Origin of the sequence: Saccharopolyspora sp. NPDC047091 (genome assembly GCF_040643635.1) — a bacterium.
Lineage (GTDB): Bacteria > Actinomycetota > Actinomycetes > Mycobacteriales > Pseudonocardiaceae > Saccharopolyspora_C.
In genome coordinates this window covers 1-57,671 of the sequence record NZ_JBEYUS010000021.1, presented here as the reverse complement: position 1 = coordinate 57,671, position 57,671 = coordinate 1, and the positions used below count along the sequence as shown (strand labels likewise).

At 73.2% G+C, this 57,671-nt stretch carries 45 protein-coding genes and 1 riboswitch (1 of these 46 running past the window's edge); of the genes, 20 read left to right on the top strand and 25 right to left on the bottom strand.

Annotated elements, in window-relative coordinates; all coding sequences use genetic code 11:
- From ABZ805_RS12210 to ABZ805_RS12200, 3 genes are all read right to left on the bottom strand, one after another.
- A protein-coding gene (locus ABZ805_RS12210) for a glucosyl-3-phosphoglycerate synthase (protein WP_358438295.1) crosses the window boundary here: on the bottom strand, nucleotides 1-279 show its 5' portion. Its footprint begins 693 nt before the window's first position; only the first 279 of its 972 coding nucleotides appear in the window; it begins with the start codon at nucleotides 277-279; its stop codon lies off the left edge, out of view.
- A gap of 161 nt (nucleotides 280-440) precedes the next feature.
- Nucleotides 441-1,565, bottom strand: a complete 1,125-nt coding sequence (locus tag ABZ805_RS12205; RefSeq protein ID WP_358438234.1) for an alpha/beta hydrolase — start codon at nucleotides 1,563-1,565, stop codon at nucleotides 441-443.
- A 124-nt stretch (nucleotides 1,566-1,689) separates the two neighbouring features.
- Entirely contained in the window at nucleotides 1,690-2,778 is a 1,089-nt protein-coding gene (locus ABZ805_RS12200; protein ID WP_358438231.1) for a hypothetical protein, read from the bottom strand.
- 249 nt (nucleotides 2,779-3,027) lie between these two features.
- On the opposite strand from ABZ805_RS12200, the gene ABZ805_RS12195 reads away from it, so the two are divergent.
- On the top strand, nucleotides 3,028-3,939 hold the full coding sequence (locus tag ABZ805_RS12195; protein ID WP_358438228.1) for a hypothetical protein: 912 nt from the start codon (nucleotides 3,028-3,030) through the stop codon (nucleotides 3,937-3,939).
- 291 nt (nucleotides 3,940-4,230) lie between these two features.
- Here the strand turns inward: ABZ805_RS12195 and ABZ805_RS12190 are convergent, their stop codons facing one another.
- Nucleotides 4,231-5,229 (bottom strand): chitinase, encoded by a 999-nt coding sequence (locus ABZ805_RS12190; protein ID WP_358438225.1) that lies wholly within the window; start codon nucleotides 5,227-5,229, stop codon nucleotides 4,231-4,233.
- Nucleotides 5,230-5,246: 17 nt separating this feature from the next.
- Nucleotides 5,247-6,266, bottom strand: coding sequence for a chitinase (locus ABZ805_RS12185; RefSeq protein WP_358438223.1), 1,020 nt, complete (start codon nucleotides 6,264-6,266; stop codon nucleotides 5,247-5,249).
- Nucleotides 6,267-6,561: 295 nt separating this feature from the next.
- Here ABZ805_RS12185 and ABZ805_RS12180 point away from each other — a divergent pair, with 295 nt between their 5' ends.
- The 3 genes from ABZ805_RS12180 to ABZ805_RS12170 all read left to right on the top strand — a co-directional run bounded on the left by ABZ805_RS12180 (nucleotide 6,562) and on the right by ABZ805_RS12170 (nucleotide 9,015).
- Complete coding sequence (locus ABZ805_RS12180; RefSeq protein ID WP_358438220.1) at nucleotides 6,562-7,449, top strand: universal stress protein; 888 nt, start codon at nucleotides 6,562-6,564, stop codon at nucleotides 7,447-7,449.
- A gap of 98 nt (nucleotides 7,450-7,547) precedes the next feature.
- Nucleotides 7,548-8,216, top strand: a complete 669-nt coding sequence (locus ABZ805_RS12175) for a (2Fe-2S) ferredoxin domain-containing protein (RefSeq protein ID WP_358438217.1) — start codon at nucleotides 7,548-7,550, stop codon at nucleotides 8,214-8,216.
- Nucleotides 8,217-8,400: 184 nt separating this feature from the next.
- Nucleotides 8,401-9,015 carry a TetR/AcrR family transcriptional regulator gene (locus ABZ805_RS12170; RefSeq protein ID WP_358438214.1) on the top strand — a complete coding sequence of 205 codons (615 nt, stop codon included), beginning with the start codon at nucleotides 8,401-8,403 and terminating at the stop codon, nucleotides 9,013-9,015.
- 75 nt (nucleotides 9,016-9,090) lie between these two features.
- Here ABZ805_RS12170 and ABZ805_RS12165 read toward each other — a convergent pair whose 3' ends face one another.
- Entirely contained in the window at nucleotides 9,091-10,701 is a 1,611-nt protein-coding gene (locus tag ABZ805_RS12165) for an FAD-dependent oxidoreductase (protein WP_358438211.1), read from the bottom strand.
- Between the two features lie 111 nt (nucleotides 10,702-10,812).
- A complete protein-coding gene (locus ABZ805_RS12160; protein ID WP_358438208.1) occupies nucleotides 10,813-11,724 on the bottom strand; it encodes a diiron oxygenase in 912 nt (303 codons plus the stop codon).
- 242 nt (nucleotides 11,725-11,966) lie between these two features.
- Between ABZ805_RS12160 and ABZ805_RS12155 the strand changes: the two genes are divergently transcribed.
- The 3 genes from ABZ805_RS12155 to ABZ805_RS12145 all read left to right on the top strand — a co-directional run bounded on the left by ABZ805_RS12155 (nucleotide 11,967) and on the right by ABZ805_RS12145 (nucleotide 15,320).
- Nucleotides 11,967-12,884 (top strand): alpha/beta hydrolase, encoded by a 918-nt coding sequence (locus ABZ805_RS12155; RefSeq protein WP_358438205.1) that lies wholly within the window; start codon nucleotides 11,967-11,969, stop codon nucleotides 12,882-12,884.
- Between the two features lie 32 nt (nucleotides 12,885-12,916).
- Complete coding sequence (locus ABZ805_RS12150) at nucleotides 12,917-14,020, top strand: SDR family NAD(P)-dependent oxidoreductase (RefSeq protein ID WP_358438202.1); 1,104 nt, start codon at nucleotides 12,917-12,919, stop codon at nucleotides 14,018-14,020.
- 94 nt (nucleotides 14,021-14,114) lie between these two features.
- Nucleotides 14,115-15,320, top strand: a complete 1,206-nt coding sequence (locus ABZ805_RS12145; protein WP_358438199.1) for a cytochrome P450 — start codon at nucleotides 14,115-14,117, stop codon at nucleotides 15,318-15,320.
- A 160-nt stretch (nucleotides 15,321-15,480) separates the two neighbouring features.
- Here the strand turns inward: ABZ805_RS12145 and ABZ805_RS12140 are convergent, their stop codons facing one another.
- Entirely contained in the window at nucleotides 15,481-15,684 is a 204-nt protein-coding gene (locus ABZ805_RS12140) for an ESX secretion-associated protein EspG (RefSeq protein ID WP_358438197.1), read from the bottom strand.
- Here ABZ805_RS12140 and ABZ805_RS12135 point away from each other — a divergent pair.
- Together ABZ805_RS12135 and ABZ805_RS12130 are read left to right on the top strand one after the other, a co-directional pair.
- Nucleotides 15,614-16,021, top strand: coding sequence for a hypothetical protein (locus ABZ805_RS12135; protein ID WP_358438298.1), 408 nt, complete (start codon nucleotides 15,614-15,616; stop codon nucleotides 16,019-16,021). The genes ABZ805_RS12140 and ABZ805_RS12135 overlap by 71 nt on opposite strands.
- 137 nt (nucleotides 16,022-16,158) lie before the next feature.
- Nucleotides 16,159-16,728: a GNAT family N-acetyltransferase gene (locus ABZ805_RS12130; protein WP_358438194.1), complete on the top strand. Its 570-nt coding sequence runs from the start codon at nucleotides 16,159-16,161 to the stop codon at nucleotides 16,726-16,728.
- Here ABZ805_RS12130 and ABZ805_RS12125 read toward each other — a convergent pair whose 3' ends face one another.
- The gene (locus ABZ805_RS12125) at nucleotides 16,729-17,712 is read right to left on the bottom strand and encodes a cation diffusion facilitator family transporter (protein WP_358438191.1); all 984 of its coding nucleotides are present in this window, start codon (nucleotides 17,710-17,712) and stop codon (nucleotides 16,729-16,731) included. It lies immediately after the preceding gene.
- Nucleotides 17,713-17,792: 80 nt separating this feature from the next.
- Between ABZ805_RS12125 and ABZ805_RS12120 the strand changes: the two genes are divergently transcribed.
- Together ABZ805_RS12120 and ABZ805_RS12115 are read left to right on the top strand one after the other, a co-directional pair.
- The gene (locus tag ABZ805_RS12120; RefSeq protein WP_358438188.1) at nucleotides 17,793-18,725 is read left to right on the top strand and encodes a magnesium transporter CorA family protein; all 933 of its coding nucleotides are present in this window, start codon (nucleotides 17,793-17,795) and stop codon (nucleotides 18,723-18,725) included.
- Between the two features lie 84 nt (nucleotides 18,726-18,809).
- Nucleotides 18,810-19,706, top strand: a complete 897-nt coding sequence (locus ABZ805_RS12115) for an alpha/beta hydrolase (RefSeq protein WP_358438185.1) — start codon at nucleotides 18,810-18,812, stop codon at nucleotides 19,704-19,706.
- 124 nt (nucleotides 19,707-19,830) lie between these two features.
- Here the strand turns inward: ABZ805_RS12115 and ABZ805_RS12110 are convergent, their stop codons facing one another.
- Entirely contained in the window at nucleotides 19,831-20,997 is a 1,167-nt protein-coding gene (locus tag ABZ805_RS12110) for an FAD-dependent monooxygenase (protein ID WP_358438182.1), read from the bottom strand.
- 478 nt (nucleotides 20,998-21,475) lie between these two features.
- Nucleotides 21,476-22,264, bottom strand: a complete 789-nt coding sequence (locus ABZ805_RS12105) for a GNAT family N-acetyltransferase (RefSeq protein WP_358438179.1) — start codon at nucleotides 22,262-22,264, stop codon at nucleotides 21,476-21,478.
- A gap of 574 nt (nucleotides 22,265-22,838) precedes the next feature.
- Here ABZ805_RS12105 and ABZ805_RS12100 point away from each other — a divergent pair.
- The 4 genes from ABZ805_RS12100 (at nucleotide 22,839) to ABZ805_RS12085 (ending at nucleotide 27,025) form a co-directional block, all read left to right on the top strand.
- Complete coding sequence (locus ABZ805_RS12100) at nucleotides 22,839-24,146, top strand: NAD(P)/FAD-dependent oxidoreductase (RefSeq protein WP_358438176.1); 1,308 nt, start codon at nucleotides 22,839-22,841, stop codon at nucleotides 24,144-24,146.
- Nucleotides 24,147-24,183: 37 nt separating this feature from the next.
- Nucleotides 24,184-24,690 (top strand): flavin reductase family protein, encoded by a 507-nt coding sequence (locus tag ABZ805_RS12095; RefSeq protein WP_358438173.1) that lies wholly within the window; start codon nucleotides 24,184-24,186, stop codon nucleotides 24,688-24,690.
- 143 nt (nucleotides 24,691-24,833) lie between these two features.
- The gene (locus ABZ805_RS12090; protein ID WP_358438170.1) at nucleotides 24,834-26,219 is read left to right on the top strand and encodes an LLM class flavin-dependent oxidoreductase; all 1,386 of its coding nucleotides are present in this window, start codon (nucleotides 24,834-24,836) and stop codon (nucleotides 26,217-26,219) included.
- Nucleotides 26,220-26,239: 20 nt separating this feature from the next.
- Entirely contained in the window at nucleotides 26,240-27,025 is a 786-nt protein-coding gene (locus tag ABZ805_RS12085; RefSeq protein WP_358438167.1) for a 2-keto-4-pentenoate hydratase, read from the top strand.
- A 56-nt stretch (nucleotides 27,026-27,081) separates the two neighbouring features.
- On the opposite strand, the gene ABZ805_RS12080 is transcribed toward ABZ805_RS12085, so the two are convergent.
- A complete protein-coding gene (locus ABZ805_RS12080; protein ID WP_358438164.1) occupies nucleotides 27,082-28,410 on the bottom strand; it encodes an MFS transporter in 1,329 nt (442 codons plus the stop codon).
- Between the two features lie 526 nt (nucleotides 28,411-28,936).
- Between ABZ805_RS12080 and ABZ805_RS12075 the strand changes: the two genes are divergently transcribed.
- From ABZ805_RS12075 to ABZ805_RS12065, 3 genes are all read left to right on the top strand, one after another.
- A complete protein-coding gene (locus ABZ805_RS12075; RefSeq protein ID WP_358438161.1) occupies nucleotides 28,937-29,737 on the top strand; it encodes an IclR family transcriptional regulator in 801 nt (266 codons plus the stop codon).
- Between the two features lie 109 nt (nucleotides 29,738-29,846).
- Nucleotides 29,847-31,709, top strand: coding sequence for an Hsp70 family protein (locus ABZ805_RS12070; RefSeq protein ID WP_358438158.1), 1,863 nt, complete (start codon nucleotides 29,847-29,849; stop codon nucleotides 31,707-31,709).
- An 8-nt stretch (nucleotides 31,710-31,717) separates the two neighbouring features.
- Nucleotides 31,718-32,281 (top strand): GNAT family N-acetyltransferase, encoded by a 564-nt coding sequence (locus ABZ805_RS12065; protein WP_358438156.1) that lies wholly within the window; start codon nucleotides 31,718-31,720, stop codon nucleotides 32,279-32,281.
- A gap of 91 nt (nucleotides 32,282-32,372) precedes the next feature.
- On the opposite strand, the gene ABZ805_RS12060 is transcribed toward ABZ805_RS12065, so the two are convergent.
- Nucleotides 32,373-32,951: a helix-turn-helix domain-containing protein gene (locus tag ABZ805_RS12060; RefSeq protein ID WP_358438153.1), complete on the bottom strand. Its 579-nt coding sequence runs from the start codon at nucleotides 32,949-32,951 to the stop codon at nucleotides 32,373-32,375.
- Between the two features lie 421 nt (nucleotides 32,952-33,372).
- On the opposite strand from ABZ805_RS12060, the gene ABZ805_RS12055 reads away from it, so the two are divergent.
- Nucleotides 33,373-34,233 carry an LLM class flavin-dependent oxidoreductase gene (locus ABZ805_RS12055; RefSeq protein WP_358438150.1) on the top strand — a complete coding sequence of 287 codons (861 nt, stop codon included), beginning with the start codon at nucleotides 33,373-33,375 and terminating at the stop codon, nucleotides 34,231-34,233.
- On the opposite strand, the gene ABZ805_RS12050 is transcribed toward ABZ805_RS12055, so the two are convergent.
- From ABZ805_RS12050 to ABZ805_RS12025, 6 genes are all read right to left on the bottom strand, one after another.
- Nucleotides 34,223-34,996: an ABC transporter ATP-binding protein gene (locus ABZ805_RS12050; RefSeq protein ID WP_358438148.1), complete on the bottom strand. Its 774-nt coding sequence runs from the start codon at nucleotides 34,994-34,996 to the stop codon at nucleotides 34,223-34,225. The genes ABZ805_RS12055 and ABZ805_RS12050 overlap by 11 nt on opposite strands.
- Entirely contained in the window at nucleotides 34,993-36,015 is a 1,023-nt protein-coding gene (locus tag ABZ805_RS12045; protein ID WP_358438145.1) for an iron chelate uptake ABC transporter family permease subunit, read from the bottom strand. The genes ABZ805_RS12050 and ABZ805_RS12045 overlap by 4 nt, the downstream gene beginning before the upstream one ends.
- Complete coding sequence (locus ABZ805_RS12040; protein WP_358438142.1) at nucleotides 36,012-37,028, bottom strand: ABC transporter substrate-binding protein; 1,017 nt, start codon at nucleotides 37,026-37,028, stop codon at nucleotides 36,012-36,014. Before ABZ805_RS12040 ends, ABZ805_RS12045 begins: the two co-directional genes overlap by 4 nt.
- Before the next feature lie 85 nt (nucleotides 37,029-37,113).
- Nucleotides 37,114-37,247, bottom strand: a riboswitch (cobalamin riboswitch).
- 290 nt (nucleotides 37,248-37,537) lie between these two features.
- On the bottom strand, nucleotides 37,538-38,074 hold the full coding sequence (locus tag ABZ805_RS12035; protein ID WP_358438139.1) for a TetR family transcriptional regulator: 537 nt from the start codon (nucleotides 38,072-38,074) through the stop codon (nucleotides 37,538-37,540).
- Nucleotides 38,049-38,423 (bottom strand): multidrug efflux SMR transporter, encoded by a 375-nt coding sequence (locus tag ABZ805_RS12030; protein ID WP_358438137.1) that lies wholly within the window; start codon nucleotides 38,421-38,423, stop codon nucleotides 38,049-38,051. Before ABZ805_RS12030 ends, ABZ805_RS12035 begins: the two co-directional genes overlap by 26 nt.
- Nucleotides 38,420-38,740, bottom strand: coding sequence for an SMR family transporter (locus ABZ805_RS12025; protein WP_358438134.1), 321 nt, complete (start codon nucleotides 38,738-38,740; stop codon nucleotides 38,420-38,422). Before ABZ805_RS12025 ends, ABZ805_RS12030 begins: the two co-directional genes overlap by 4 nt.
- A 176-nt stretch (nucleotides 38,741-38,916) precedes the next feature.
- Between ABZ805_RS12025 and ABZ805_RS12020 the strand changes: the two genes are divergently transcribed.
- On the top strand, nucleotides 38,917-41,094 hold the full coding sequence (locus ABZ805_RS12020; RefSeq protein ID WP_358438131.1) for an SNF2-related protein: 2,178 nt from the start codon (nucleotides 38,917-38,919) through the stop codon (nucleotides 41,092-41,094).
- Here ABZ805_RS12020 and ABZ805_RS12015 read toward each other — a convergent pair.
- From ABZ805_RS12015 to ABZ805_RS11990, 6 genes are all read right to left on the bottom strand, one after another.
- Nucleotides 41,084-42,289 (bottom strand): cytochrome P450, encoded by a 1,206-nt coding sequence (locus ABZ805_RS12015; RefSeq protein WP_358438292.1) that lies wholly within the window; start codon nucleotides 42,287-42,289, stop codon nucleotides 41,084-41,086. The genes ABZ805_RS12020 and ABZ805_RS12015 overlap by 11 nt on opposite strands.
- A 108-nt stretch (nucleotides 42,290-42,397) precedes the next feature.
- Nucleotides 42,398-43,219: a methyltransferase domain-containing protein gene (locus ABZ805_RS12010; protein WP_358438129.1), complete on the bottom strand. Its 822-nt coding sequence runs from the start codon at nucleotides 43,217-43,219 to the stop codon at nucleotides 42,398-42,400.
- A gap of 557 nt (nucleotides 43,220-43,776) precedes the next feature.
- Nucleotides 43,777-44,790: an NADP-dependent oxidoreductase gene (locus ABZ805_RS12005; protein ID WP_358438126.1), complete on the bottom strand. Its 1,014-nt coding sequence runs from the start codon at nucleotides 44,788-44,790 to the stop codon at nucleotides 43,777-43,779.
- Nucleotides 44,791-44,805: 15 nt separating this feature from the next.
- Nucleotides 44,806-47,364, bottom strand: coding sequence for a PfaD family polyunsaturated fatty acid/polyketide biosynthesis protein (locus ABZ805_RS12000; protein ID WP_358438123.1), 2,559 nt, complete (start codon nucleotides 47,362-47,364; stop codon nucleotides 44,806-44,808).
- A gap of 1 nt (nucleotide 47,365) precedes the next feature.
- Nucleotides 47,366-53,548, bottom strand: a complete 6,183-nt coding sequence (locus ABZ805_RS11995; protein ID WP_358438120.1) for an SDR family NAD(P)-dependent oxidoreductase — start codon at nucleotides 53,546-53,548, stop codon at nucleotides 47,366-47,368.
- Nucleotides 53,545-57,612 carry a beta-ketoacyl synthase N-terminal-like domain-containing protein gene (locus ABZ805_RS11990; protein WP_358438289.1) on the bottom strand — a complete coding sequence of 1,356 codons (4,068 nt, stop codon included), beginning with the start codon at nucleotides 57,610-57,612 and terminating at the stop codon, nucleotides 53,545-53,547. Before ABZ805_RS11990 ends, ABZ805_RS11995 begins: the two co-directional genes overlap by 4 nt.
- Nucleotides 57,613-57,671 lie beyond the last annotated feature (59 nt).

Sequence of the window (57,671 nt, the reverse complement as noted above, 5' to 3'; positions counted from 1 at the left end):
GTCCTCCCGATGCACCACTCGAGCGCCGGCGCGTTCGGCCGCGGCTGCCGTCTCGTCCGTCGAGCCCGAGTCGACCACGACCAGTTCATCGACCAGGGGCGGCCCGTTTCGAGCGGGATCGGTCAGCGGCAGCAGCGTCGACACGACGCGCCCCACAGTGCCCTGCTCGTCCAGTGCGGGGAGGACCACGCTCACCCGCCGCTCGCCTTTCAGCTCCGCGAGCTCCGGCACCGTCCACTCGGGCCGTTGGAAGGTGCGCCGTCGGAACCAGTCGTGCACTGCCGGGTCCACGATCAGCGTCCTCCCGTTCGCGTCCGCGGTGATCGATCCTGCCGAATGCGGTGCTCCGCGCACTGCTCACCGGCGTCGATCATCTCAGGGACGGAATCCTAGTCGCGCGATCACCGTCCGGCGGGCTCGCGCACGAGCCCGCCCGGTGGTCAGCCCTGGTGCCAGAACAGGGCTTCCGGGTTCTGCTCGGTCGGGCCGTCGAGGACGGGCTGCGGCAGGCCGCGCAGGTGCCGGTCGAGGAACGCCGCGACGTAGCGGTTGCCGAGTTCGGTGCCGCGGGCGCCGGACAGCGGTTCTCCCGGCCGTTCGATGCCGAGCTGGTCGGCCAGCACCGACAGGTCGATGGCGGTGCTGTGCCCGGAGCCGTTCAACGTGATCCACCGCTTCCAGCCGTGCAACCGCTCCCAGGTTCGGTCCCACGAGTCGTCGACGCCGCCCGGCGCGTGCGCACCCGCTCCGAACAGCAGGAACGGGCGGTCGAGCGGTTCGGCGGGGGCGAAGAACGTGCCGTCCAGGTCGGCGCCCGCGTCGATCCGCGGATCGTCGTGCATCGTCTCGGCGGCACTGGCGCCACCGATGGAGTGCCCGACCATGCCGATCGAGTCCGGGTCGACGAGCGGGCCGAACCGCGGGTCCCGCAGGAACTCGTCGAGGAAGAACCGCACGTCGAGCGACCTGCCGCGCACCACACCCGCGAAGTCCGCGGTCTCGCACGCATCGCACTCGGTGACGTGGCCGTCGGGGAACTCGATGCCCGCCGCCTCGTGGTCGTGCCCGATGGCCGCGACCACGTAGCCGCGGGAGGCGAGGTCCTCGGCCATGCCGCTCATCGTCGCGCGGGGGAACGAGAATCCCGGCGAGAGCACCACCAGCGGATGCCCGTCCGGGGTGCGCTGCGGCGGGGCGTCGACCTTCGCGTGGGTGGCGACGGTGCTGAGCACCTCGGGGTCGTCGACGGGCGGGGCGCCGTGCTCGGCCTGGAGCTCCAGGAACAGCCGCGATTCCACCGGGCTCAGGTAGCGGGCCGGCTGCCCCACCGCCTCGGCCGCCGGGTACCAGACGGTGATCATCAGTTCCCGCGCGCCGGTCGGTACCCACGGGTCGGGGCGGGATTCGTCCCGCAGGTGCAGCGAGCCGGTGCCGACCGGGTTCGGACCGGTCGGCGCGGGCAGTTCCGGCCGCGGCACAGCCGGTGCCGCGGCCGATGCCGGTACCGGTGCGAGCAGCAGTGCCGCGGCCGTGGCGGCTCCGGCGAGTCGAGTGGTTCTGCGCATCTTCTCCCCAGCGGGTAGCAGGATTCCGCCGCAGCGGATCTCCCCTGCACCTTGTCGCACCGATCTCCCCGGCACCTCGGGAATTCCCCTGAGAACCGTGCCCGGGGAACCCGGCGGTGACCGTTCACCCGGCGGGATGCGGGCGCCACCCCATCCCGTTCGGGTCGTGCCAGGAGGTTCCGGTGGCGGCGACCCGGGGCGGGGTGGTGAGCCAGCACGTGGCGTCCGGGTCCCAACCGGCCAGCACCGAGGCGCGGTCCCCGTCTACGGGGATCGCGATCCCGGCGGTGGTCAGGTAGCCGGTCACGGTGAGGTGCACGGCGTCGTGGTGGCGCGCGACCTCGGACCAGTCCGGCAGCACCCAGCGCCCGTCCCGGCCGGTGGTGCGATACCAGTCGTGGCGGTGGCTCGCCGACACCTCCAGCGGATGGTCGCGGCACAGCCTGGCCCACGCCTCGGGGCCGTCGATCTCGTAGACCTCGGCGTCCGGCGGAACCTCGGCCGGGTGCGCGGTCGCGTCCTCCCAGCCCATCCCGTCCTCGACGAACCACAGGCCCGCGGGCCCGTGCTCGCCGATGTTCCGCGTCGTCCACGGCAGTTCGCACGGCGGGCCGGACCACCAGATCGCGCTGAACGGGGCGTCGATCGAGCGCGGCCACTCGCGGCGCGCGCGTTCCTCCGTGGACACCTTCTCGATGCGCCAGCGGGCCAGGGCACGTTCCGGATCGACCGGTCCCGGGGCGGCGGTGCCGGGGCGGAAGGTCACCAGCCACTGGGACTCGCGGTCGAGCGGACTCGTCCACCAGTTCGCCGCCGCGCAGCCCGCGAGCGCCACGGCCACCGGTTCCAGCGCCGCGCGGATCGGCGGCGCGGCGGCGAGCACGTCCCTCCCGTCCGGTTCCTGCCAGTAGCGGGCGGCGGCGACCGCTTCCGCCAGCACCCGCACCAGGTCCGCCGCACCGGGCTCGGGCGGCGGGAGCGCGGCGAGCAGGTCGGCGATCTCGGCGTTCGACGGGTGCGGCGGAGGGTCCACGTCGGACCCGGGGCCGAACACCACAGATGTGCCCGGGGCCGCATCCACGTGGTGCGCCGCGAAGAACACCGCGCGGCGCGCCGCCTCCCACCGCTCGTCGTCCCCGGAGGACAGCGCCAGTTCCAGGCAGCACCGGCGGCCGCGCGGCCCGGACAGCAGGGATTCCGCGGTGGGGAACACGGTCGCCACCGTACCCATCCGCTGGGATCGATCGGGCCGGGACGCGCGAACGGACACCTCCGCTCGCCCGAAAGAGCCCGCGCCGCAACGGCGATCGTGCTCGTCCGCGGCGAACGGATCAACGCTCTCCGCCCGGAATCCGGCGGAGGTGGTCAGTTCCAGCCATCGGCGCCGTTCCGGGTCCGGTCGCGGGAAAGATCCCGATCTCGCCGGGCGAACCGCCCGCGCATTCCCCGAAAGGTGCAAGACGTGCGCAGAAGGACATTCCTGGCAACGACCCTGGCCTCGGCGCTGGCCGTTCCCGCGCTGGCCCGGACCGGCCTGGCCGCGCCCGCGGTGCGCGCCCCGGAACCGCCACCGGAAACGTGGCAGGAGCACTGGTTCGAGCATTCCGAAGAGCTGCGGCTCGCCGACCACAACGACACGGTCGCGCTGTACTTCGACCGGGACGTGGACCAGGCCGCGAGCGAATGGCTCCTGCCGTACCTGACGTCGATGTGGCAGTACGCGCAGCGGACCTACGGCAACTCCGGGAACCGGATGAACGAGGACCGCCTGTACTCGATCCACCACGAGGGCAAGCACTTCGGCGGGCACCCGTCCACCGTGTACGACGAGTCGCACGACCACCGCAACGTCAGCGACGTCGGCGGCACCGACTGGACGACCCCGCAGTACGAGATCGTCACGCACGAGACCGGCCACATCGTCGAGCTCATCGCCGCCGGCAAGCACGGTTCGCCCGCGTTCGGCCTGTGGGGCGACAGCAAGTGGATGGAGTTCTACATCTACGACGTGTACGTCGGGCTCGGCATGGAGGCCGAGGCGCAGGACTTCTTCGACCGGATGTCGGCCGACGACCACGTGGACGACTTCCCGCGCGAGGGCACGCACTGGTTCCGCGACTGGTTCCACCCGCTGTGGCGGGACCACGGCGGCGCGCAGGTGATGGTGCGCTACTTCGCGCTGCTGGGCGAGCACTTCCCGGCGTCGGGCGACTCGTTCTCCCGCGAGCTGAACTGGGGCGAGTTCGTGCACTTCATGAGCGGCGCCGCGGAGACGAACCTGAAGGAGCTCGCCACCGGAGCCTTCGGCTGGCCGGACGACCGCGAGCAGCAGTTCACCAAGGCCCGCCAGGAATTCCCCGGAATCACCTACTGACAGTCCACACAGGACCAGAACTGCAAAGGGCGGGGGAGCACCTGATTCAGGTGCTCCCCGCCCAGCAGAGCCATCACCGCCCAGAACCGCGGCCCTGGTCTTTCGCCTGTCAGCGGCGAAGCCGATGAGCTGACGACCACGCACGCCACCGGCACCGCCGCGGGTTCTCAGCTGGTCCCTCGCGAGGACAGCGATTTCTCATGTGGCGGAGCCACCTGCGAAATCGATCCCGCAGCGAGGGACCAGCTGAGGTTCCGCCACCTCACCCGACGAGCAACGGGAGCGGGGACATCAACCCCCGAAACCCTGAAGCAGCTTCGTGAATTCGTAGGGCTGTTGTTCGATGCTGCTGCACGTCGGCGACACCGCGCCACCCGGGCAGCCGCCGTTGTCCCGCCCGGCCGACCAGAACGACAGCAGGCCGATCTGGTTCTCGTTGGCCCAGTCCACCAGCTGCTGCGCGTGTTCCTGGGTGAACTCGTTGCCGTTGAAGTTGCGGCCGATCATCGGCGTCACGCCGAGCTTGGCCTTGAGCCCGGCTTCGTCGACGTCCGGCCAGACCTGCTTCATCTGCCCGAGGGTCGCTTCGGCGGCGGCGATGACGGCCTCGCCCCACGGCTTCTGCGAGCCGAACTCCATCGCCATCGGGTTGACCAGCACGTCGACGCCGTGGTCGGCGGCGCTCTGCAGCACCTGCAGCGAGTACGGGTCGAGCCCGGTCTCGTCGCTCTGGACCCGCAGCGTGTAGCTGACCTGCGTGCCGCGTTCGGCCTGCAGCTTCGCGAGCGCCTCGTTCACCATGTCGTGCTGGATGGTGGCTTCGACGTCGATGTCCAGGTGGTTCGAGCCGGTGGTGTCCAGAATGGACTTGTAGGCGTCGAGCAGCTCGTCGGAGGTGCCGCAGACGCTCTCCAGGTACGGGCCCATCGCGCCGCCGGTGGCGACGATGACGTCCCCGCCCTGCGCGCGCAGCTCGTCGATCTGGCCGATGATCCGCTGGTCGTCCAGCGCCGCTTCGCCGCCCCACATCGGGGTGCAGCCCGCGGCGCTGCCGAGCACGAAGGCCAGGGTGAAGTTCTGCTGCCCGGTGGCCTCGGCGACCTCGGGCAACGTCGGCGATTCCTGCATCACGTCGATGTAGGGCGCGGTCTTGATGGCGGGCGCGTCCGGCGCGGCGAAGGCGGCGGGCACCGCGGGCGCGTCCGGCGCGGCGGCCGCGGCGCCGACCGCGGTCAGCGGGAGCATGGTTCCGGCGGCGACGGCCGCCAGCAGCTTCGGGAGCTTCTTCATCAGGTTTCTCCTGACCATCACTGGTATTCGGCGAGGATCTTGGTGAACTCGTAGGGCTGCTGCTCGATGCTGCTGCACTTGCCGTCGGCCCAGCCGCCCTCTTCGGTGCACACGCGGTCCCGGTTCAGCGCCCAGTACGAGAAGCGGCCGATCTGGTGCTCGTTCGCGTAGTCCAGCAGCGCGCGGAACGTGTCCGGGGTGAACAGCTCGCTCGGCTGGTCGGTGTGGCCGTTCATCAGGATGACGCCGGTGTGCGCGTAGGCGGCGGCGTCGTCGAGCTCGGGGTGCAGTTCGCGCAGCTGCCCGTGGAAGGCCTCGGCGACGGAGATCGCGCTGTCGGCCATCGTGTCGCCGGGGCCGCCGTAGTCGAAGTCCATGATCTTGAACAGGTCGATCTCGGCGCCGATGTCCTTCGCGCGCTGGATCTCGGCCTTGCCCGCCTCGTTGAGGCCCACCGTGGTCATCGGCAGGGTGAGCGTGACGTGCAGCTCGGGGTTGCGCTCCTTCAGCGTCTTGATCGCCTCGAAGCGCTTGGTCTCGCCCGCGACGTCGCCGAGGTCGTCGCCTTCGACGTCGAGGTCGATGTGGGTGAGCTCGTACTTGTCGATCACCTGCTGGTAGGCGTCGGCCAGCGCGGCCGAGTCGGCGCAGGCCGCCCCGAGCTCGATGCCGTTGTAGCCGCCGAAGGACACCGACAGGTCACCGCCGGCCGCGCGCACCGCGTCGGCCTTCGCCTTGACCGCGGTGTCGGTGGCGACCTCCTGGTCGGCCTTGCCGTCCCAGGTGGGGGTGCAGCTGCCCGCGTCGGGGGCGAGCACGAACGCGAAGATGTAGTCGCGCTGGCCGCTGGATTCGATCGCCTCGGCGATGTCCTGCGGGTCGTTGTCCAGCGGCATGTAGTAGGGCGCGGCGCGCAGGTCGCCCGCGGCTTCCGGAGCGGGTGCCGGTGCGGTGCCCGCTGCTGCCGCGGCGCCGGTGAACGGCAGCACCAGCAGTCCTGCTGCCAGCGCCGCCATGCGGATCGTTCTGGTCGTCAACGGGTACTCCCCTCTACCGGTTCCGGCCGGGTGGCCGGACGGTGGTGCGGACGAGAGATCCGGAGCGCGCCGCGCTCGGCCCCGGGTCCGGCGCGGACGCATTCGTGATCCACTGTCGAACGCGCCGCACCGTATGTGGACTAGACCACACGGTCAACGGGTCCAGACCACTTTGGCGTAGATGCGAAACGCTCCCGTCGCCGAGCGGCGACCACCCGGCCGATGCGTCAGCATGGAGGCCCGCCGGGCGCGGATTCCGCACCGCCCGGCGGACTCCCGCGGTGAGGGGGACGAGATGACCGAACTCGGAACCGGACCACTGGTGGTGGGAGTGGACGGGTCGGGCACCGCCCGCGGCGCCGTCCGCTGGGCCGCCGGTGAAGCCGCTCGCCGCCGCCGGGCGCTGCGCATCGTCTACGCCGACGTGTTCGCCATGCCCGTGCTGCCCGATCTCCCCGGCGTGCGCCGCTCGACCGCGCCCAGCACCGAAGTGCGCGCCGAGGTGCGCAAGTGGCTCGCCGACGCCGCCGAGATCGCCGAGCGGGAGAGCCCCGGTCTGGAGGTGCGCACCGAATCGGTGCCCGGCTCCCCCGCCTCGGTGCTGATCGAGGAATCGGCCTCGGCCGGGCTCGTGGTGGTCGGCGACCGCGGGCTCGGCGGGTTCTCCGGATTGCTCGCCGGGTCCGTCGCGGTCGCGGTGGCCGCGCACGGGCACTGCGCGACCGCGGTGGTGCGCGGCCGCGGCGAGCCCACCGGCGGGCCGGTCGTGGTCGGCCTGGACGGGTCCCGGCAGGCGGCCGTGCTGCTGGAGCACGGGTTCGCCGCCGCTGCCGCGCACGACGTGCCGCTGCACGTGGTGCACACCTGGAACCTCGTCGGGGTGGACTCGAAGTGGATGCGGGTGGGGCTCGCCACCGACGAGATCGAGGAGGGCTCGCACCGGCTGCTCGCCGAGCTGATCAGCGGCCGCCGGGAGCGCCATCCGGACGTGGAGGTGCAGCGCTTCGTCGTCAAGGGCTCGCCCGCGGCGACGCTGCTGGAGCACGCGGCCGGGGCGACGCTCGTCGTGGTCGGCACTCGCGGGCGGGGCGGATTCACCGGGCTGCTGCTGGGGTCCACCAGCCAGGCCTTGATCCACCACGCGCCCTGCCCGGTGCTGATCGCCCGGACGCCGAAGCGGTGAGCTGCGTCCCGGACCGCTCGGAATCCACCGCCGGGTGACGCATGATCGGGCGCGGCCGTCCGCACCGGCGGCCACCCCCGAGCCCCGGAGGTCGCCGGATGCCCGAACGTGACGACGTGCCGCAGCGGGCGCTGGTGCTCGTCGTGCGGCCCACCCCGTCCGGCGTGGACGAGCGGTCGCTGGCGGCCGTGGTGCGCGCCGTCGCCGCGGAGACCGGCGGACCGGTGCTCGCCGCGCACCTCGACCAGGGCGAGCCCTCCGTGCACGACGTCCTGGACCGGCTCGACGCGGACGGCACCGGCACCGCCGTGCTCGTGCCGCTGGCGCTGCCCGACGACCGGTACCTGGCTTCCTGGCTGGGCAAGGCCGTCGCGAACTGGCGGGAGACCCGCGCGGGCGCGCTGGAGGTGCGGATGGCGCGCGGCCCGGCCGCGGGCGCCGGGCTCGCCGCGGCGATCGCCCGGCTCGCGGACGACACCGCGCCGATCACCGCCTCCCCCGCCGGATTCCGCAGCCCCTCCTGGTCGGTGCTCGACGTCCCGGACCGGCACCTGTTCGTCTGCCGCGGCCCGCGCTGCACCGCGCACGGCGCGGGGCCGGTGCACCGCGCGCTCGCCGACCTCGTCCGCGGGACCACCACCAAGGTGACGCCCGCGGGCTGCTTCGGCCCGTGCAACCTCGGCCCCCTCGTCATCGACCACCCCGGCGGCGCATGGCACCAGAACCTCGGCCCCGACGGTGCGGCGGAGCTCCTCGACCGCCCCTGATTCCCGCACGCCGTGGCCGCGGGGGCCGGGGCGCGCGCCAGGGCCGATGATCGGCCGGCCGGAGGTGCTCGGGGACTGACGTGGGCAAACATGTGATGATGTGGGGACGATGCCGCGAACCAGTGAACTTCCGACCCCACCGCGCTCCACGGCCGGCGGGCGCGGCGAGCGCCCGCGCCGCCGGATGAGCCCCGAGGAACGCCGGGACCACCTGCTCGCCACCGCCCTGGAGCTCTACGGCGAGCGGGCCATGGACGACGTGTCCGTGGACGACATCGTGGCCGCGGCCGGGGTGTCCCGCGCCCTGTTCTACCGCTACTTCTCGAACCTGCGGGAAGTGCACGTCGCGGCGTTGACCACCGTCGTCGACGAGCTGATCGAGCGGATCACGCTGCCACCGGACGGCGACCTGATCACGCAGCTGCGCTCCGCGCTGGCCGAGTTCGTGTCCTCGGTGGAGGCGTTCGCCAGCAGCTACACCGCGCTGCTGCGCAGCGGTTCCACCATCGCCACCAGCGAGACCGAGACGCTGGTGGACAAGGTGCGCAACCACGTGGTGGACCTGGTGTGCCAGCGGATCGGCATCGTGGACCCGTCGGCGCTGCTGCTGCTGACGCTGCGCGGCTGGGTGGCGCTGGTGGAGACGACGTGCGTGACGTGGCTGGCCACGCACAACCCGCCGCGCGAGGTGTTCGAGCACTGGCTGACCGACCAGCTTATCACCATGGTCAGCACCACCGCGGGCCACAGCGAGCAGGCCGCCGAGGAGATCGCGCCGCTGCTGCGCGAGCTGAGCTGACCGCCGGTCCGCGGCGCGCGCCCATCCCGGGCGACGGCCGAGCCGCCGACCCGGCCCCCACCGAAGCGGCGCGGGCTACCTGCCGAAGCGGCGGGCGGCGCCGAGCAGTTCCGGCACGGTCGCGAACTTGACCCGCGGGCGCCCGGCGCGTTCGCCGCGCTCCCGCTCCGCCTTGTCGATGTCGAGCATCCCGCGGCGGCCGATGGAGCGCGGCGCGCGGGTGCGCACCAGCCGGTCGAACCCGGTGCGCGCCGGTTCGCGGAGGCGCCCGGCGGCCGCGTCGTCGAGCAGGGAGCCGACGGTGTCGCGCGCGCAGCCGCGGTTGGTGCCGATCCCGCCGGACGGCCCGCGCTTCGCCCAGCCCACCACGTAGGTGCCGGGCAGCGGGTTCCCCCCGGTGTCGAGCACCCGGCCGCCCGCGTTCGGCACGGTCGCGGTGACCTCGTCGAACGGCAGCCCGATGATAGGGGTGGCGCGGTAGCCGATGGCGCGGACGAGCAGTCCGGCGGCGATCTCACCACCGTCGCGGACCCGCACCGCGCGCACCCGGTCGTCGCCGCGCACCTCGGCGGGGGCGGCGCCGAAGCGGAACACGAGTCGCTTGCCCGCCGCGGGGGCCGCGGTCCGGTCGACGTCCTCGACGGGGAGTTCGGCGAGCAGTTCCGCCTTGCCACCGGGTTCGGGCTCGGCGAACGCCGTGCGCACTTCCGGCCCGTCCTCGACCACGGCCCGCACTCCCGGCAGGTGGCGCATGGCGTGGAATTCGGGCGCGGTGAACGCGGCGTGCTCCGGTCCGCGCCGCGCCAGCAGCACCACTTCCCGCACCCGGCTGCCGCGCAACCGGGCCAGCGCGTGGTCGGCGATGTCGGTGGCGGCCAGCTCGTCCGGCTCGCTGAGCAGGATGCGCGCCACGTCCAGCGCCACGTTCCCGTTGCCGACGACGACGGCCCGCTCCCCGGACAGGTCCACGTCCAGGTCGGCGAAGTCCGGGTGCGCGTTGTACCAGGACACGAACGACGTCGCGGAGACGCTGCCGGGCAGGTCCTCGCCGTCGATGCCGAGTTCGCGGTCCGTGGCCGCGCCGACCGCGTAGATCACCGCGTGGTGGTGCGCGGCCAGGTCCTCGTGCGTGACGTCCCGGCCGACCTCGACGTTCATGTGCATCCGCAGCCTGGGGTGCTTGTACAGCCAGGAGAAACCGTCGGCGATCTTCTTCGTCGACTGGTGGTCCGGTGCCACCCCGGAGCGCAGCAGTCCGCCGGGCAGCGGCAGCCGGTCGAGCATGGTGATCTCGGCGCCGGTGTCGCGCAGCAGCGCCTGCGCGGTGTAGCAGGCGGCCGGTCCGGTGCCGACGATGGCGACGCGCAGCGTGCCCGGGTACTCCGGCAGCGAGCGCGGGAAGGTCGGCGCGGTCCACTCGTTGGACACGTCCGCGGTCTCGTAGTACTCGCGGTTCATCCGGGCGTATTCGGTGTCGGCGCCGCGCAGCCGGTCCACCGGGAAGATCGCGTCCACCGGGCACGCGTCGGCGCAGGCGCCGCAGTCGATGCAGGCCTGCGGGTCGACGTAGAGCATGTCGGTGCGGCCGAAGTCCGGTTCGTCCGGCGTGGGGTGGATGCAGTTGACCGGGCACACCGACACGCAGGAGGCGTCGGTGCAGCAGGTCTGGGTGATCGCGTAGGCCATGGTGGTTCCTCGTCCGCCCGACGACCGCCAGCGGCAGGTCGTTCCGTCGCTGCCCGGTGCTCCCCCGCGCGGGCCGCCGCGGGCACCGGTCCGCGGCGGCCGACTCCGGGCTCAGATCATGTTGACGCGGCGGTAGATCGCCATCGCCGGGCGGTTCAGCAGGCCCGCTTCGGACAGGAAGTCCATCAGGTGCACGCAGCTGTTGCGCAGCATGGACTTGCGGTGCTCGTTGCGCCGCACCGCGGCGACCGCGCGGTCGGGGTCCAGGCCGACGGAGGCGTAGACCTCCTTCTGCACCAGGTTGGACGCGACGATCTCGGCGACCACGGCGATGAGCAGCGCGCTGGCGTTGCGGCGCACCGGGCCCGCTCCGCGCATGCTCTCCTTGATCTCCTGGCGGGCGAACTTCATGTGCCGCGCCTCCTCCACCACGTGGATCTTGCTGGTGGTGCGCACGATGCCGAGCACGTTCTCGCCGCGCATCCAGTCGCGCTGCATGACGTCGAGGATCTCCTCGGCCACCAGGATGCCGCCGTAGGCGGATTCGGCGCCGGCGAGCGTCTTGAACAGCCGGCCGAGCTGGGCGATGAGCCGCGGCGGCAGGTAGGCGGGGACCTCCATCTTCGCGCAGGCGCGGGCGAACATGATGGAGTGCCTGCACTCGTCGGCGATCTCGGTGAGGGCGAACTGGAACTCGGCGTTGGCGGGGTTCTTGACGTACTGGTCGCGCAGCACCATCTGCTGCAGGATCATCTCGAACCAGATGCCGATGCTCATCACCGAGCAGACCTCGTGCCGGGTGAGCGTGACCCGCTGCTGCTCGGTGAGCTCGTCCCACAACGGCGTGCCGTAGAGGGTGCTCCACTCCGGGTTCAGGCCGTACTCGTCCGGGGGCAGCGGCGATTCCCAGTCGACCTCGGTGGCGGGGTCGTAGGACAGGGTGGCCGCCGAGTCCAGCAACCGCTGCGACACGTCCTCGTCGGCGGCGGTGCGCTGCGCGGATTCCGCTGGTGCGCTGGTCATCGTTGACACCTCCACTGGGCCCTCCCACGGGCCGGGCCGGCTGCGGGCTGGTGGGGTGGCCGGGTCGGGCCGCCACCCCTGTGAGACACGTTGTCATATTAGACAGAGTGTCAATAAGATGTCGAGCCGAGCACCCGATAGCGCCCTGAACTGCGCAAACCTGATCCTCGGCAACCCGGACCACAATCAAGTCAGTCAACTGCCTTACAGTGGCGGGCGAGGCCGACGAAGGGAACGCTCCGATGTCCGTCCTGTCCCGCCCCGCGCTCGCGGTCCTCGCCGCGAAGGCCATGCAGCTCGCCACCGCCCGGGTCCGCGCACCGCGCGACCGCTTCCCCGAATTCCCCGCCCGCACCTCGGAGATCACCGTCCCGACCGCCGCGGGTCCGGCCCGCGCCGTGCTGTACCGGCCCGAGGAGACCGGGGAACCGGCGCCGCTGCACGTCAACCTGCACGGCGGCGGCTTCGTCATGGGGCTGACCGACATGGACGACCCGCTGTGCAGGCTGCTCGCCGCGAGCGCGCGGGTGGCGGTGCTCAACGTGGACTACGCGCTGGCGCCGCAGCACCCGTTCCCCACCCCGCCGCACCAGGCCTTCGAGGTGGTGCGCTGGGCCGCCGAACACGGCGAGCGGCACGGCTGGGACGGCTCCCGGCTGTCGGTCGGCGGGCAGAGCGCCGGTGGCTCGCTCACCGCCGCGGTCGCCCGCCAGGCCTTCGAGCAGGGCGGGCCGCCGATCGCGCTGCAGGTGCTGCACTACCCGGCGCTGGACCTGGTCACCCCGTTCCGGGACAAGGGTTCGCCGCTTCCCAAGCCGATGCTGCGCCCCTGGATGGCGGAGGTCTTCAACGCCTCCTACGTCCGGGACCGGCGGTGGGCCGGGGACCGGCTGCACTCCCCCGCCGCGCCCGGCGACACCACCGACCTCACCGGCATCGCGCCCGCGCTGGTCATCACCGCCGAGCACGACGTGCTGCGCGGCGAGGGCGACCGCTACGCGGAACGGCTGCGCGCCGCGGACGCACTCGTGCACCACCACCTGGTCACCGGCGCCGATCACGGCTACGACGTCCGGGACCAGGACCGGGCCCGCGCGAGCTACGAGCTGATCGCGCGCCACGTGCGGGAGGCGCTGCACCCGCAGCAGGACGCGCGCTGACACCGGAAACCGCCCCGAACCAGGAGAACGCGATGACCCCGCTGTCCCCCGAGTCCACAGTGGCCGAATGGCTCGACCACCCCGCGGGCGGCCCGATCCTGCGCCGGATGCTCGCCGAGAACGGGCAGAGCGCCGGGACGCTGCGCGCCGTGCGGCGGTTCCGGATGAGCAGGCTCGTCGCGCTCAGCGGCGGGCGGCTCAGCGCCGAGGAGGTGGAACGGCTCGCCGCCGAGGCGAACGCGACCGCGCCCGGCGACGCGGTCGACGTTCCCGGCTCGGCCGACGTCCCCGGCTCGGCCGACGTTCCCGGGGCGGCCACCACCGCGCCACCGCCGCGACCGGAAGGGCGGGAGCGCTGCACGCCCGGCCGGTTCACCGGCAGCACCGTCGTCATCACCGGCGCGGGCTCCGGCATCGGCCGCGCCACCGCCTCCCGCGTCGCCCGCGAAGGCGGCCGGGTCGTGGCCGCGGACCTCGACCGGGACCGCCTCGACGCGCTGGCCGCCGAGCTCGACGCGCAGGCCTGGCACCCAGGGCACCCAGGTCCAGGGCACGAGATCGTGCCGGTGCGTGCCGACATCACCGACGCCGACGGGATCGCGGCGATCGTGCAGGCCGCCGACGGCAGGGTCGACGCGCTCGCCAACATCGCCGGGATCACCGACGGGATGGTGCCGCTGCACGAGGTGGACGACGAGCTGTGGCACCGGGTCTTCGAGGTCAACCTGCACGGCATGTTCCGGCTGACCCGGGCGGTGCTGCCGCTGATGCGGGCCGCCGGCCGGGGTTCGATCGTCAACGTGTCCTCGGAGGCGGCGCTGCGCGGTTCGACGGCGGGCGCCGCCTACACCGCGTCGAAGCACGCGGTGGTCGGGCTGACCCGCAGCGCCGCGTTCATGTACGGCCCGGACGGGATCCGGGTGAACTCGGTGGCGCCGGGCGGGGTGGCGACGGGCATCGAGGGCGCGATGAACTCGGCGCTGGGCCGGGAGCGGATCGAGCCGACGCTGGCGGCGCTGCCGGACATCGCCGAACCGGAGCACGTGGCCGCGTCGATCGCGTTCCTGCTCAGCGAGGACTCGGTGAACATCAACGGCGCGCTGCTGCCCTCGGACGGGGGCTGGTCCGTCCAATGAGGACGACCAGATGCCTCGCACCGGCAGCGCCTTGCATTCAGTCAACTGACTGAATTACTCTTGTCGGCACCACCTCCCACCACCAGGAGCCCGCGTGAGCCAGCCAGCCCCGCCGAACGACTCGGCGATCTCCACCCGCCGCACCGGGTTCGGCCCGGCGCCGGACGTCGCCGCGCTGCGCTCGCACGACGGGATCACCCGCATCCGCACCCCGTTCGGCCCGTCCGCCTGGCTGCTCACCCGGCACGCCGATGTGCGCCGGATGCTCGGCGACGCCGAGACCTTCCGCAACGGCTGGGGACCCGAGGACCTCGACGGCGGGCGGCGCGACCCGCGGCAGCTCTCCGGTGAGCGCAGCGGCAACCTGCTCGCGCTCGACCCGCCGGACCACACCCGGCTGCGCCGGATGCTCACCCCCGAGTTCACCGTCCGCCGGATGCGGCGCCTCGAACCGCGCATCACCGAGATCGTCGACGAGCACCTCGACGACCTCGAACGGCACGGGCCGCCCGCCGACCTGGTCTCCCGGTACGCGCTGCCGATCCCCTCGCTGGTCATCTGCGAACTGCTCGGCGTCCCGCCCACCGACCGGCCCGAGTTCCAGGAGCGCACCAGCCGCCAGCTCGACACCACCCTGCCCGAGGAGGAGAAGGTCGAGCTGTCCCGGCAATCCCTCGCCTACATGAGCGGACTCGTCGACCGGGCCCGGCAGGACCCCGGCGAGGACCTGCTCGGCATGCTGATCCGGGACCACGACGCGGAGTTGAGCAACGCCGAGCTGATCGGCATCGGGAACCTGCTGCTCGTCGCCGGGCACGAGACGACCTCGAACATGCTCGGCCTCGGCACGCTCGCCCTGCTGCGCCACCCCGAACAGCTGCGGCTGGTGCGCGACGAACCGGACCACGTCCCGGGCGCCGTCGAAGAACTGCTGCGCTGGCTCAGCGTGGTGAACAGCGGGTCGCCGCGGATGGCGACCCGGGACGTGGAGTTCGCCGGCGCCACGATCCGCCGCGGCGACCTCGTGTCGTTCAACCTGCCCGCGGCCAACCGCGATCCGGAGCTGCTCGACGATCCGGAGCGGCTGGACGTGGCGCGGTCCGCGAGCCCGCACGTCGGTTTCGGGCACGGCATCCACCACTGCATCGGCGCTCCGCTCGCGCGGATGGAGATGCGCATCGCGTTCCCCGCGCTGCTGCGCCGATTCCCCGAGCTGCGGCTGGCGATCCCGGACGACGAGGTCCCCTTCGCCACCGACCACGCCATCTACGGGCTCAAGGAGCTCCCGGTCGCCTGGTGATCGACCGCCGACCCGCTCCGCTCGGCACGTCGCGCCTCCAGTCGGCCGCGCGTCGAAGAGGGGCCGAGCACCTGAGCGACCGGCACCGCCGGTCCTCCGCGCGAGGAGGGCGCCGAGGTTCCGCCGCCTGACGCGCCCAGCGGGGACATCGGCAGTGGCGCTAGCGGGCGGCGGCCACCAGGTCGGTGATCGCCACCTCCAGATCGGGCGGGCGCAACGGGTTGACGCTCACCCAGCCGCCCGCCGAGCCGATCCGCAGCCGCCCGGCCGGACCGTCCACCCAGGACAGTTCCGTGCGGTCCCGGACCGCGCCGGACCGGTCGCGACGGGCGGCGCCGAGCTGGCGCAAGATCCTCGGTGCCACCGAGCGGGACCCGGTCTTCAGCGCCGACCGGGGCGGTTACCGGTTCCACGGCGCCGCGGTGCTGGACTCGGCTCGACGGCTGGCCGCCGCGGCGCACCGCGCGCAGCAGGCCGGAGACGTCCGCCGTCCGCCGAGCCTGGCGTGCAGCGCGGCGATCCGCGCGCCGTCGCGGTGCGAGGCGAACCGGCTCCGGGTCCGGTTCGGCGAGCACCTGCCGAAACCGCTGCTCGGCGAGCGGCCCGGCCACCACCTGGCGGCTCCGCTTCGCCCTCGACGGCGATCCGGTGGCGCGCGCCCGCTTCCTCGGGCCGGAGTGCGGTTGGTGCACCACTCCTGATTGGACGGTGGCGACCCGCGGCTTCTGATCTCGCCGGGGCGTGCATTGCCAACCCCGCGCAACAATGGTTAGGCTAACCTAACTAGAGCAGGACGCGGTCGATCGAGCAGGCCCGCTCGCAACCCGACGGAGGCACCATGGCGTGGAGCAGGACCCCGCAGGACATCTCGTTCAGCACCTTCGACCTGAACTGGGGTTTCCTCGCCATCCGGCCCATCGACGTGCGCAGCGACGTGACGCTGCTGCACCGGTGGCTGATCGATCCGCGCACCACGCCGCGCTCGCCGAGCCGGGTGTCCCGGGTGCGGCGGCTGCTCGAAGCGATGCTGGTGGATCCGGAACGGCGCCTGTACCTCGGGTTCCGCGACGACATCCCGGCGTTCCTGTTCGAGACGTTCCGCCCCGAGCACGATCCGCAGGCGCCGCGGCCGGGCGCGGTCGGCGTCCGCTTGCTGTCCACCCCCGGCGAGGACGAGGCGCACGGGTTCGCCACCGCGGTGCTGCGCACCATCGCCAAGCTCGTCCTCGACGACCCGGCCCACGACCGGGTCGTGCTCGAGTCCGATGTGGCCGAAGCGCGGCTGACCCGGCTCGCCGCCGGTTTCCACGCCGAGCAGCGGATCACCGCGCACGGCAGGGAGATCTTCGTGAGCACCTGCTCCCGCGCCGACCTGCGCGCCGAGTACGACCTGGAGGCCGCGGGCTGATCAGCCCGGTTCCCGGTCCAGGCCGAGCCGGGCGAGCCTGCGGGCGCGCACGTGCGGGTCCGCGCGCGGCACCGGCTCCAGGAAGATCTCGTCGAGGTCGGGGAACCGCTCGCGCAGCTCGTCGTCCAGCTGCACGCACAGCCGCTCCACATCGCCCGCGGTGAGGCTGTCCCGGAAGTCGAGCCGGGCGCACAGCAGCACCCGGTCGGTGCCGGTCATCATCGTCATCAGCTCCACGACGGCGCTGATGCCCTCGTGCCCGTCGAGGTGATCGCGCACGCCGCGCACCAGCTTCGGACCGGCGGCGCGGCCGATCAGCAGCCCCATGTTGGCGTGGCCGAGCGCGTAGGCGACCCCGGCCAGCAGCACGCCGATCAGCAGCGACGCCACGCCGTCCCACACCCCGGAGCCGGTCAGCTGGTGCAGGCCGACGCCGGCGAACGCCAGCAGCAGCCCGATCAGCGCGGCCCCGTCCTCGAAGAACACGGTGACCACCGTCGGGTCGTCGCTGCCGCGCAGCCAGCGCAGGAACGTGGTGCCCTCCGCCTTCGCCTCGGCGCGGACCTGGAGCACGGCCCGCAGCCACGAGGTGCCTTCGAGCAGGAACGCGCCGCCGAGCACCGCGTAGGCGACCCACGGCAGGGTCTGCTCGGACTCGCCGCTCGCGACGGTGCGCACGCCCTCGATGATGGCGAACACCCCGCCGGAGACGAAGATCGACACGGCGGCGATCAGCGCCCAGAAGTAGCGGGCCTTGCCGTAGCCGAACGGGTGGCGCCGGTCGGCGGGGCGGGACGAGCGCCGCAACCCGGTCAGCAGCAGGCCCTGCGTGGTGGTGTCGGCCGCCGAGTGCGCCGCCTCCGCCAGCATCGCCCCGGAGCCGGTGATCAGGCCCGCCACCAGCTTGAGCAGCCCGATCGCCAGGTTCGCGCCCAGCGCGAGCAGCACCGTCGCCGTGCTCTCCCCGTTCTGCTCCTCGGCCATCGGGCGATCGTAGAACAGCCGACCGGCCGGGGACGCGCATCGCACCGCGGGCAGATCGGGTGCGCTGCTAGCGTCGGCGGATGGACATCCTGCAGTCGGTCGACGTCGAGCGGATGCGGCAGCTGCGCGCCCGGGGCGAGTTCTTCTGGCTGGACCTGACGGACCCGACCGGCGACGAGCTGACCACCGTCAGCTCCCTGTTCGACATGCACGCGCTGGCCATCGAGGACAGCCACGAGTTCGGCCAGCGCGCCAAGATCGACGAGTACGAGCACGGTTCGCTGCTGGTGTTCTTCGGCGCCGAACCCCGCGAGCACGGACGGCCCGCACTGGTCGAGGTCCACCTGCACCTGTCCGAGCAGGCGCTGATCACCGTCAAGCGGGCGAAGCTGACCGCGGTGGACGACGCGGTGCGCCACCTGTCCGAGAACCCGCCGGAGCGGCTGGCCGAGGCGGTGCACGCGGTCCTCGACGCGCTCACCGACAGCCTGCTGACCGCGCTCGAAGGCTTCGACGACGACATCGACGAGCTGCACGACGCGGTGGCGCTGCAACCCACGCCCGCCACCCGCAGGCGGATCTTCGCGCTGCGCCGCCAGCTGTCCCGGATGCGGCAGGTCGTGGTGCCGCAGCGGGACCTCCTCGCGCCCGGCGGCACCGTCCTGGACGTGGTGCCCGCGCTGCGCGGTTCGGCGGCGTCCATCCGGGACGTGCACGACCACCTGGACCAGGCGACGCGGCTGCTCGGGTCCTACCGGGAGCAGCTGGCGAGCCTGCTCGACCTGTACCTGGCGGAAGTCTCCACCCGGCTCAACGAGTTCATGCGGCGGCTGTCGGTGATCGCCACCGTGTTCCTGCCGCTGTCGTTCTTCGTCGGCTTCTTCGGCATGAACTTCGGCTGGATGCAGGACCAGATCGCGCCCGCGTGGACGTTCTTCGTGTTCGGCATCGGACTGCTGGTCGCCTCCGGCGCGGTCGTCGCCTGGTACCTCCGCCGCACCGGGACCCGCTGATCTGCGGGCCTCCACCGGGACGACGGGCTCGGCGGAATCCGGGAGTCCGCCGTTCCGGGCGGTTCCGGGCGGTAGTGTCGAACGATGTCCTTCGACGGACCCCGGTCCGCCTCGCTGATCGACGAGACGCGGGCCTTCTACGCCCGGCGCACCCCCGGCCGCGGCCCGAGCGACGCGGTCGAGCTCCGGTCGATGCGTGCGGCCGCGCCCGCTCCCACACCTTCGGACCCGCCTGCGCGGACCGAACTCGCGGACAGCGGTGGGCATGCGGTCCCGGTCCGGGTGCAGCTGCCGCGCGCGGGTTCGCCGGCGGGGGTGCTGCTCGACATCCACGGCGGCGGCTTCTACCTGGGGTCGGCCGCCGACCACGACCTCCGGAACCAGGACCTGGCGGACGCGCTCGGCATCGCGGTGGTCGGCGTCGACTACCGGCTCGCACCGGAGGATCCGTGGCCCGCCGCACCCGAGGACTGCGCGACGGCGGCCCGGTGGCTCGTTGACCACGCCGCCCGGCGGTTCGGCACGACCCGCCTCGCGATCGGCGGGTTCTCCGCGGGCGCGACGCTGGCGATGACCACCCTCGTGCGGCTGCGCGACCGGGGAGTCGACGCGTTCGGCTCCGCCGTCCTCCAGTTCGGGACCTACGACCTGAGCGGGCGGACGCCGAGCGGGCGGTTGATCGCCGACGAGTACTTCATCGAGGCGTACGCGGGCCGCGCACCGGACCGCACCCACCCGGACGTGTCGCCGATCTACGCCGACCTGTCCCGCCTGCCCCCGGTGCAGCTGATCGTCGGCGCCGAGGACGTGCTGCTCGGCGACAACCGCGCCATGGCCGCGCGCCTGGCCGCTGCCGGTGTCGACGTCGACCTGCGCGTCTACCCCGCCGCACCGCACGGCTTCACCGCCCACCCGACCCCGATGGCCGACGCCGCACGCGCCGACCTGCGGCAGTGGCTCGCCGAGCGCCTAGCCCGGTGACGAGCGGGACCGGCGGCGCGGCGCCTCTTCGCCGGAGACCGAATCCGCTGCTCGGCGCAGGCGGAAGAATGCCGGGCCGCCGGTGCCCGTCGCCGACGTGCCGCGGGGCGGCTCGATGCGCGGGCTACCGGCGGGTGGCGGCGGCTCGGGCGTCGTGGGCGTGGATCCAGTTCAGGGTGGTGCCGATGCCGGTCAGCTGGTCGTCGCGGCGGGCCGCTTCCGCACCGTCGGGCAGGTGCAGCAGGTCGGAGGCGACCCAGGAGCTGCGCTGCACCGCGCGGGTGCGGGCGCGCCGCAGCCGGGCGTAGCGGCGCAGGGCGGTGCCGCGGTCATCGGCGCGGAGGCATTCGGCGAGGGTCACGGCGTCCTCGATGGTCTGGTTCGCGCCCTGCCCGTGGTGCGGCAGCATCGCGTGCGCCGCGTCGCCGAGCAGCACCGCGCCGCCCCGGTACCAGCGGTTCAGCGCCCGCTGCCCGAACAGCGCCCAGCGCTGCGGCAGCGAGGTTCGCTCGACCAGTTCCCGCACGCCCGGGTGCCAGTCCGCGAACCGGTCCCGGATCTTCGCCACCGGCACGTCCTCGGTCCAGCCCGGCGCGGACCACTGCTCGGGTTCGTGCACGACGGCCAGGAAGTTCACCGTGGAGCCGTCGCCGATCGGGTAGTGCAGCAGGTGCGCTCCCGGGCCCATCCAGAACTGGATGGCCTGCGGATCGGGCAGCGACGGCAGCTGCTCGACCGGCACCAGTCCGCGGAATCCGCTGGTGCCCGAGTAGGTGGCGGGGTCCTCGCCGGTCACCCAGCGCCGGACGGCGGAGTGCACGCCATCGGCGCCGACGACCACCTCGGCTTCGGTGGCTGATCCGTCGGCGAATTCGAGGCGGTGGCCGGAACCGGACGCGGAGATCCCGACCAGCCTGCGGCCGAGCCGGACCCGGCCCCCGCATTCCGCGGCGAGCAGTCGTTGCAGGTCGGCGCGGTGCACGCCGTAGTACGGGGCGCCGAAGCGGCGTTCGTAGTCGGCGGCGACCGGGTGGTCGTGCACCCGGGCACCGCTGTCCCAGCGCCGGTAGATCAGCTCGGTGGGCACCGCGCCGCAGCGGGCCAGCCCCTCGCCCAGGCCGAGCTCGCGCAGCACCCGGGTGCCGTTCGCGGACAGCGCCACGGCCGCGCCGACTTCGCGCAGCTCGGAGGCCTGCTCGTGCACTTCCGCGTCCACTCCGCGCCGCCGCAGCGCCAGCGCGAGCGTGAGCCCGCCGATCCCGCCGCCGATGATCGCGACCGGTGCCGCCATCAACCTGCCACCCCGATTCCCACAAGATCGTTCGTGTACGTACGGACACTGCGGAGCATCTGCCCGATCGCCCACCCGGTCAAGACCCCTTGGACGCCCGTCACAACGCCGGCCTCCCGAACCCGTCGCCCGGCCCCGCCGACGGAGGAACCCGCGAGCCCGCCCGGAACCACCGGCGGGTTCAGGGCGATTCCCCTGCGAGGAAGCCGGTTCCACCGCATCCGGGCGCGGCAGGGAAGAGCGCAGCCGCACCCGAAGGGCCGGACGACGAAGAACCACCGAACGCCGGCCCTCGAACCCCGCTGCACGCTTCCCGTCAGGCGAACCCGTCGACCGCCCGCTCGGCCCGGCCGCCCGCGGGTCCTCCGCGGCCTCCTCCGAAGGACGGCGTTCTCCCTGCGGCAGAGCGACGATCCCGCAGCCGGAAGAACGCCGCCGATCCGCCTCCCGGCGCCCCCAGCGGCGAACGGGCGAGCCGTCAGACCACCCAGCGGTACGGCGTGGTGGTGGAGACGGCGCGCAGACCGGAACGTTCGAGGATCGGACGCGAGTGCGCCGTGGAATCGCTGTGCACCAGCGACTTGCCGAGCTCCAGCGCGGCCCGCGCCCGCGCGGCGGTGAGCGCCCGGTAGATCCCGCGGCCGCGCCACTCCGCACGGGCGGCGCCACCCCAGATCCCGGCGAAGTCGGTACCGGGCACGGGTTCCAGCCGTCCCGCGCACACGATCCGCCCGGCGGCCTCGGCGACCCACAGCTGCATGCCGTCGTCGAGCGCGAGCCTGTGCAGCACCGCGTCGGCGGAGGCGGCGGAGACAGGTTCCCCGAACACCACGTCCTGCATCGCGCACATCGCCCGCACGTCCGGCTCGGCCGTCACCCGGCGCAGCGCGACGCCCGCGGGCAGCGGCACATCGGCGATGAGCGACCGGACCGCGCCGAGCATGATGGATTCCGGCGGATCCGGGATGAATCCGGCCGCGAGCAGGGCGTCGTGCAGGCCGGGCGCGCGGTCGTGGCCGCGGGTCTTCCACTCGACGCGCTCGATCGCCGGGTCGGCCCGGTAGTGCGCGAGGACCTGGTCGACCAGCCGCCGCACCTGTTCGGCGTCGGCGCCGCCGAGGTCGCGGCAGGTGACGAACCCGCGCCCGCCCGCGTAGGTGGCCAGCCGCAGCGGGCCGAGCCGGGTCACCGCCGATGCGCCGGGGATCTCCGCGTCGGTGCGCAGCTGGTCGTCGTAGGCCGCGAGCAGGGTCGCCGAATCGTCCACGCCGATCATCTTCGGCGGCGCGACCGGGGCGGACAAACGGTTTTTGCGCGCGGCGGCGCGGTTCCCGGGACGGGCTGGACGGTTCCCCGGACCCGGCCGGACGGTTCCCCCGGGCCCAGCTAGACGGCCCCCGGGACCGACCGACCGGACGGCCGCCCAAGGACCGGCCGAACGATTCCCGGGGACCGGCGGCGCGACCGCCCGCTCCCGGACACCACGGCCCCGGAGGCCGGGAGACGCCCGCTGAACGGCCGACACGGTCACTGTTCGCACCCAAGTGGACCGTTCGTTCACTTACCGAACACCCCATTCGGAGTAGCTCGCATCCATCCCGGGGCCGTGTCAAGGATCGGGTTCCCGATACATCCTCGGAAAAACCCCTCGACGCGAGTCTTGACGCGGCGAAATCCCCGGGTCCACAATACGCTCGTTCCGTTCATATATTGAACGTTCTGTTCCTAGAACGAACACCTGAATCCCCTCCCGCGGTGAGCGCCTCCGGGCCACCACCGCGACCCCGCCCTGCCCACCGGCACGAACGCGCCCGGTCCGCCGAGCGCCGCACCGACGACGAATGGAGTGCAGAACCGTGACCGAAGAAACCGACGTCATCGTGGTCGGTGGCGGTGTCTCCGGCCTCATCGCGGCTCGCGAGCTCAGCGGGCGCGGGCTGCGGGTCACCGTGCTGGAGGCCAGGGACCGGCTCGGCGGCCGGGTGTGGACCGACCACCGGCTCGGCCGCGACCTGGAGATCGGCGGCACCTGGCTGCACTGGGTGCAGCCGCACGCGTGGGCCGAGGTCAGCCGCTACGGCCTGGAGGTCACCCGCGGGCCGCGCCCGGAGGAGGCCTACTGGCTGGCGGGCGACGAGGTGCGCACCGGCGACCTCGACGAGTTCATGCGGCTCATCGACCCGGGGATGCGGCGGCTGCTGGACGAGACCATGCGGCGCATCCCCCGCCCCGACCGGCCCGCGGCGGGCGCCGAGATCGCCGAGGTCGACGGGTTCAGCGTCCAGGACAAGCTCGACGAGCTCGACCTGCCCGTCGAGGAGTACCGGGCGAACGAAGCCGCCTGGGTCGGGCACTTCAACGCCCCGCTGCAGGACGGCGCGTTCACCGCCGCGCTGCGCTGGACCGCCGCCACCGCCGGATCCTGGCACCTGATGCACGAGGCCTCCGCCGTGTTCCGGCTCGCCGCCGGGACCAAGGCGCTGGTCTCGGCGATCGCCGCCGACGCCGACGCGGACATCCGCACCGGCACCGAGGTCCGGCGGATCGAGCACGACGCCGACGGCGCCACCGTCACCACCGCCGCGGGCGACCGGCTCCGGGCGCGCCGGGTGGTGCTGACGCTGCCGCAGAACGTGCTCGGCGACCTCGACGTCTCCCCCGCGCTGTGCGCCGAGAAGCGCGCGGCGACCGCGGAGCGGACCGCCTCGCGCGGGGTGAAGGCGTGGATCCGGGTCCGCGGCCCGATCCGCCCGTTCTTCGCCTACTCCTCCGCCGAGCACCCGCTGTCGGTGGTGCGCACCGAGTTCAACGGCGAGGAGGACGCGGTGCTGGTCGCCTTCGGCGCCGACTCGGAGCGGATCTCCCCGAACGACATCGACGCCGTGCGCGCCGCACTGCGCGTGTGGCGCGACGACCTCGACGTGCTCGAGGTCTCCGGGCACGACTGGATGGCCGACCCGCACTCGCGGGAGACCTGGCTGATGCAGCGGCCGAACCAGCTCACCCGGTACTTCGAAGCCCAGCGGCGCCCCGAAGGCGCCCTCCACTTCGCGGGCGGCGACGTCGCCTCGCTGTGGGCGGGCTTCATCGACGGGGCCGTCGAGAGCGGCCTGCGCGTGGCGCGCGAAATCGGCAGCGACCTGCGCTGAAACACCCATGACCCGCACCGGAAGAGGAGGCACCACCATGGCACCGTCGACTTCGATCATCGAGCCGCGCCAGTTCCGCGACGTGATGGGACATCTGCCCACCGGCGTCGTCGTCGTGGCCGGTCGCGACCACGAGCGCGGGATGCCCGCCGGGCTCGTCGTCGGCACCTTCCAATCGCTGTCGCTGGACCCGCCGCTGGTGTGCTTCAGCGTCGCCACCAGCTCCCGCAGCTGGCCGAAGATCCGCCCGAGCGGCTTCTTCAGCGCCAGCGTGCTCACCGACGGGCAGGACGCGGTGTGCCGCGCGATGTCCGGCAAGCAGGAGGACAAGTTCGCCGAGGTGGACTGGCAGGAATCCGCCGACGGCAGCCCGCAGATCATGGGCGCGCACGCCTGGATCGACTGCCGCACCGTGCAGGAGCTCGAAGGCGGCGACCACCTCATCGTGATCGGCGAGGTCCGCGGCATGGCCACCGGGAGCGGTGACCCGCTGGTGTTCCACCGCGGCAGGTTCGGCGGCTACCGCGAACCCGTGCACGCCTGATCGTTCCCCGGCACCGCCGGGTCCTCTCCCGCTTGATCGTTCCCCCCGGCACCGCCGGGCCCTCTCCCCGCCCCGGACGGGCCGTCGCGCGACGGCCCGCTCCCCGGCACGCCTCCTCCCCCGCGATCGCATTGGAGCCGATGATGTCTCGCCGCATTCGACTGTTCGCCTTCGACTTCCAGGGCCCGGCGCACCTGTCCGCGGGGCTCTGGCGGCACCCCGCCGACCAGAGCTCCCGTTACAAGGACGTCCGCTACTGGACCGAGTACGCGAAGATGCTGGAGGAAGCCCGCTTCGACGGCGTGTTCTTCGCCGACAACGCCGGGTACCACGACATCTACGAGGGCAGCGCCGCCGGCGCGCTCGCCGACGCGGCGCAGCTGCCCGCGAACGACCCGGCGCTGGTGATCTCGGCGATGGCCGCCGCCACCGAGCACCTCGGGTTCGGGCTCACCGGGTCCACCACCTACGAGCACCCGTACGCGCTGGCCCGGAAGTTCGCGACCCTCGACCACCTCACCGACGGGCGCATCGGCTGGAACCTGGTGACCTCGTACGCGGGCAGCGCGGCGCGCAACCTCGGCAACGGGCTGCTCACCCCGCACGACGAGCGCTACGACGTGGCGGCCGAGCACCTGGAGGTCTGCTACAAGCTGTGGGAGAACTCCTGGGAGGACGGCGCCGTGGTCCGCGACGCCGCGAGCGGGACGTGGGCCGACCCGGCGCGGGTGCACGACATCGAGCACCGCGGGAAGTACTTCACCGTGCCCGGTTTCGCGCTGTGCGAGCCGTCCCCGCAGCGCACACCGGTGCTGTTCCAGGCGGGCGGGTCCTCGAAGGGCCGCGCGCTGGCGGCCGGGCACGCCGAGGGCGTGTTCGTGAACTCGCTGTCCAAGACCTCGCTGCGGCGCCAGGTCGACGCGCTGCGCGCCGAGGCCGCCGCGTTCGGCCGGGACCCGCGGTCGCTGCGGGTGCTGCAGATGCTCAACGTCGTCGTCGCCCCGACCGACGAGCAGGCGCACGCCAAGCACGAGGAGTACCGCAGGCTCGTCAGCTACCGCGGCGCGATGGCCCGCTACAGCGGCTGGACCGCGCTGGACATGTCCCGGTTCGACCCGGACGTGCCGCTGCGCCACGTCAAGACCGACGCCGGGCAGACGATGGTCGACCTGTTCTCCAAGCTGGACCCGGACAAGGAGTGGACGCCGCGCGACATCGCCGAGTTCATCGGCATCGGCGGCAGCGGCCCCACCATCGTCGGCTCCCCGCGGACCGTCGCCGACGAGCTGCAGAGCTGGATCGACGAGGCCGACATCGACGGCTTCAACCTCGGCCACGCGGTGAAGTACCAGGACATCGCCGACTTCGCCGAACTCGTCGTGCCCGAGCTGCAGCGCCGCGAGGTGATGTGGACCGAGTACGAGGGCCGCACCCTGCGGGAGAAGCTCTACGGCCCCGGCACCGTGCGCCTGCCCGCCGACCACCCCGGCCGCCGGGCCGGCCACACCCAGCTCGCCGCCGCGATCTGACCACCGGAGGAGGAATTCCGTTGCACGACCAGGACATCCGCGACATCGCGACGGTGCTGCGCGACGCGCGCACCAACCGGATCCCGGTGCCCGCGCCGACCGGCAAGTGGCCGGAGCTGGACGCCGACGCCGCCTTCGCGGTGCAGCGGCACAACGCCGAGCTGGCCGTCGCGGGCGGCGACCGGATCGTCGGCTACAAGCTCGGCAACATCGCCAAGGCCATGCAGGCCGCGTTCGGGCTGGACCAGCCGGACTACGGGTACCTGCTGGCGAGCGGGTTCGCGCCCGAGGGCGTGCCGATCGGGCGGGACCGGTTCATCGCCCCGTTCGTCGAGCTGGAACCCGCGTTCCTGCTCGGGTCACCGCTGCGCGGGCCGAACGTGACGGTCGCCGACGTGGTCCGCGCCGTGGACTGCGCGATGCCGGCCATCGAGATCATCGATTCGCGGGTGCAGGACTGGGCGATCTCGCTGCCGGACACCGTGGCGGACAACGGTTCCACCGGGGCGGTGCTGCTCGGCGGGACGCCGCGGCGGCTCACCGAGCTGCGGCTGAGCGACACCCGGGGCGCGCTGCGGCTCGACGGCCGCGAGGTGATGGCGGGCAACACCCGCAACATCCTCGGCAACCCGCTGGCCGCGACGGCGTGGCTGTGCAACCGGCTGGCCGACTACGGCATCGGGTTCGAGGCCGGGCAGGTCGTGCTGCCGGGCAGCTGCCTGGAGGCGGTGCGGGTGGACCGGGCCGGGCACTGGGCCGGTGAGTTCACCGGCTGGGGGACGGTCGAGTTCGAGATCACCGAGTGACCTCCGCGCAGGTGACGGCGGGGTTCCGGGGCGCACCCGGAACCCCGCCGCACGCGCTAGTCCTGGTCCGCGGTGGAGATCCCGGTCAACGCGCGGCCGGTCGTCTCCGGCGCCAGCACCTGCGAGACGACGGCGCCGACCACGCAGATCCCGGCCGCGACGAGCATCGTGGTGGCGGGTCCGAGGTCCTGCATCGACCACGGGAACAGGAAGGTGCCGATCGCGGCGCCGACCCGGCTGACCGCGGTGGCGAACCCGGTGCCGAGGCCGCGCAGCTCGGTCGGCAGCACCTCGCCCGGGTAGACGCCGGTCAACCCGGTGCACATCGCGTTGGCGAAGGCGAACACCAGGAAGCACGCCAGCACCAGCACCGGCGGCGCCGAGGACCACAGCGCGATGACCACCAGCACCACCGCGCACACCCACTGCTGCGGGATGGTCAGCATCCGGCGCCCGACCCGCTCGATGAGCAGGCAGGCGACCACGACACCGGCCAGCGCCACCCCGTTGACGCCGATCGCGCCGACCAGCCCGTCCTCGCCGAGCCCGTAGCGGGCGAGCACGCTCGCGGAGAAGGTGGCGATGGCGAAGTACGGGGTGACGGTGCAGAACCAGAACACCGAGATGAACGTGGTGGAGCGCCAGTGCTCGCGGGAGAACAGCATGCCGAACCGGCCGGGCCGCTGCTGCTCCTCGAAGATGTCCGCGCGGTCGGCGCGGTCGGCGATCCAGGTGTCGGCGATCCGCTCGGCCTCCTCGGTGCGCCCCTTGCTCATCAGCCACCGCGGCGATTCGGGCACGCCGAGCCTGCCGAAGAACAGGATCACGGCGGGCACGGTGCTGGTGCCGAGCACGAGCCGCCAGTCCGCGTCGACCGCGGTGAGCGCGAAGCCGACGATGAAGGCGCCGACGAATCCGATGTACCAGGCCACTTCGGCGAACGACAGGCACCGGCCGCGCAGCCGCGCCGGGGCGAACTCCGTCATCAGCGGCCAGCTGATCGAGTACTCGGCGCCGATCGCGACGCCCATCAGCAGCCGAACGAGGAACAGCTGCCAGCTGGAATCGACGAAGAACTGGAGCACCGAGCCGACCACGAACAGCGCCAGGTCGAGGGTGAACATGGGTTTGCGGCCGAACCGGTCGGCGAGCCAGCCGCCGAGCGGCCCGCCCGCGAAGATGCCGATCAGCGCGGCGGCTCCGATCAGGCCTTCGCCGTACACCGACATGTGCAGGTCGGTGGTGATGGCGCCGATGACGGTCCCGACGATGCCGAGCACGTACCCGTCGATGAACATGCCGCCCGCGACGACGAGGGTCAGCCGGATCAGGAACCGCTTCCGCTCCTCCGGCGTGCGGGTGGCGGCGACTGCGGTGGTGGTCACCAGTGCGCTTCCTTCCTGGTGGAGCACCCGCGAGCGCGGTCGGTGCGCGGCGGCGGGTGCGCAGCGGTGCGGCGGCGGGCCGCACGGTCGGGGGTGAGCGCGCGGCACCGACCAGCCACAAGCGCGTTCACCATGTGAACATAACGGCCGAGGATCCTTCGCGAAATCGACGACGGAGTCAAGGATCCGCAGCGATCCTCCCGATTCCGCCCAGGTCGGCGAACCGAACAGGCCGACCCCAGAACCGGACACGACGTCCACCATGTGATCACGGAGGGTGCCGAACCGAACACCGACAGCCGCGGCACCTCGTCGTGCCCGCTCCATATCCGGAACGCCATGCCCGGAACGCCGCGCCGGACCGTACCGGTCGCCGCGCACCCGGCCGCGCCCTCCCCCCGACCCGACCAGGGGGGACGCGCCCACCACGCCACCGCGTCCACGAAGTGAACGCGGCTGTTAGGGTGGCCGCACGGCGCGGGCCGCGCGGCCCGCGAACGGGCCGAGGCGGGGAGGCGGAAGCGGTATGGGCGACGAGGACACGCCCGAACAGACCGGCATGGTCAACAAATCGGTGACCAAGGCCGTGCGCCTGCTCCGCGAGATCGCCGCCCAGCCGCGCAACGGCGCCACCGTCACCACCCTCGCGAAGGCCGCCGGGCTCAGCAGGCCCACCGCGTTCCGGCTGCTCTACAGCCTCGAACAGGGCGGGCTCGTCGACCGCATCGACACCCACTACGTCCTCGGCTGGGAACTCGCCCGGCTCGGCCGCTCCGCCGACCCGTACGCGGGCCTCGTCGCGCACGCCCAGCCGCTGCTGGACGAACTCGCCGACTCGTTCAACGAGACCGTCACCCTGTCCATCCCGAACGCGCAGGACGGGCTCGACCTGGTCGCCGAAGCCGCCGGGTCGCACGTGGTGGGCGTGCTCACCAGCAACCTCGTCGGGCAGCACTACCCGGTGCACGCCAGCTCCACCGGCAAGGTGCTGCTGGCCGACCAGCACGTGGAGAAGCTCCGCGCGACGCTGCCCGAGACGCTCGAGGCCTTCACCCCGGACACCATCACCGACCGCACCGCGCTGCTCAAGGAGCTGGAGCAGGTGCGGGAGCAGGGCTTCGCGATCATCGACAACGAGCTCGAGCACGAACTGCTCTCGCTGTCACGCCCCATCCGGGACAGTGCCGGAACGCTGGTCGCCATCCTCACCCTCAACGGGCCGCGCAGCCGGTTCGGCCGCGCCCGCATCCCCGAGGCGCTGCAGCACATGCAGCGGATCGCCGACCGGCTCACCGAGCTGTTCTGGCGCGACTCCCTCGCCGGCTGACGCCCGGTCCCCCCTTGTGGAGGTAGGGCGGGCCCTGCCACCGCGCATAGAATTGCCCGCGCTCGAGTTGTGATCGTTTCTGCACTTTCACCGAACTCAGGGGGCGCGCGTGCGGTACGGCGTGGGGATCGATCTCGGCACGTCCTTCACCTCGGCCGCGATCAGCGGCCCCGGCGGCACCCGCATGGTCCCGATGTCCCCGGCGGTGATCGTGCCCTCGGTGGCCCGCCGCGGCGACGGCGGCATCCTGCTCACCGGGGACGCGGCGGCGGATTCCGGCGGCGATCCCGCCGCCACCAGCCGGAACTTCAAGCGCCGCCTGGGTGATCCGACCCCGCTGGTGCTCGGCGGCGCCACCTACTCCCCGGCCGCGCTGATGGCCGCGCAGCTGCGGGACGTGCTCGCCACCGTCACCCGGATCTCCGGGGAACCACCGGGCTCGGTGGTGCTGACCTACCCCGCCATCTGGGGGCCGTACCGGCGCGAGCACTTCACCGAGGTGCCCCGGCTGGCCCGGGTCGCGGACTTCCGGTTGATCACCGAACCGGAGGCCGCGGCGACGCACTACGCGGGCGAACGGCGGCTCGGCGACGGGGAGACCATCGCCGTCTACGACCTCGGCGGCGGCACCTTCGACTCCACCGTGCTGCGGATGCGCGGCCGGCAGGTCGAGATCCTCGGCACCCCGGAAGGCGTCGAGCACCTCGGCGGCATCGACTTCGACGAAGCCCTGTTCGCGCACGTGGACCAGCGGCTCGACGGCGCGATCAGCGCGCTCGACCCGGCCGATCCGGCGGCCGCGGCGGCGATCGCGGCGACCAGGGCGGCATGCGTGCGCGCCAAGGAGGAGCTGTCCACCGAACCCGACGTGCAGGTCGCCGTGCCGCTGCCGTCCGGGACCCGGGAGCTCACCGTCACCCGCCGGGAGTTCGACGAGATGATCATGCCGTCGGTGCGGCTGACCATCGACGCGCTGCGCCGCACCACCGCCTCCGCCGGGCTGCGCGTCGAAGACCTCTCGGCGGTGCTGCTGGCGGGCGGCTCGTCCCGGGTCCCGCTGATCGCGCAGGTGGTGGAGCAGGAGTTCGGGAAACCGCTGCGGGCGACGCTGCACCCCAAGTACACCGTCGCGCTCGGTGCCGCGCTCATCTCCGGCAGGCCCGCACCGCGAACCGAGCCCGCACCGGCGCCCGCCGCGACACCGGGCCTGGCGGATGCGCCGACGACGCGCACGCCGATCCCGCCTCCCGCGCCCAGCACGGCGCCCGAGCAACCGACGGTGCGGGTCGCGGCACCCGCCGGGCCGCCGCCCCGCCGGAAGTGGCTGTGGCCCGCGATCGCGGCCGTCGCGGTGGTCGTCGTCGGCCTCGTCGCCGTCCTGGCCGTCGCCACCCGATCCACCGCTCCCGGCGGCCCGCTGCCGCTGTACGAAGGCGGCGCGGTCGCCGAATCCTTCGGCGGCTACCTGGGATCCGACAGCAACTGGAGCGGCACCGCCATCCCGCCGGAGGGCATCGCGCACCCCGGCGAGATCGCGGCCACGCCCGACGGGGACGGGATGCGGGTGGTGTGGAGCGGGGATTCCACCGCGCAGGTCTACCTGCAGACCACGAATCCGGAGGGCTCGCTGGACCTGCGGCCCTACGTCGACGGCGGTGGCGCGCTGGTCTTCGAAGCACGGCTCAACGCGGAACCGGGCGACGGCGCGGCGGAGATCGCCGAGCACTGCCACTACCCGTGCGCCGGCGCGCTGCCCGCCGCGAAGCTGTTCGGGGACCTGCCGGTGGGGCGGACGACGACGGTGAAGATCCCGCTGACCTGCTTCACCGCAGCGGGCCTGGATCCGGAGCGGGTGAACACGCCGTTCCTGGTCTCCGCCCAGCGGCGCCTGGACGTCACCTTCTCCGAGGTGCGCCTGGAACCCGACACGGCGGAGGACCCGGACACCAGACCCTGCACGTCCATCCGCTGACGCCCCGGATGAGCCCCGTCGAACGACCAGCGGACCCGGTGATCTCCCTCGACCGCGCGGCCGATCTCTCGGCTCCGGAACTGGCGGAGCTGACGGCGCTCCGCCACGCGGTGTACCCACCGGCGGACGAGGCGGACTGGGCGGGCGCGGATCTGGAATGGGCGGGGGCGCACTGGCGGGTGCGGGTCCGGGCGCCGGACGGCTCGCTGGTCTGCAACGTCAGCCTGCTGGTGCGCACCGGTGCTGAGGCCGGCCGGGAGGTGACGATCGCCGGGGTCGGGGGTGTGCAGACGCATCCCGGGTACCGGCGCCGCGGCTACGCGCACGCCGCGCTGCGGGCGTCCGAGGCGCACTTCCGCTCCCGCGGTGACGTCGATTTCGGGCTGCTGGTCTGCGATCCGCCGCTGCTGCGCTACTACGCCGAGCTCGGCTGGCGGGAATTCACCGGGACGCTGCTGGTGACGCGGTTCGGCGAGCCGACCGAGTTCGTCCTGTCGCCGGTGATGACCCTGCCGGTGGGCGGGGCGGCTCCGGTCGACGGCGTCATCGACCTGGGCGGGCCGCCGTGGTGAGGCCGAGCACCGCGCCACCGCTGTTCGCATCGACGCCCCGAGGTGAGCGGCTCGTGCGACCGGAGTGCACGGACCGGTGAGGCGGGCACCGTCAGGCGGCGGTGCGGAGACCGGCGATGAGGACGTCGACGAGGCGGCGGGCGTCGTAGCGCGGGTCGCCTTCCGCGCCGATGCACAGGTTCCCGACGCCGCGCATCAGCTCGATGGCCTCCAGGTCGGCGCGGATCTCCCCGGAACGCGCCGCCGCGGCGAGCAGTTCCGCGCACACCGGCAGCAACCGGTCCAGGAAGTAGGCGTGCAGCGCCTCGAACCCGTCCTCGTCGGAGCGCAGCACCCCGGCCAGCCCGTGCTTGGTGACCAGGAAGTCGACGAACAGGTTGATCCACCGCCGCAGCGCGGCGTACGGGGTCGCGCAGCTCTCCAGCAGCACCGGCCCCGCCTCGGCGCACGCTTCGATCTGGTGCCGGTAGACGGCGATGATGAGGTCGGACCGGGTCGGGAAGTGCCGGTAGATCGTGCCGGTGCCCACCCCGGCCTGCGCGGCGATGTCCCGCACCGGGGCTTCGACGCCGGAGCGGACGAACACCGCGGCGGCCGCGTCCAGCAGCGTCTTCTCGTTGCGCTGGGCGTCCGCCCGCTTGGGCCGCGCCGCGCCGTCCTCTGCGCCCACCGTGCTCCCTCCCGATGCACCCTTGCCATGCGGAACGCTGTTCCGTATAGTTTCCGGAGTGCGGTTCCGCTTGTTCCATGATGCCAGAGCCGGGTGACGACCGGAACGACTCGGCCGCACTCGACCCGACCGGAGCACGAGGCCCACGCGGGAGCGGGGTCGCGAGCCGCTCACCCGCACGACACTCCTCCGGCGCGACTCGGCACGCCTCCTCCGCAAACCCAGCACCAGCGGCACTTCCGCTCAGCGAAGCCGCCGAGCCGACCACGGCCGGGAACCGCCCGGCCGACCGGCGGCGACCCGGCCGCGCCGCCGGACCGAACAGGACCTCGCACGCCCCTGCCCGAACAATCCCAGCAGCCGACCCACGACAGAAAAACGGAACTCTGTTCCTCTTGATCGCCAACTTCGGAGCCCCGACATGACGAACACCCCCAGCTTCGGGATCATGACCGCACCCCAGAACGTGCACCACCGCGACCTCCTCGCGGTCTGGCGCGAGGCCGACGAGATCCCCGAGATCGAGCACGCCTGGCTGTTCGACCACCTGATGCCCATCGGCGGCGACCTGGACGGCCCCGCCTACGAGGGCTGGACGGTGCTCGCCGCGCTCGCCGCCGCCACCCGGCGGCTGCGCGTCGGCGTGCTGGTGACCAGCAACCGGTTCCGCCCGCCCGCGATGCTCGCGAAGATCGCCACCACGGTGGACGTGATCTCGGACGGCCGGCTCGACTTCGGCATCGGCGTCGGCTCCCGGCCGGACCACCCGCTGGCCCGCCGCGAGTACGCCGCGCACGGCATGCCGTTCCACGACACCGCCCGCGCGGTCGGCGCGCTCGACGAAGCCTGCACCGTGATCCGGCGGCTGTGGACCGAGGACGCGCCGTTCGACTTCGACGGCGAGCACGTGCAGCTGACCGGCGCGTTCGGCAACCCGAAGCCGGTGCAGCGCCCGCACCCGCCGATCGTCATCGGCGGCCGGTCCCTCGCGACGCTGCGGATCGTCGCCGCGCACGCGGACGTGTGGAACATCCCCGGCGGCGACATCGAGGACGTGACGGCCCGCAGCGCCATGCTGGACCGCCGGTGCGCCGAGATCGGCCGCGACCCGGCGGAGATCACCCGGTCGATCCACCTGGCGGTGGACTACGAGCGGCCCGCCGCCACTCGCGACTCGATCGGCGCGGCGGTCGACGCCGGGTTCGGCCACGTCGTGCTGGGCCTGCCCGCGCCGTTCCCGCCCGGCGTCGCCCGCTGGGTCGCCGACGAGCTCATCCGCTGACCGGCCGCTCCGGCAGGAACCGGACGTGCGGATGTCCGTCCACTTCGGACACTTCGCAGCGGACGCCGTAGACCTCGGCGATGGTCCGCTCGGTGAGCACCTCCCGCGGAGTGCCCGCCGCCACCACCCGGCCGCCGGAGAGCACCGCCAGCTCGTCGCAGAACATCGCCGCCAGGTTCAGGTCGTGCAGCGCGATCACGCTGGTCACCGGCAGCCGCCGCACCAGCGCCAGCAGGTCCAGCTGGTGGGCGATGTCCAGGTGGTTCGTCGGCTCGTCCAGCACCAGCTCCCGCGGTTCCTGCGCCAGCGCCCGCGCGATCTGCGCGCGCTGGCGCTCCCCGCCGGAGAGCCCGTGCCAGCGGCGGTGCGCCAGCCCGGCCAGCCCGGTCTGCTCCAGGGCGCGGCGGACGATCTCCTCGTCCGCCGCGTCGTGCCCGCCCCAGCCGCTGCGGTGCGGGGTGCGGCCGAGCGCGACGACCTCGGCGACGGTGAGGTCCACATCGGTGCCGACCTGCTGCTCGACCACGGCGACCCGCCGGGCCAGTTCACGGCGCGGCCAGCGGTCGGTGGTGCGGTCCCCGACCACCACCGTCCCGCTCGCCGGGCGGCGCAGTCCGGCGAGCAACCGCAGCAGTGAGGACTTCCCGGACCCGTTCGGCCCGAGCAACCCCACCGTCCGGCCGGGTTCGACGCGCAACCGCACCTCGTCGAGGATCAGGGCTCCCCCGGCGGACCAGGACACGTCGTGCGCGGTCAGGCTCACGAGACCCTCCCCCGCTTCGCCAGCAGCACCGCGAACGCGGGCACCCCGACGAGGGCCGTGACCACGCCGACCGGCACCTCCTGCGGAGCGGCGATCGTGGTGGCCAGCACGTCCACCCACACCAGCAGCACCGCGCCGAGCACCGCCGTCACCGGCAGCAGCGCGCGGTGCCGCGGCCCCACCAGCAGCCGCGCCGCCTGCGGCAGCACCAGGCCGACGAACCCGATCGCGCCCGCGGCGGCCACCAGCGTCGCCGCCAGCAGCGCCGTCGCCACCAGCAGCACGATCCGCAGCCGCTGCACGTGCACTCCGAGGGAGGCCGCCGCGTCCTGGCCGAACGCGAACGCGTCCAGCGCCCCCGCGCGGGCCAGGCACAGCACCAGGCACGCCGCGCACACGATCCCGGCCAGCACCACGTCGTTCCACCGCGCCCCGGACAGCGAACCCAGCAGCCAGAACAGCACCCCGCGGGTCTGCTCCGCGTCCGCCGACGTGATGACGATGTAGGAAGTGAGCGCGGAGAACAGCTGGGTGCCCGCGACCCCCGCCAGCACCGTGTGCCCGGCCGCGCCGCCCGCGATCGTCGCCAGCAGCAGCACCAGCGCGAACGCCACCAACGCCCCCGCGAACGCGCCCGCCGTCAAACCGATGGCCCCGGCACCCAGGCCCAGCACCACCACCGACACCGCACCGGTGGAGGCCCCCGCGGACACGCCGAGCAGGAACGGGTCCGCGAGCGGATTCCGCAGCAGCGACTGGAGAACCGCCCCGCACACCCCCAGCCCGGCCCCGCAGATCGCCGCCAGCAGCGCCCGCGGCAACCGCAGCTGCAGCACGATGCCCTGCCCGATCCGGGACACGCCGGTGTCCACCAGCCCGAGCCGGTGCCCCACCACGCTGCCGACGTCCGCGACCGACAGGTCCGCGGGTCCCAGGGTGACCGCGGCGGCGATCGACAGCAGCAGCGCCGGAATCCCGGCCAGCACGATGGCGGAGGCGGGCAGCCGCCCCGCCGTCACCGCTGCCGGTCCAGCTCGACGAGGCGATCCGCGAGCCGCTCGATGCCCTGCACGGTGCGGAGGCTGATGTTCAGCTCGGTGCCGGTCATGCTCAGCAGGTGGTCGTCGCGGACCGCGGCGAGCCGGGACACCGCCGGATCCTCGTGCAGGAAGCGCTCCTTGGCCGCGAGCCCGTCGCCCTCGCCGTCGCGGGTGAGGTCGCCGAGCACCAGCACGTCGGGGTCGCGGGCCAGCACGTCCTCCCAGGACACCTGCGGCCACATCGAGGTGACGTCGCCGTAGGCGTTGCGCACCCCCAGCTCCCTGGCCATGATCGCCGGAGAACCCGTGGAGCCCGCCACGTACGGGGATTCGGTGCGGGCGAACCAGAACAGCACCGAGGTGTCGCCGCGCGAATCCAGCCCGGCGACCTGCTGCCGCGCCGCCTCCACCCGGCCGCGCAGCTGCTCGGTGAGCGCCCGCCCCCGTTCGGAGACGCCGAACAGGTCGGCGATGTCCTGCACCTCCTGGTAGATGTCGGCCAGCTGCACCGGTTCCGGCAGCGGCGCCTCCTCCGGCAGGCAGTTGCTCGGCGACAGGTAGGTCGGCACGCCGAGCTCGGTGAACCGCTCGCGGTCGGCGACGCGCTCATCGGTGAACATGGCCTGGTACCCGGCGAGCACGATGTCCGGTTCGGTGCCCAGCACGGACTCGAACGACGGGGTGTTCTCGGCCAGCTTCGGCACCTGCGCGTTCGCGGCGGCCAGCGGCGGGTCGATCGGCTCGGTCCAGGTCGCGGTTCCCACCATCCGGTCGGCCAGGCCGAGGGAGAGCATGATCTCGGTGGTCGACTGGTTCAGCGACACCGCGCGCCGCGGCGGCTCCTCGACGGTCACGTCGGCACCGCAGTTGCGCAGCGTCGTCGAACCGGCGCCGGAAGAGGGGCCGGCGGCGGGGGCGGCGCAGGAGGCCAGCACGGTCGCGGTCAGCGCCACCAGTCCGGTCCGGAACGCGCGGGTACGCGAGAACGGCATGTCACGTGGTTCCTCACCCCGGGCCCATGCGCGGGGCCCGGCAGGCTGCGACCCGGCACCGAGCTCGGTGTCCGGGGAGCCAGCCAGGTCTTCGGGCTCGGGTTCCCCGGGCGAGGTCACCTTCCCGGACCGGTGGTCCAGTGGTCGCGGCCGTGCAGCCGTTCCTCGCCCATCGCCCCTACCGCTGCGCGTCAGCTCCGGCTTCCGACCGGATTCCCTGCCCTCGCGGGCGCGACTGGCTCCCGAGCACCCTAACCGGACATACCAACCCATCATCAAGGTGATTGAGGGCGCCGCCACTCGTTCTGCTTTCGGGGTGGGTGGCGGAACCTCAGCTGGCCCCTCGCTGCGGGATCGTTTTCGCAGGTGGCTCCGCCACATGTGAAAACGCCGTCCTCGCGAGGAAAGCGCTGAGAACCCGTGGCGGTGCCGGGTGCTCTGGTGGTCGCTGATCAGCTGCTTCGCCACTGATAGGACACGAGCGAGACCCTTCCGCGCTCGCATCGGCGTCAGGTCGGTCGCAGCATTTCTCGGATGTGGGCTGGTGCGGGGGTTCGGTCTTCGAAGAGGCATTGCATCTGGTAGCCGTCGGCGGTGGCGGCGAGCCGGTCCGCCGCCGGGGCGGGCAGCACTTCGGCCAGCTTGTCCCGCAGGTGGACCAGCGAGGCGCGGCTCACCGCGCGGAACTCCGGGTCGCGCATCCCGAGGACGTACAGCTCGTAGGTGACGACGCTGGTGCCGCGCTCCGCGGTGAGGTGGTGGTGGATCAGCTCGGCGAGCCGGGCCACGACGGTCTCGGCGGTGACCTCGCGCAGCCACTCGTCCAACGAGTCGGCACGGAACCGCAGCACCCGCCTGCTCGCCTCGATCAGCAGCGCCCGCACCGAATCGAAGTGGTAGGCGACGGAACCGACGGGCACCCCGGCCCGCTGCGCGACGGCGCGCGCGGTGACGCGGGCGGTGCCGCCGTCGCGGATCAGCTCGATCGCGGCGTCCACGATCCGCTCCCGGCGTTCGGGATCATTCGGGGTGTTCTTCGGTCGCACGGCGTTCCTCCCGCGAATCCCGCTTCGCCAGGTTGATCATCGCGACGCCGCCGATCACGCAGCCGACGCCGAGCCATGCCGCCGGGGACAGGTGGTCGGCGAACAGCACCGAGCCCAGCAGCGCGACCCCGGCCGTTCCCGCGCCGGTCCAGATCACGTAGGCCATGCCCAGCGGGATCACCCGCAACGCCCGCGCGAGCAGCACGACCGCCGCACCGTAGCCGATCACCGCGACCGCCGACGGCACCGGCGCGGTGAACCCTGCGGAGGCCCGCAGCGCCAGGGTGGCGACGATCTCCAGCGCGATGGTGCCCGCGAGGTGCGCCCACGCCCGCCGCGCCGCGCTCATCCGCCCATCCCGGTGCCGAGCAGCGCGATGCCGAGCAGCGTCACCGCCATGCCGCCGAGCTGCACCCGGTTGGTGCGCACCGCGAAGAAGACCCGGTCCACCGCCACCAGCACCACCGCGGCGGCGCCGGTCCACACCGCGTACACCAGCCCGACCGGCAGCCGCTGCACCAACCAGGACAGCAGCAGGGTCGCCACGGCGTACCCGGCGATCGCCCCGATCCCCCAGCCCCAGCGGGTGAACCCGCGCGAGGCTCGGGTGCACAGCGACCCGCACAGCCCCGCGACGATGGCCAGGCACAGCACCAGGAACGTCATGCCGACCAGAGTATGTACGCCTGTTCATACTTGGCAAGGGGCCGTCCGCCCGGCCCCTGCGGCGTCGGCGTGCGGTGATCGGTCAAGCTGGTCACCGGGGCCGCACCACCCGCTCGGCGGCTGCCCGCGCGCCGGTGGTGCGGTACTGACGAGCAGGGGATTCCTGGGGAGGAAGCATGGGGCTCGACGACGGGCCGGGTGCGGTGCGGGCGGGTCGCGCGGCGCGCGCCGTGCTGGCGGGCGCGCGGTCGTTCCGCGCCGCCGCGCGCGGGCTGCTCGCCGAACCGGACCGGCTGCGCGAGCGGGCCCGGCGGCAGTACGACGCGTTCCGGCAGCGGGAGGCGTGGGAACGGCTGCGCGCGATGCCGGTCGGCAGGCTCCGCGACGCCGCGCGGACCAGGCTGCGGCTCGGCGAGCTGGAGCGCGCCGGATACCGCACCGTCGCCGACGTCGCCGCCGCGACCCCGGAACGGTTGCAGGCCGTGCCCGGTGTCGGACCGGCCACCGCGCAGGAGGCCGCGGCCGCCGCCGCGCGCCTCGCGCGGGCGAGCGCGCAGGACGTGGTGCTGCGCATCGACCCGGACCGGCGCGACCCGGAGCACGCCGCGCTGCTGGCGACCGTGCGGGCCTGGGAGCTCGCCGGGGAGCGGATCTCCGCGCAGCAGGAGGAGATCCGGCGCGGGCTCGCCGCGCTCGACGAGCTGGAACCGGTGGCGCAGCGGACCGGCAGCAGGCTGCGGATGTGGTTCACCGGCGCCGCCCGCCGCGGCAGCGCGCTGGACGCGCTGGCCCGGCTGGACGGGCTGCTCGCCGAACCCGGCATCCGGCGCGTCGCCGCGGCGGCGGAGAACTCGGGCGCCGAACCTCCCGCGCAGTTGTGGCGGGACTACGAGCGCCGCGCCGCCACCTACAACACGCTGCTCGCCGAGCTCACCGACCACGCCGGGACCGGCGCCGCGGCCACCGGACAGCTGCCGCCGGAGCAGGAACGGCAGGTCACCGCGACCGGGCTGGACACCGGCCTGCTGCGCGTCGCGCTGCGCGGCTACCAGGCGTTCGGCGCGAAGTTCGCGCTGGCGCGGCGGAAGTCGATCCTCGGCGACGAGATGGGGCTCGGCAAGACCGTGGAGGCGCTGGCCGCGATGGCGCACCTCACCGCCCGCGGCGGCACCCACTTCCTGGTGGTGTGCCCGGCCGGGGTGTTGATCAACTGGGTGCACGAGACGTCCCGGCGCAGCGCCCTCGTCCCGCACCCGCTGCACGGCCCGCACCGGGACGCCGCCACCCGCGAGTGGCTGCGCGATGGCGGGGTCGCCGTCACCTCCTTCGACACCCTGCAGCGGCTGCACGGGGTGGCGGCCGCGCCGTTGGCGATGGTCGTGGTCGACGAGGCGCACTACGTGAAGAACCCGCACGCGCAGCGCTCGCAGGCGGTCGTGTCGCTCGTCGCGCGGGCGGACCGCGCGCTGCTGCTCACCGGAACCCCGATGGAGAACCGCGTCGAGGAGTTCCGCACCCTCGTCGGCTACCTGCAACCGGAGCTCGCCGCCCGGCTCGACGCGCGGGACGCGCTGGCCCCCGGCCGGTTCCGGCGCGCGGTCGCACCGGTGTACCTGCGGCGCAACCAGGACGACGTGCTCACCGAGCTGCCCGAGCTCATCGAGCTGGAGGACTGGGTCGAGCTCACCGGCGCCGACGACACCGCCTACCGGAACGCGGTGGGCGCGGGCAACCTGATGGCGATGCGGCGCGCCGCCTACGAGCAGCCGGGTTCGGCGAAGCTCGCCCGGCTCCGGGAGATCGTCGAGGACGCCGCGCAGCAGGAGTGGAAGGTCGTGGTGTTCACCTTCTTCCGCCCGGTGCTCGCCGCCGTCCGCGACGCCGTCGGGCCCGCCGCGATGCCGAAGAACCTCGACGGGGACCTCACCGACAAGCAAGGCCTCGTCGACGAGTTCTCCGAACGCGACGGGCACGCCGTGCTGCTCGCCCAGATCGGCGCGGGCGGCACCGGGCTCAACATCCAGGCCGCGAACGTGGTGGTGCTCGCCGAACCGCAGCTGAAGCCGAGCGCCGAGGAGCAGGCCATCGCTCGCTGCCACCGGATGGGCCAGACCCGCAAGGTCCACGTGCACCGCATCCTCGCCAAGGACACCGTGGACCAGCGGCTCCGCGAACTCCTCGACGGCAAGTCACGCCTGTTCGACGCCTACGCCCGGGAGAGCGCCGCGAAGCTCGCCGACCCCGAGGCGCTCAACACCCGCCCCCTCGACGAACGCCTCCTGCACGACACCTCCGTCCCCGTCGAACGCCGCATCGTCGACGTCGAACGCCACCGCCTCGGGCTCACCACGTGACCGGGAGGGCGTGGAGGCCGAAGATGGCCGCGTCGTTCTTGAGGGGGATCTCGTCGAGCGCGGTCGTGGGGCGCAGGCCGGGGACCTTGCGGAACAGCGTGTTGTAGACGATCTCCAGTTCCATCCGGGCCAGGTTCTGGCCGAGGCACTGGTGCGGGCCGTAGCCGAACGCGACGTGCTGGCGGGCGCCGCGCTCCACGTCGATCTCCTCGGGGCGCTCGAAGGCCGACGGGTCGCGGTTGGCGGAGCCGCCGAGCGCGAACACGCCCTCCCCCGCCTTGATCCGCTGCCCGCCGATCTCCAGGTCGTCCTTGGCGATCCGCACCGTGATCAGGTCGGTGATGCTGAAGTAGCGCAGCAGCTCGTCCACGACCTCAAGGGTGCGGCCCGGTTCGGCGATGACGCGGTCCCGCAGCTGCGAGTTCTGCATCAGCGCCAACGAACCCAGCGAGATCATGTTGCCGGTGGTGTCGTGCCCCGCGGTCAGCAGCAGGAACGCGAGGTCGACGAGTTCGGCGTGGTCGTAGGAGCGTTCCTCGGCGGGTTTCGCCGCCTGGCGGCTGAGCAGGTCGTCGCCCGGCTCCTTCTCCTTCGCCGTCACCAGGTCGTCCAAGTAGGACTGCAGGTCGAAGAAGGCGCGCTGCCGGGCCAGCGGCGGCTCGGTGGTGTTGAGCATCGTCGAGGTGCGGTCCTCGAAGAACTCGTGGTCGGCGTAGGACACGCCGAGCAGTTCGCAGATCACCAGCGACGGCACCGGGAACGACAGCGCCCGCACCAGGTCGGCCGGTCGCGGCCCGGCCAGCATCGCGTCCACCGCGTCGTCGACGATCTGCTGGACGCGGGGGCGCAGCGCCTCGGTCTTGCGCACGGTGAACTCGCCGACGACGGCGCGGCGGGCGCGGGTGTGCACCGGCGGGTCCATCCCGGCCAGCGACAGGGTGGAGTCGTTGTCGCTCTTGGCGAGCTCCACCATGTGCGGGAAGTCCGGGTCACCGCGGTCGGAGCTCAGCCGCGGGTCGATGAGCGCCTTGCGCACGTCCTCGTAGCGGGTGACGATCCACGCGTGCTTGCCGGTGGGCAGCAGCACGCGCTGCACCGGCGAGTTCTCCCGCAGCTCCGGGTACTCGTCCGGCAACCGGTACGGGCACCTCCGCGGCGGCGGGAACGCCAACGCGGTGTCGTCGTGTTCGACCATCTCGGCCACAGCAGACCATCCCTCATCACGATCGGCGGGGAGGTGAACGGCCCACCGGCCCGCGTTCCCGGGGCGGGTGGGCCGTTCACCTGGGGGGACGCGCGGAGATCAGGCGGGCTTCTCGGCGGTCAGCAGGACGGAGCCGAACTCGTCGACGTCGACCATGTCGGCGGGGCTGAACTTCTTGTCCGCCTCCTCCTGGAACACCGGGTCGAGCTGGTCGTTGGCGGCGCTCATCTGCTGGAAGGTGGGGCGCACGCTCTGCTCGGTGATGTCGAGCAGCTCGGCGAAGCGCAGCCCGGCGCGGCGCAGCATCGGCAGGTAGTCGTCACCGTCGGCGAGGGTCATGATGAAGTCGCGCAGGCAGCGGTCCACGTGCTCCTGCTTGTCCGCGGGAATCGGGCCGCGGGCGAAGAAGTCGGTGAGCGTGAGCCTGCCGCCGGGCTTGAGGACGCGCTGGACCTCGCCGAGCACCTGCTCGCGGTCGGGCATGTGGAAGATCGACTCGATGGCGATGGCCGCGTCGAAGGAGTTGTCCGGGAACGGCAGGTTCATCGCGTCGGCGTGCTGGAACTCGACCTGCCCGGACAGGCCGGCGGCCCCGGCGAGCTCGGTGGCGCGGCTGATCTGGTCCCGGCTGATCGACACACCGGTGACGTGCGCGCCGGTGCGGCTGGCGATGCGGCTCGCGGGCTGGCCGAGCCCGCAGCCGACGTCGAGCACGCGGTGCCCGGCCTGCAGCCGCAGCCGCTCGGTCATCATGTCGGTGAGCCGGTCGGCGGCCTCCACCAGCGGCACCTCGGTGTCGTCGAGGTCCCAGAACCCGAGGTGCAGGCTGCCGCCGGCGCCTTCGGTGTCCAGGGCGGTGAGGCGGTCGTAGAGCAGCCCGACCTCTTCGGGGACGGACAGGGTGGCGTTCTGGGCGGACATGGTGGCCTTCCTTCTGTTCTCACTGGACCGGATCGGGTCGATGGCGTCCGCGCGATCGGCGGTGACCTGATGTCCGGAGGTCGTTGCTGTGCCGGGGGAACGAGTGTGCGTCGGTATCGGTTCTTCGCTGTGCCTGGGAAACGATTCCGAGTCGGTTGACGGCGCTGAGCCGGATGGACGGTGCTGAGTCGGGCGGGCGTTGCCGTGTCGGGTGAACGGTGCTGAGTCGGGCGGGCGTTGCCGTGTCGGGCGAACGTCGCTGTGTCGGGCGGGCGTTGCCGTGTCGGGCGAACGGTGCTGTGCCGGGGAATCTCCGCCGTACCGGGCAACGCGGCCGCGCCGGAGTTTCCTAGCCGCACCGGGGCGGACCACGCCGTGCCGGAGTCCGGGTGTCGCCGGTCCCGCAGCCGAAAACCGTTGCGGCGAAGGGAATCGCGGCTCGATCGACGCCTCACCCCTGCCCCGGAAACTACACCGGACGCGGATCGGAGTGGGGCGGTTGTGCGGATTCTGGCGGAAGCACTGGGGAATTCACTGGTCTTGATCTCCTGATCGGCTCAGTCGACGCGCACGAGGGTCTTGCCGGTGTTCTTCCCGCCGAGCATGTCCAGGAAGGCCTGCGGGGTGTTCTCCACGCCCTTCACCACGGTCTCCCGGCAACGCACGTCGCCGCGGGCGAGCCAGCCGCCCATCTCGGCGAGGAACCGGTCCTTGACGTGCTCGTAGTGGCCCACCAGGAATCCGCGCATCGTGATGCCCTTGCCGATGGCCTGCATCAGGTTCCGCGGCCCCACCACCTCCCCCTGCTCGTTGTACTGCGAGATGGCGCCGCACAGCGCGAACCGGGCGCCGGGTCTCGCCAGCAGCAGGGCGGCGTCGAGGTGGTCGCCGCCGACGTTGTCGAAGTAGACGTCGAACCCGTCCGGGGAAGCTTTGACCAGTTGCTGCCAGATCGGCCCGTCCCGGTAGTCGAAGGCGCGATCGAACCCGAGTTCTTCGGTCAGGTAGCGCACCTTCTCCGGTCCGCCCGCCGAGCCGATGACCTTGGCGGCGCCGCGCAGCTTCGCGATCTGCCCGACGATCGAGCCGACGGTGCCGGCCGCGCCGGAGACGAACACGGTGTCACCGGGCCGGAACTCGGCGGCTTCGAGCAGCCCCGCGTAGGCGGCGTGACCGGGCATGCCGAGCGCGCCCAGGTACGCCTCGGGCGGCGCGGCGCCGGTGTCGACCCGGGTGGCACCGGCGGCGCCGACGACGGCGTACTCCCGCCACCCGAGCCCGTGCAGCACCACGTCACCGGCCGACAGCTGCGGGGACCGGGAGACGAGGACTTCGCCGACGGCGCCGCCTTCGAGGGGTTTGCCGATCTGGAACGGCGGCACGTAGGTGCGCACGTTGTTCATCCGCCCCCGCATGTACGGGTCGACGCTGAGCACCAGGTTGCGCACCAGCACCTGGCCGGGCCCGACCTCGGGCAGCTCGGCGCGGGCGACGGTGAAGTTCTCCGGGGTCGGCGCCCCGTCGGGCCGGGAGGCCAGCCGGATCTCGGTTCCCGTGGTCGGGACGGTCATCAGGTCCTCCTCGTGTCAGCCGACGGCGGCGGGTTCGGGGCGCGGGCCGAGGGTGGCCTGCCAGTGCTCGACGGCGGCGCCGATGGTGTCGACGGCGCCGTCCAGCAGCAGGCGGCCGATCTCGTCGACGTGGCGGTGCCGCCACTCGTGCAGGGCGGTGCCCCGCACCCAGTCGTTGAAGGCGCCGAGCGCGGGTCCGGTGTGCACCTGGCGGTTCACCTTGTCGTGCTCGTCGCCGCTCATCGCGAGCTTGGTGCTGTAGTGGAAGTACCAGCGGAACAGCTGCGCCAGCTTCAGCTTCGGCTGCCGCTCCGCCTGCTCGATCTGCGCGTCGCGGCCGCGGGAGCGCAGGTAGGCGCACACCTCGTCCCACACCTCCTCCGCGCTGCGGCGGAAGTAGGTGCGTTCGATGAGCTCCCTGGTGCGTCGCGGGATCTGCTCCCAGCCGTCGTAGTGCGCGTGCAGCGCGAACAGCTTGTTCGCCCGCGTCGGGAAGAACACTCCCTTGCGCAGCACCTGCACCTGGGCGCCCATCTCGAACATGTCGCCCGCCGGGGCGTAGCCGGTGTCGTCGACGCCGATGTCCTGCAGCACGTCCTTCACCGGCGCGCTCATCGCCGATTCGGCTGTGCACTGGTTGATCGAGCCGGTGAGCACGTAGTCGGCGCCGAGCAGGAACGCCGCGGCCACCGCGGACGGGGTGCCGATGCCACCGGCGAGCCCGAGGCAGATCGGTTCCGCGTAGCCGTGGTCCCGCACCGCGCGCTGCCGCAGCTGCAGCATCGCGGGCATCAGCACCGCCGCGATGCCGCCGTCGGTGTGCCCGCCGGAGTCGGCTTCGACGGTGAGGTCGTGGCTCATCGGTACCTGGGCCGCCAGCCGCACCTGCTCGTCGGTGAGGGCGCCCTCCGCGCGCAGATCGTCCAAGATGGACCGCGGGGGCGGCGCCAGGAACTCGGCGGCGATCTCGGGGCGGGACACCTTCGCGAGGATCCGGTGCTCGCACACCGGTTTCCCGTCCGGACCGGCGCGCAGCCCGCTCGCGCGGAACCGCACCAGCGCCGGGGTGATGCGGACGAACGCGGAGGCCTCGACGGTGCGCACGCCGAGCCGCAGCAGCAGTTCCACCTGGTCGCGTTCGGCGGCCGGGTCATCGTGGTCGGCCAGCAGGTTCACCCCGTAGGCCCGGCCGCCGGGCAGGCCGCGCTGGATCTCGCGGACGCCGCGCTCGACCTCGCCGGGCGGGAGCCCGCCGGTGCCGAACACGCCGAGCATGCCGGCGCGGCCGAAGCGCACCACCATCTCCGGGGAGGCGACCCCGCGGTACAGCCCGCCACCGGCGTACGCGTAGCGCAGTCCGTGGCGGCGGCGGAACACCTCGCTGCCGAGGTGGGTGGCCCGCTCGTCGGCGGTGGGGAGCCCGGTCGGCACCGCCGGCGGTGCGGAACTCCCGTCGACCGGACCGGTTCGCTCCGGAGCGCGGGTGCGCGCCGGTTCCGGGCTCGGTGCCGGTTCCGGACGCGGGGCGGTTTCGGCCACGGGTTCCGGACGGGATGCCGGTTCCGGTCGCAGCGCCGGTTCGGCCCCCGATCCCGGACGCGGTCCCGGGTCGGCCACGGCTTGCGGTCGCGATCCCACATCGGACACCGGTTCCGGACGCGATACCGGTTCGGACACCGCTTCCGGTCGCGGTGCCGGTTCCGGCCTCGGGACGGTTTCGGCCACCGGTTCCGGTCGCGGCGCGGCGCGGATCTGCTCGACGAGCTTGCCGACGACGCGCCCACCGAGCTCCACGAACTCGGTGACGCCCGCGTCGAGCAGGTGCCGCACGCCCTCGGTCCAGCGCACCGGGCTGACCACCTGCTCGGCCAGCAGCCGCGCGGTCTCCCCCGGCGGGTACGGCAGCGCGGTGGCGTTCGCGATCACCGGCACCCGCGGGTCGCCGAGCCGGAATTCCGCCAGGTACCGGGAGAACTCGTCCTTCGCGGCCGCCATCAGCGGCGAGTGGAACGCGCCGGAGACGTTCAACCGGGCGCAGCGGACCTCGCGGGCCTCCAGGTACGGCACCAGTTCGCCGACCACCTCGACGGCGCCGGAGACGACCTGCTGCGCGGGCGCGTTGTCGTTGGCCACCACCAGCGATCCGAACCCGCCCTCGTCCAGCAGCTCCCGCAGCCGCGGCGGCTCCAGGCCGAGCACGGCGACCATGCCGCCGCCGCGGGTCTGCGCCATCAGCTCGCCCCGGCGCCGCACCAGCCGCAGCCCGGTGGCGAAGTCGAAGGCGCCCGCCGCGTGCAGCGCGCAGTACTCGCCGAGGCTGTGCCCGGCGTACCGGTCGGCCGCGCCGCCGTCCTCGCGCCACCGGCGGTGCGCCAGGGTGCCGACGACGTACAGCGCGGGTTGCGTGCAGCGGGTGTCGCCGAGCTCCTTGTCCGGGTCCTCCAGGCACAACCGCCGGATCGAGCGGCCGAGGATCTCGGAGGCCTCCTGTTCGGCGTCCGGGTAGGCGTCGAACAGCTCCGCGCCCATGCCGCGCCGCTGCGCGCCCTGCCCGGGGAAGATCACCGCCCGCATCTCAGCGGTCCCCTTCCGGGCCGTACAGCCGGTCGCAGAGCCGCATCAGCTTCTCCAGCGAGGCCGGTGCGGTCATCACCTCGGAGTGCATCGAGGTGTCCACGTCGATGGTGAAGAAGTCGTCCATCCGTTCCGGCCAGCCCAGCCAGTAGTCCGTTCCGTCCACTGTGGTCAGTTCGTCGTTGGGGAACAGCACCATGTAGTCGCGGAAGGCGCCGAAGAACTCGCGGCTGTTGTTGCGCAGGTAGTAGCAGCTCAGCCCGTCCGGCTTCGGCAGCGGGTGCAGCTCGTAGCGCTCCGCCTGGGTGGCCTCCAGGTAGCGGGACAGCTGCCGGACGCGGGACCGCAGCTGCGACTCGGTCTTCTTCACGCCGCGCTCCAGCGCCTTCGCGATCAGCGAGTCCAGGAACGCCGGGCCGTCGAGCGCGGTGTCCACCTCGTCGCGGCGCAGGATCGGCATCCCGCCGCTGTGCGACTCGAAGCTGTTGTTGCCGAGGATCAGGTTGACCGCGCGGAAATCGCTGACCTTCCCCACCACCTCGGGGCTGAAGTCGCCCCCGACGATGATCTCGTTGGCCCGGTTGGTGGACTCCGCGTCGAGGGTGTCCAGCATGACCAGCGTGCGCACCTCGGCACCGCGCAGCTGCAGCTGCCGCACCACCTCGTAGGCGAACAGGCCGCCGAGGGAGAAACCGCCGATGTCGTACGGCCCCTCGGGCTGCACCGACAGGATCAGGCCCGCGTAGAACTCGGCCATCGCGATCTGCCCGGTGAGGATCTCCGTGTCATCGATCCACCCCTTCGGCTGGATGCCGTAGAAGGGGCGCCGGGCGCGGGCGGCGACCGGGGCGTAGGACTCGACGCCGCCGTTGCCGTGGTGCACCCAGAAGATCGGGCGGCCCTCGGTGACGCCGTTCATCCGGACGAGTTCGGGGAAATCGGTCGCCGGGACCGCTTCGGTGCGCGGGGCCGGGATCACCGGTGCGGGCGCGGCCACCGGCGGCTCCACCGCGGCTCCGGGTTCCGGCCGCGCGCCGGTGGCGGCGGCGATCGCGGCGGTGACGTCGTCGAGGGTCTCGCAGTCGGCGATGACGTCGAGGGTGAGGTCGGCGTCGATGTGCGTCTGCGCCTGGGTGAGGAACTGCATCATGAAGATCGAGTCGAAGCCGTAGTCCTGCAGCGGGGCGTCCGTCGGCAGTTCCGCGGGATCGATCTCCAGCAGCGCGGCCATCAGGTCGGTGACGACGGGTGCCAGGTCGGCCGCCGTGGCACCGGAATCCGCGTCCGGCGCGGGGGCGGGCTCGGCGTCCGCCTCGGGCGCGACGGTCCGCGCGCCGGGCTCGGCGGGCTGGGACTCGGTGGGCTGGGGCTCGGGGGGCTGGGACTCGGCGGGCTGGGACACAGCTGGCTCGGGCTCGGCCGGGTCGCCGGGCGCGAACCGCTCCCGCAGCCGCGCGAGGTCCCCGTCCAGGGCGATGACCTGCGGCACCCGCGCGGCCCACGCGCGGTGCAGCGCGTCGATGCCGACCCGGGCTCGCATCGGCCGCATGCCGACCGATTCGAGCAGCGACACCGTGGAGGCGTCCCCGCCCATGCCGCCCTTGTCCCACAGCGGCCAGTTCACCACCAGCGTCCGCCCGGACCGCTCGCCGCCGGCCACCAGGGACTCGCGGTGCGCGGCGTACCCGTCCATGAAGGCGTTCGCCGCGGCGTAGTCGGCCTGGCCGACGTTGCCGAACGCGGCCATCGACGAGTAGCCGATGAAGCAGTCCAGCGCGGAGTGCGCCGTGGCCTCGTCGAGGTGGCGCAGCCCGGTGACCTTCGCGGCGAACACGTCGCGCACGTCGGCGGCGGACTTGCGGGCCAGGAACCCGTCCCGTAGCACCCCGGCGGCGTGCAGCACGCCGTGCAGCGCGCCGTGCTGGGCTTCGACCTCGCGCACCGCCTGGAACACCGCGTCCCGGTCGGCGACGTCGAGGGCGCGGTAGTCGGCCTTCGCCCCGGCCGCGCGCAGCCGCGCCAGCAGGTCCTCCTGGTCGGGTCCGGCGCCGCTGCGGCCGCAGAGCACCAGCGCCGGGGACTGCACCCGCTCGGCGATCTCCTCGGCGACCAGCGCACCCAGCCCACCGGCACCACCGGTGATCAGGTAGACGCCGCCGTCGCGCCACGGCAGTTCCGGTGCGGGTTCGGGGATCACCCGCCACTGCGAGGTGCGCCGGTCGCCGTCGCGGTGGCGCACCGCCTGCTGCTCGGCGTCGGCGGCGTCGCGGCGCAGCCGGTCGGCGAGGTCGGCGGTGCCGGGGCGGTCGTCGAGTTCGATCCACTGGGTGCGCAGCTTCGGGTGCTCCAGCTGCGCGGTGCGCAGCATCCCGCTGAGCCCGCCGAGCCACGGCGCGTCGGCGGGCGTGACCACCTGGATCAGCCGCGGCGCCGGCTGGCGGGCCTGGTCCCGGACCAGTTCCAGCAAGCGCTGCGCGTACCCGGTGTAGCGGTCCTCGATGCCGCCGGTGCCCTGCCAGTGCTCGCAGCCGCCGCCGAGCAGCCCGCCGAGCGCGGTGGCGTCGACGTCGGGGAGCTCGCAGAGCACCACGTGGTGGTTGAGCTGCTCGGGCGCGTCCGCGGGCGCGGGGGCGCTCCGCCAGGCGGGTTCGAGCAGCAGCGCGGTGTCGGCGGTCTCCGCGGCACGCCCGGCTTCCGCAGGCCGCACGGCTTCCGCAGGCCGCCCGGCTTCTGAGGTCCGCTCGGCTTCCGGGGTCCGCTCGGTTTCCGCGAGCGGCGCGGGCGTGCCCGCGGCGCCCTGCTGCGGCCGGGTGCTGAAGCCCAGCACGCGCACCCGCACCGCGCCGTCCTCGTCGCACAGGTCCACGTCGAGCCGCCGCACCCCGGAGTCGCGGCGGTCGTCGGCGGCGCGGCGCACCACCGCCCACCCGGAGCTCGGGGTGTGGCCGAGCAGCTGCACCTCGCGCACCGCGAACGGCAGCGCCGCCGCGCCCGGCTCCCCGCTCTGCTCGCCGAGGACGAGGCCGAGGGTGGTCTGCAGCGCCCCGTCCAGCATGCTCGGGTTCAGCGGGAACGAGCCGGTGGCGGCCGCGGGCAGCCGCAGCCGGGCCACGGCGAGGTCCTCGCCGCGGTGCAGCTCCTCGATGGGCTGGAACGCGGGGCCGTAGCCCATGCCCATCCGGTCGAACAGCGCGTAGATCTCCGCGCCGTCGTGCCGGGCGGGGCAGATCGCGCGCAGCGCTTCGACGTCGTGCACCTCGGCGTCACCGGTCAGCGCGGGGTCGACGAGCGCGGTGCCCTGGGCGTGCACGGCGCCGGATTCGTCGGCGCGCACCTCGAACCGGTCGGTCGCCGGGTCCAGTTCGACGCGCACCGAACGCGGGTCGGTGACGGTGAGCGGCCGCAGCCAGGTCACGTCCCGCAGCCGGACGCCCCGGTCGGCGCCGACGGCGTCGCGGGCGAATTCGAGGTGGGCGGCGCCGGGCAGGGTGGGCGTGCCCCCGACCCGGTGGTCGCGCAGGTAGAAGTCCTCGGCGTGCAGCTCCCGGCGGTACGGCTCACCGGATTTCCGCGGTGCCGCTGCGGATTTCGGTGCGGCGGCGAATTTCGGTGCCGCGGCGGGTTCCGGCGCGGCCTCCGCCTGCGCGACCGGATCGCCCGCCCTGTCGGCGATCCAGTAGCGCTGCAAGCGGAACGGGTAGGTCGGCAGCGGCAGCCGCCGCATCGGCCTGCCCGCGTAGAGCCGCCGCCAGTCGAAGTCGAAGCCGGTGACCCACAGCTTCAGCAGCCGCCCCAGCTTGCCCTTCGCGATCCAGCTGTCGATGGCGACCGCGATGTCGTCGTCGCCGACGAGCTCGCCCCACGGGCCGCGGCGTTCGGCGCGCGCCCGGTGCAGGCCGTGCGCCTTCTCCCCGGCGAGGTGGGTCGCCAGCTGCTCGCGCACCTCCGCGAGCGAGTGCGCCAGGAACGCGATGCGCTCCGGCATCGCCACCCGGCCCACCTGCAGCGTGTAGGCGAGGTCCGGTAGGTCCTGCTCGGCGACCCGGCCCGAGTCGAGGTGTTCGGCGAGGCGGTGCACCCGCGCGTCGAGGGTCTCCGGGGTGGCGGCGGAGAGCACGATCGCCACCGGACCGGCCGCGGGAGCGGACCGCTCGGTGCGCGGCGCGTACTCCTCCAGCACGACGTGCGCGTTGACGCCGCCGAAGCCGAACGAGCTCACCCCGGCGCGGCGCGGCAGCTCCCGGCCGTCGGTGCCGTGCGGCGCCGCCCACTCCTGGTTCTCCCGCACCAGGTGGAACGGGCTGCCGTCGAGGTCGATGAACGGGTTGACCTGCTCGGCGTGCAGGCTGCGCACCAGGGTGCGGTGGCGCAGCTGCAGCAGCACCTTCAGCACCCCGGCGACCCCGGCGGCCAGTTCCAGGTGCCCGATGTTCGTCTTCACCGAGCCGAGGCCGCAGTGCGCGCCGGTGACCGGGTCGCCCGCGTAGAGCTCGGTGAAGGCGGCCTTGAGCCCGTTGATCTCGATGGGGTCGCCGAGCTCGGTGCCGGTGCCGTGCGCCTCGATGTAGCCGACGGTCCGCGGATCGATGCCGGCCTTCGCGTAGGCACGGCGGATCACCGCGGCCTGCGCCTTCGGGTTCGGCGAGGTCAGCGAGTTCGCCCGGCCGCCGTGGTTCTCGGCGGTGGAGCGCACCAGGCCGTGCACGTGGTCGCCGTCGCGCTCGGCCGCGGACAGCCGCTTGAGCACCAGCATCCCGACGCCCTCACCGCGGCTGTAGCCGTCGGCCGCGGCGGAGAACGTCTTGCAGCGCCCGTCCTCGCTGAGCATCCCGGAGCGGCTGAAGCTCACGTGCCCGTCCGGCACCACGATGGTGTTGATGCCGCCGACGACGGCCATCGCGCACTCGCCGCGCTCGATAGCGGCGACGCCGCGGTGGATGGCGACGAGCGAGCTGGAGCAGGCGGTCTCCACCGGTTCGCTCGGCCCGTGCACGTCGAGGAAGTAGCTCATCCGGTTCGGCCCGACCGAGGGCACGCTGCCGGTGGGGGTGACGCTGCGCCCGCGGGCGGCGCTGCGGTCGGACAGCAGCCCGTAGCCGGTGTCGTTGGTGCCGACGAACAGGCCCAGGTCGGATCCGGCGAGGTCGTCGGCCGAGTACCCGGCGTCCTCGATGGCCTTCCACACGTACAGCATCAGCAACCGCTGCTGCGGATCCATGTGCACCGCGTCCTTGGGGGCGATGCCGAAGAACAGCGGGTCGAAGTCGGCGACGCCGTCCATGAAGCCGCCGTGCTTGACGTTGGTGCGACCCGGTTCCTGCCGCGGGTCGCCCCAGTAGGCGCGCCAATCCCAGCGGTCGGCGGGGACCTCGCCGATGCAGTCGCGGCCGTCGCGCAGGTTCGCCCAGTACTCGTCGAGGTCGTCGGCCTGCGGGAAGCGGCCGCTGATGCCGACGATCGCGATCGGGTCGTCGGCCGGAGCGGGCCCGGCCGGGACGGCCGACCGGGGCGGTGCGGCGGGTTCGGTCCCTGCCGTGGGTTCCGGTGGTGGCGGTGCGGAGTGCGGGACCGGTCGCTCCGGCGCGGCGACCGGAGCCGGGTCGGCCTGAGCTGCGGCGGCCGGGGCCAGGGCCGCCGGAACCTGCTGTGCCGCAACGGGTTCCGGCGTGCCGAACGCGGCGGCCAGCTGCGGTCCGTGCTCGGCGGCGACGAAGGCGCTGAACGCGCGCAGCGTCGGGTGCTCGAACAGCACCGTCGGGACCAGGTCCAGGCCCAGCGCCTCGTTCACCATGTTCACCAGCTGGCTGATGATCAGGGAGTCGAGGCCGTACTCGCTGAGCTCCACGTCCACGTCGAGGTCGGTGGGGTCGACCTTGAGCAGGCCGCAGACCTTCGCCACCACGACCTCGCACACCTGCTCGGCGAGGTCGTCGGGGTCCGGGGCGCCGGCGGTGCTCGGGGTCTCCGCGGTGTGCTGGGGGCCTGCGGTGTGCTGTGCACCCGCGGTGTTCCGGGTGTTTGCGGTGTTCTGGGTGCCTGCGGCGTTCCGGGCTGCCGCGGTGGCCGGGATCGCGGGTTCGCCTCGCTGCCAGGCCCGCAGCAGGCGCAGCGCCTCGTCCTGCCCGACCCGGCCCTCGCTGATCAGCAGGTGCAGTTCGTCCAGCGATTCGATCGGGGTGCTCATGCGAGGCTCCTCTTGAACTCGTCGGCGCTCAGCGAACGCCTGCCGATGGCTTCGATCAGGTCCAGCAGGTGCGCGTCGTCGTCCTGAGGCGCCTCCGGGGTGCCGATGTCCGGGCTGCCGGCGTCCGGGCTGCCGGCGTCCAGGGCGCCGACGTCCGGGGTGCCGGAGTCCAGGTTCGCGGCGCCGACCCGGCGGACGCTGAAGCCGCGCAGCCGCACGCAGACCTCGCCGTCGTCGTCGCACACGTCGAGGTCGATGCGGCGGACCTCGCCGCCGTGGTCGTCCTCGGCGAACCGGGCCACTGCCCACCCGGTCTCCGGCGTGGGCCGCAGCACCGCCAGCTCCCGCAGCGCGTAGGGCAGCGCGGCGCCGGCCGCGTCGCCCTGGTCGAGGAACAGCCCGGCGGTGGCCTGCAGCGCGCAGTCGAGCAGGCTCGGGTTGAGCACGAACTCGGCGTCGCGCGCCGCGGCGGGCAGCACCAGCCGGGCGACCGCGCGGCGGGACCCGGTGTGCAGGGTCTCCAGGGCGCGCAGCGCCGGGCCGTAGTCCATGCCGAACCCGGTGTAGCGCGCGTAGCAGGCGTCGGCGTCGAGCACCGGCCCGTCGCACTCCGCGCGCAACGCCGCCAGGTCCAGCCGCTCCGCCGGGGCCTGCGCGGGCCGCCGGAGCTGGCCGCGGGCGAACGCGGTGCGCCCCCCCGCCTCGTCGGCGTACACCTCGTAGTCGACGCCGTCGTCGGCGCGGGCGGTGAGCTCGACGTGCACCTCGGTGTCGTCCCGGACGGTCAGCGGCCGCAGCCAGGACGCGAGCCGGACCGTCCAGCCCAGCTCGTCGCCGGTGGAGCGGGCCGCGGCGGCGCGGGCCATCTCCAGGTGCGCCACCGCGGGCAGCACCGGCACCGCGGACCCGGCGGCAGCGGCGGCGTCGGTGCCGGGACGCCAACCGGACACCACCGACATCACCCGGTCGCGGACGCGGTGGTCGTCGAGGAAGAACTCGCGGCCGGTGAAGCGCGCGGTGTAGCGGTGTTCGGCGAGGCCGGAGGTGTTGGCGTGCACCAGCGGGTGCAGCCGCTGCGGAGTTCCGGCGGCGGGCCGGGTGGTGTCCACCCAGTAGCGCCGCAGCCGGAACGGGTAGGTCGGCAGCGGGGTCCGGCCCGGCCGCGGCCCGGTGTGCAGCCGCGCCCAGTCGACCTCGGCGCCCTCGGTCCACAGCCGCGCCAGCCGGTCCAGGTCCACTTCGGACATCGTCGCGAGGTCACCGGTGCCCGCGGGCACCTCGGGCGGCTCCGCACCGCGCACCACCTGTCCGATGTAGACGTTCGGGCGCTGTTCTCCGCGCAGCCAAGCGGAGATCCCGTCGCGGAGCTCGGCGACGGTGCTCGCCAGCACCGCCAGCCGCTCCCGCATCGGGGTGCGCCCGGTCTGCGAGGTGAACGCGATCGACGGCAGTTCCGCATCGGTGCGCCCGTCCAGCGCGGCCAGCCAGTCGGCGGCGTAGCGGCGCAGCACCTCGGGATGGCTCGCGGAGAGCACCACCGGCAGCGGGCCGGTCGGCGGCTGCTGGGCGGTGGACCGCGGCACGTACTCCTCCAGCACCACGTGCGTGTTCACGCCGCCGAAGCCGAACGAGCTGACCCCCGCGCGGCGCGGGAGCTCACGGCCCTCGGCGTCGCGCCGGGCGACCCAGTCCTGCCCTTCCCGAACCAGGTAGAACGGGCTGCCTTCCAGGTCCACGTACGGGTTGACCTCGGCGCAGCGCACGCCCTGCACGAGCCTGCGGTGGCGCAGCTGCAGCAGCACCTTGATCACGCCGGCGGCGCCCGCCGCGAGCTCCAGGTGCCCGATGTTCGTCTTCACCGAACCGACGCCGCAGTGCGCTTCGGCGACCTCGGCACCCGCGTCGGCGTAGAGCCGGCGGAAGGCGGCTTTCAGCCCGTTCACCTCGACCGGGTCGCCGAGCTTGGTGCCGGTGCCGTGCGCCTCCACGTAGCCGACGGTGCGCGGGTCGATTCCGGCCTCCGTGTAAGCCTCGCGCAGCAGGGCGGCCTGCGCCTTCGGGTTCGGCGCGGTGAGCGAGTTGCCGCGGCCGCCGTGGTTCTCCGCGGTCGCCCGGATCAGCCCGTGGACGTGGTCGCCGTCCCGCTCGGCGTCGGAGAGCCGCTTGAGCACCAGGAACCCGACGCCCTCCCCGCGGGCGTAGCCGTCGGCGTCCGCCCCGAAGGTCTTGCACTTGCCGTCGGGGCTGAGCATCCCGGCCTTGGAGATGCTGATGTGCCCGTCGATGCTGACCATCGTGTTCACGCCGCCCGCGATGGCCAGCGCGGACTTCCCGTCGCGCAGCGCCTGCACCGCGCGGTGCAGGGCGACGAGCGCGCTGGAGCAGGCGGTGTCCACCGGCTCGCTCGGCCCGTTCAGGTCCAGGAAGTAGCTCATCCGGTTCGGCCCCATCGAGGGCGCCGCGCCGGTGATGTCGTAGCCCTCGATCATCGGCTGGTACCGGGTGACCAGCGTGCTGTAACCGGTGCTGGTGGTGCCAGCGATCAGCGCGGTGTCGGTGCCCGCGACGTCCGCGGCCGAATATCCGGCGTCCTCCAGCGCCTTCCACACGTGCAGCATCAGCAGGCGCTGCTGCGGGTCCATCAGCTCGGCTTCCTTCGGCGAGATGTCGAAGAAGAACGGGTCGAAGTCGCCGACCCCGTTCATGAAGCCGCCCGCGATGACGTCGGTGCTGTTCGGGTCCTTGATCGGGTCGCCGTAGTGCTCTCGCCAGTCCCAGCGGTCGGCGGGGACCTCGGCGGTGCAGTCGCGGCCGTCGCGCAGGTTCTCCCAGTACTGGTCGATGTCGTCGGCCATCGGGAACCGGCCGCTCATGCCGATGACGGCGATCGGTTCGGGCACCGGGCTCGCGGTGGCGGCGGGTTCGGCTGCGGGTACGGCTGCGGGCTCGGGTTCGGGTGCGGGCGCCGGTTCCGGGGCGGGCGCGACCGGCTGCACGGCGTGTTCGGCGAGCAGGTGGTCGGCGACCTCGCCGAGCGTGGGGTGCTCGAAGAACAGCGTCGGGGCGAGCGACAGGCCGTAGGCGGCGTTGAGCTCGTCGGCGAACCCGGTGAGCGTGAGCGAGTCGAAGCCGAAGCGGGTGAGCTCGGCGTCGGCCGTGATCCGCTTCGCGGGCACGTCCAGCAGCGCCGCGACCCGGCCGATCAGCTCCTTGATCAGCGCCTTGCGGCCGGATCCGCCCGCGGTGGCCGGGGGTTCGGCCTCCTGCGGGGCGGGTGGGTTCAGCGAGCCGAACTCGTGGTCTTCGAGGAGGTGATCCACGACCTCTCCCAGGGTTGGATGTTCGATGAAGGACTTGGGGGCGACGGTGCCGCCGAGCGCGGCCTCGACGCGGCCGGCGAGCGCGGTCAGCGACACCCGGTCGAAGCCGTAGTCGGCGAGTTCCACGTCCGGGTCCAGCTCGTCGGCGCGCACGCCCAGCACCGCCGCGGCGTGCTCCAGCAGGTCGGTGAGGAGGCTTGCGCGGTCCGCTTTCCCCTGCACCGCAGCGGATTCCGGGCTGGCGGACCGGGTCGAGCCGGACGTCCGCCGCGCGCCGGCGAGCAGGGTGGCGTCGATGCGGGCGCGGTCGCCGCAGATCGCCAGCACGTGCGGTTCGCCGCTGCCCCACGCCCGGTGCAGCGCGGTCGCGCCCTGCTCGGGGTGCATCGGGACCATGCCGACCTCGGCGCGCATCCGGGCCGCGGTGGCGTCGTCCACGGCCATGCCGCCGCCGGACCACAGCGGCCAGCCGACCACCAGGCTCCGGCCGCGCCGCAGCCCACGGGCCCGCAGCTCCTCGCGATGCCCGGCGTAGGCGTCCAGGAACGCGTTGGCGGCCGCGTAGTCGCCCTGCCCGGCGTTGCCGAACGCGGACAGCGAGGAGAACCCGCAGAACACCTCCAGGTCCACCTCGGCGGTGGCGGCGTCCAGGTTCGCGAACCCGGTGGCCTTGGCGGCGAGCACCTCGCGGACCTCGGCGGGGTCCTTCCGCGCGAGGTAGCCGTCGTGCAGGACACCGGCCAGGTGCTCAACGTGGCCACGTGCGGTTCTTCCCAGAACGAACGGAAGTCAGCGCTCGCGGT

Bases quoted from the DNA above. Each gene is read 5' to 3' on its own strand.
- ABZ805_RS12150 (WP_358438202.1), top strand. From the start codon at position 12,917: ATGACCCCGCTGTCCCCCGAGTCCACAGTGGCCGAATGGCTCGACCAC.
- ABZ805_RS12205 (WP_358438234.1), bottom strand. From the start codon at position 1,565: ATGCGCAGAACCACTCGACTCGCCGGAGCCGCCACGGCCGCGGCACTG.
- ABZ805_RS12000 (WP_358438123.1), bottom strand. From the start codon at position 47,364: ATGCGGGCGGTGATCTTCCCCGGGCAGGGCGCGCAGCGGCGCGGCATG.
- ABZ805_RS12160 (WP_358438208.1), bottom strand. From the start codon at position 11,724: ATGACCAGCGCACCAGCGGAATCCGCGCAGCGCACCGCCGCCGACGAG.
- ABZ805_RS12010 (WP_358438129.1), bottom strand. From the start codon at position 43,219: ATGTCCGCCCAGAACGCCACCCTGTCCGTCCCCGAAGAGGTCGGGCTG.
- ABZ805_RS12125 (WP_358438191.1), bottom strand. From the start codon at position 17,712: ATGGCCGAGGAGCAGAACGGGGAGAGCACGGCGACGGTGCTGCTCGCG.
- ABZ805_RS12005 (WP_358438126.1), bottom strand. From the start codon at position 44,790: ATGACCGTCCCGACCACGGGAACCGAGATCCGGCTGGCCTCCCGGCCC.
- ABZ805_RS12115 (WP_358438185.1), top strand. From the start codon at position 18,810: ATGTCCTTCGACGGACCCCGGTCCGCCTCGCTGATCGACGAGACGCGG.
- ABZ805_RS12065 (WP_358438156.1), top strand. From the start codon at position 31,718: ATGAGCCCCGTCGAACGACCAGCGGACCCGGTGATCTCCCTCGACCGC.
- ABZ805_RS12095 (WP_358438173.1), top strand. From the start codon at position 24,184: ATGGCACCGTCGACTTCGATCATCGAGCCGCGCCAGTTCCGCGACGTG.
- ABZ805_RS12165 (WP_358438211.1), bottom strand. From the start codon at position 10,701: ATGGCCTACGCGATCACCCAGACCTGCTGCACCGACGCCTCCTGCGTG.
- ABZ805_RS11995 (WP_358438120.1), bottom strand. From the start codon at position 53,548: ATGAGCACCCCGATCGAATCGCTGGACGAACTGCACCTGCTGATCAGC.
- ABZ805_RS12175 (WP_358438217.1), top strand. From the start codon at position 7,548: ATGCCCGAACGTGACGACGTGCCGCAGCGGGCGCTGGTGCTCGTCGTG.
- ABZ805_RS12040 (WP_358438142.1), bottom strand. From the start codon at position 37,028: ATGCCGTTCTCGCGTACCCGCGCGTTCCGGACCGGACTGGTGGCGCTG.
- ABZ805_RS12025 (WP_358438134.1), bottom strand. From the start codon at position 38,740: ATGACGTTCCTGGTGCTGTGCCTGGCCATCGTCGCGGGGCTGTGCGGG.
- ABZ805_RS12170 (WP_358438214.1), top strand. From the start codon at position 8,401: ATGAGCCCCGAGGAACGCCGGGACCACCTGCTCGCCACCGCCCTGGAG.
- ABZ805_RS12155 (WP_358438205.1), top strand. From the start codon at position 11,967: ATGTCCGTCCTGTCCCGCCCCGCGCTCGCGGTCCTCGCCGCGAAGGCC.
- ABZ805_RS12120 (WP_358438188.1), top strand. From the start codon at position 17,793: ATGGACATCCTGCAGTCGGTCGACGTCGAGCGGATGCGGCAGCTGCGC.
- ABZ805_RS12015 (WP_358438292.1), bottom strand. From the start codon at position 42,289: ATGGTCGAACACGACGACACCGCGTTGGCGTTCCCGCCGCCGCGGAGG.
- ABZ805_RS12100 (WP_358438176.1), top strand. From the start codon at position 22,839: ATGGAGTGCAGAACCGTGACCGAAGAAACCGACGTCATCGTGGTCGGT.
- ABZ805_RS12110 (WP_358438182.1), bottom strand. From the start codon at position 20,997: ATGGCGGCACCGGTCGCGATCATCGGCGGCGGGATCGGCGGGCTCACG.
- ABZ805_RS12190 (WP_358438225.1), bottom strand. From the start codon at position 5,229: ATGAAGAAGCTCCCGAAGCTGCTGGCGGCCGTCGCCGCCGGAACCATG.
- ABZ805_RS12030 (WP_358438137.1), bottom strand. From the start codon at position 38,423: ATGAGCGCGGCGCGGCGGGCGTGGGCGCACCTCGCGGGCACCATCGCG.
- ABZ805_RS12075 (WP_358438161.1), top strand. From the start codon at position 28,937: ATGGGCGACGAGGACACGCCCGAACAGACCGGCATGGTCAACAAATCG.
- ABZ805_RS12090 (WP_358438170.1), top strand. From the start codon at position 24,834: ATGTCTCGCCGCATTCGACTGTTCGCCTTCGACTTCCAGGGCCCGGCG.
- ABZ805_RS12020 (WP_358438131.1), top strand. From the start codon at position 38,917: ATGGGGCTCGACGACGGGCCGGGTGCGGTGCGGGCGGGTCGCGCGGCG.
- ABZ805_RS12180 (WP_358438220.1), top strand. From the start codon at position 6,562: ATGACCGAACTCGGAACCGGACCACTGGTGGTGGGAGTGGACGGGTCG.
- ABZ805_RS12130 (WP_358438194.1), top strand. From the start codon at position 16,159: ATGGCGTGGAGCAGGACCCCGCAGGACATCTCGTTCAGCACCTTCGAC.
- ABZ805_RS12055 (WP_358438150.1), top strand. From the start codon at position 33,373: ATGACGAACACCCCCAGCTTCGGGATCATGACCGCACCCCAGAACGTG.